The organism is Bradyrhizobium sp. USDA 4461 (assembly GCF_054055655.1).
The window spans coordinates 4,273,409-4,331,079 of the sequence record NZ_JBSRXM010000001.1 but is presented as its reverse complement, the minus strand read 5'-3'; the positions used below and the strand labels follow the sequence as shown (position 1 = coordinate 4,331,079).

The window sequence follows — 57,671 nt, the reverse complement described above, 5'->3', positions numbered from 1 at the left end:
GCAGCTTCTCGATTAGGGCTAGTGGCGCCCACTGCTCCGGGAGCGGGAAGCCCCTGCGCCGGGTCTCGAAGATAAATGATCCGAAATCTGGCAGGCCCGCCGGCCCGGCTCCAACATTTTGATCCTCCGGAGGGTTATGGACGAGATGCACGGCGTTAGACGGGTCGAGCGCGGCCGTGTAGCGGTGCCCCTGGATCTCATAAGTCATGATCGGTTGGTCGGCGTCGGGCAGGAGGCCCAAGTGGCCCAGCCTCTCGACCATTCGTCCGGGGGCGGATTGAGAACCGTGCCCAAACTTCTCGGGAACGGCGAACGAGACATTGTACGCCGTCTCCTCAGGCGCGCCGGACGAGGATGGCCCGGGTTCATTGATGACCCGACTGAATAGATCCTGATCCTCTTGTGTCCAGGTGAACGCTCCTGGAGACCCTGGGGATCCGCCGCCGTCGATTGGGTTAAAATCCATACAGCTCTCCTTCTGTTTAGAGAATGTAATCTCGCTTGCAGATCTGCCCGGCTGTTACTGTCACCAGGCCAGTCATAGACCACATCAATCGAGAGACGAGAGCCTATGCTAAGAGGCTTGGCTTTCGAAAAGCTGACGAGGGGCAAGCCAATCGCACGCTGCAATTTGTGGATCACGGCAAAGGTGATGTCGCAGATGCGCGTTCCCGAAACGAAGCCCAGGCCGTTTACGATTTCTCGAAGCCAGACGCCGTCGTGCCTCACCTTTCCTCCCCGAACGCGCCGGAGTGTCAGCATCGCAGTCAGGAGCTTAGTAGTCCAAGGAATGAAAGGGTTATCCGACGTCCGATATCTCGCCGCGAAAGCAAACGGCTGGATGGACGACCTATCGATATCGGGCAGCCGCTATATCAAGGCGCCTTCATCTTCGGGGCCGCAAAGGAGGACGCAGCTATCAGCTGCGCCCTCCCTTCAACGTAGCATCGCGCTCGATTCGGCTCGATTCCGCGAAAATCGGGGAAGGACATCGGAACGCGACCGAAAGCCAGATACTCAGGTCATCCTTTGTGTGACGACCGTCGATATATCATGTCCGTTCAGGTTGCCGTAGCGGTCGGCGAGGCTTTTGAACAGCTCACCCATTTGGTCCGATCGAACGGTAAACTCGCCATAATTCGGATCAAAGAGCGTCGTCATTCCATTCGACGTGGACGTTGCCATAGTGTGTGCACCACCTGCGGCGAAACGTAAGCCAAGCAAATAGATCGACGGGTCCGCGGTGACTTCGTTCACTATCTGGGCAATGCGCGAAGATGAGCCAAACTTGTATCGCGTCTGTTCGTTAGATGGCTCCAAACCCGCTTCGCGCAGCATTGTGCTTTTTGCCTGAAGGTTGTGAGACCCCCCTGCCCTGTCGTTTCGTAACGCAGTCTTGAGATCTTCATACCGCTGCTGCCGCACCGCCGCCGAGGCATGGTTTTCCGCGCCCGGGTGCAGCGCGCCCATTCGGGATGCAGGGCTGCTGTGCTGATTGAGGAGCCACTCCGCTGCCAAACCGACACAGATACCGTTGACGTTGGCCCCAGGCAATTCAGCCGTCCTGTATTGAAACAGAGGACGAATCGGCCCTCCCGGAGAGGACGGATTGGAACCCGAGGACAGAGAGGACGTGCTCGGGCTCGAAGCCTCCGGGCTGTAAACGTTTGCGTCTGAGGTGTGAGGTCTGCTGCAACAGAGTCCCATTCGATCAGACAACTCCTCAGGCGGCAAGCTCTCCCGTTGCACTAACCCGGTAAGCGCTTGTTCAAAGCTGCCACTGTCAACGGACTGACTTGATAAGTCGGCCTGATCAGAGCGTATCGATTGGCCACCAACTCGATTATACATGATGGTTCGCCTCTCTTCAGCGTACGTTAGTCAAGAGCGAGTGCGGGATGCTCACGCTCTGCCCACGAATGATATTGCTGTAAGCTGTCGACGAGCTGACGAACTGATAAGCTTTGAAAGAGCTGTCGCACTCGAGCCCGACCATTCGGCAAGCGCACGCTTGGCTCGCCGTTTCCGATTTCAAACGCAGGGCGGCGGCCGACAAGCACGCAGTTCTGGCCCGAGTGGTTGCCCGTGAACACAAGCATCATTCCGCACGCAGGAACGGGCTGCTCCAGCATATGAAGCATCTGTTGCGCCACTTTAGAGCACCTCCTGACTGGTGTGCGGATATCAGAGGCAGAACTTCCGCGCTCGCGACTGGCGGAAATCCCCGACATGCCCGCCAGCCCCCGCCTTCCGGCGGTCCAGAGCAACCTCTCCGCAGTGGCTCACTCTTTCTTCAGCAAATCGTTGCCCTCGTCATGCCATCGCGCTCAATCGTGCGAACACTATTGCCGCTTCGGATGGCTCTAACCCGACAATGCCTACAAAGCTTGCCGGCGGCATCGGAATGTCCCGATGAGTTGGTTTCCACAGATGCAAACAATACCGACTGTTATTGACATACTGCGAATGCGGCGGATGCAATTGCATCACGCATTCTTCTTCGTTCCAAAACAGGTCCTTTACGAAGCACATCTCCTCCCAGTTCGGACAACGACGCGGCGTCGAGACAGCGACGTGCTCCCAGCCAGGTCGAACTGATCCACTGATTTTGAGTTCGCATCCGCACGGCCCCTGCACAAGGAACAGGCCATGAGGGCCTGATCCAGGCACACTCGCGAACCGGCCGTCTTTTACCCGGCCGGCCTCCAGCTTCTCTACGATCTGCGCCCGCACGCCCGCTCCTTTGCTTCCCGGATCGCCTTGAAGTCCACGTAGATGACGTTGTCCGGCAGCTGATGAACTGGCGCCAGCTCAGTCCTCAGCGCAGCATTCCAGAACCACTCTTCAGCGAACCATCTGCTGAGGAAGCCGCAGATGTTCATCATTACTCCCCCTCCTACTATCGGTTTTCGGATGCTCGCATCTTTCGAGAACAAGATGCTTGCTCTCACGGACGCTGCTACACGCCCCGCTCCATGCGAAACGGCCCACAGATGGATTTCCGAGCTCATCGTAACCCGAGGGGCGCGCCCGCCGGACAACACCATCACGAGGTCAAGCCTCACGCGCGCCCTGTTGCTTACTGGTGCCAGCAGGCAGACCTTATACCGCCGAACATAGCCGGCCCTAGCAATGGCACATCTGCCTTTGGCCTCTGACCGGTCAAAACAATCGTTTCATTGGCCTGCCCGTTCGGATCATCGGACCGATGTATTCGAACATATGAAGCGCGCCGACAGTGGCCCATCAAATCTTGGCCGATGGATCGATCGTCATCCTGGCAGCTCCCTATGATCACAACTGATCCGTGCGTGTTCATCTCATGACAGCTCTCAAACAACGTGACAATTCGAGGTGGCGCCTCCGTTCGTGCTGCCATGTTGTACCCGCACCACTTCTCGCCGAGTGTGAAACCGTGCCAATACGTCATCTATGTGACCATGATCGAGCGGCATGAGCGTTAAATGGCCGAGCTCGCGTTAGAACAAGTGCGGCGGGCAGCCCGAGATCTTGGGGCTTATGCCATCGAGTATGTCGAGCGATTCTTCGTAAGGTAGCGGTCAGGCAAGATCACTAGTCCATCTCATCGACTCAACGTCGACCATCGCCGGGCACCTCTAGAGTACCAACAGATGCACCTCTCAACGCACTGTCGCCAGTATAGCGCTGGCGACGCATTCACCCTCCGCCAGTCAGCCGATGTTTGATTTCATGCATCGACGTCGCAAACTCTACTGCGGGCAGCCAATCCGTGACACGGAAGTCGACGAACACCATTTTTTCATCTGTCAAAGGGGAGGCGGCATCTCTCTGGTCATGGCATGCTGATTGCTCCGTGACGAGACACGAAATCAACAAGACGCGCTATATACCGGCGCCACTTGACGCCGCCACGCAGGTCTTCAATTCGCAAACGCCCCGCCTGAGCTGGCGAAGCACGATTCAAATCACCAAGCCGGATGCCTGTCACGCGGCAAACCGCTCCTTGACGCTCGAGCCTTGAAAGAACGACGCGAACTCATGAGTGATACGAGACCTCTAACGAAATGCCATTCCTCGCCTGCCAGCGCGTCGTGTGGTGAATGATGCATTGGCGCACACCAAAGCGACCCATGACGAGGCATTACGTCGCTGATTTCGGCTCTTTGCAGGCGCAGCGGCGATGGAACCTGTGGCCGCTGGTCGGGCTGCTCTTAAATGCGCTCCTCTGGGCCGGTATTTACTGGATCACTACGGCGTTCCTTTGAGCGAGCGAACCCGATGCACCGGCGACGGCCACGAAGAACAAGGTGGCGCGCGCGAGCTTCTCGACGGCTCTTTGGGCCCGCACTGATCCAATCGTGCGGGGGATGGAACAGACGCGCCGTCAGTTTGACAGTTGACTCTGGGTTCTCGGCGAGCCTCAGGGCGACACTTAGCGCAACTACCTGGCAACCCATCGGGGCTCTTCCGACGCGAACGAAATAGCAAACGCAAGAGGATGACATATCAGGGGCGGCGAACCGGGCTCGTCTCGCCTCCTGAGATCCCGGCTCCCCACTGTGCAGATCGGCGCACGCTCCATACAAGCCATGCAGTTGGCATGGCCCGAGCGCCGAGCATATCTCCCTGACAATGAAATTGCGAGCCGATCGGCGGGACCGGTTGTCGAAGCGAGGCGATCCCTTACGACTATTAGTCGGGCCAACTATCGTCTGCTATTCTGCCCGCTTGCCAGTCTTGGGCCCGCCGAGCGAGCTTCTCGTATTCCATCGCGATCTTGAGAAGCCTATCTCTGGGTCTTCCGCAAGCGAGTGCTTCCGCTTTCTTTCGCGTTGCTTCAGCTCGGCCCCGCCAGTGATCGGGTTCGTAGAGTTTGCTTTTCGGGTTCATGGTGGTGAGCATGCAATTCGCAGATCAAGGAAATGCGACACCAGAACTCCGCACAAATACGTAAGAGCGACGCCCACGGCCACGGCGCAATCGACAGCAGTATCTTATACGCTGGCGCTCGCGCCGTCCCGGCGCCGCGGAAATCCGTCGTTCAGAGATACGACCTGCCATCTTCCAGCCGATTCCAGCCGAGACGCTCTCACAGCATCAGTGTAGAGGTGTAGGACGTAATATGATCATCCAAAACATCTTGAGCTAGCGGCCACTAAAGAGGCTTGAATCGCACGTCGCGTCAGATTGTACGATCCTCGACAATTGGGGATTGCCTTCGACAATCTAGCTGCTTCCCAACAGCGACAATGCTCACCCCGGACCGTTTCCCCGGTTAAAAGGTCCCCTTCGCCTGATACAGGGGGACAATCTCAGCCGCATCGACTTGAAAGGATATCATGACTAAAAGCCAGCGGATCGCTTTGTCCTCGCTCTTCAACGCTACCTACTGCGCGATCGCTCTTGCTGCCATATTGTGGGCTGCAATTCCCGCTCCCGGGCATGCGCGCGATCAAGCGCCGACGGAAGAGGAGAAAGTGGCTTGCACGGAGGACGTGTTCCGCCTTTGCAGACACTACATACCGGATCATGTCGCCATCATTTCCTGCCTAAGATCAAAGCAAGCGAGCCTCGGCCGGCAGTGTCGATATGTGATGTCAGGTCGAGACAACGGCATCAAAAAGAGCGACTCGAAGTGAGGATTGACAACTAAGCAACTGCCGTTAGCTCGGCGGTCGAACGGCAGTTCCAGCCCACCCAGGCAATCTGCGATCATATGAGTGCCGCCGATCGAGAGCGGCACTGGTGCTCGCGGTTGACAGAGGCAGCAGCCTCGGCGCGCTTTCCGCATGGACGAATGCAGCATTTTTTCTCCGATACGGGTCTGGTCGCCAATGGCGGTAAAATTGCAAACACACTCTGCGAGTACGTATCCGAGCAAGGCCGCCTTTCGAAATCGTTGGGAGCGTAGCTGACTGTCCTTATGGATGTGCACAAGGACAGTGCAGTGCTGAGCCGAATAGAGGTGGTGGAGGCCCGTCCGCGGCGCCGCTTGACGAGTGCGGAGAAGCTCAGGATCGTAGAGGAGAGCTTCGCGGGCCACGACTGGTTTCGGCCGACCGCTGGCTGGTAGGGCATCTCGTGCAAGCTTCTGGTGAATTGGCGCAAGGCTTTGGCCTCCAGTCATGGACTGGAGAGGGTTCGATCGGCCCGACATTTGTCGCCGCGGTAGTCGTGCCGCTCGCGCCCGCAACGACGGGAGCTGTTGAACCAGATAGAAATCGCAAGTCCGAAAGAGGTGCGGTCTGGTCTTTGGCACCGGCGTGGATGTCGAGACGGTATTTCGAATTTTTCGCGGACTGCGGCGCCCGATGATTTCGTCCCGACGGCGTGCGGGTGTGGCTGCCGACAGACTACTCGGATAACCTCAGTGGGCAGCCACGCCTCAACTTGCGCGTAGCCATACCTGAAGGCCAACAGACACGTCCAAGGACCTGTATTCTTTGCGCCGGCCGATAGTCGGCGGTTGGCACCTCGTTTGTGTGGGTTTTGTCGGCCTTACAAAGCAAAATTCCCCGGCCTGCTCCCGATCAGCGCGCCGCATTTGTGCGCTGGGGGCGGGACAAGCATCGCATCAGGTAATGTCACGCCGATGATCGGCTACGTGCGTGGATGACGCGTCGGATGCATGATTGTCTCCTAGTCCCTGAAGCTTGTCGTGCAACTGTCTTTCCAACCGCTGAAGCCCCTCCAAAGTGACGGAGACTGGCGATTTCACGGCTGGATCATCCAGATGATCCAGCACGCGTCGAGGCTCCGCGTGGCGGAGCTGGTCTGAGTGGGATGCGGTTCGTTCCTCAATGAAAGCGGACGGCGCGGGTTGACGATATCGCCATTCCTGAAGGTCTTCTACGGGTTCGGAACCAAGCAGTCGCCGAAGCTCGCCCTCAGAGAACTGCTCCGGATCAAAAGGATGCTCTTCTGGGTCGACGAAGAACGAGAAATCAGGACGATTGTCTCCTTATCCGTGAAGCTCGTCATGCAATTGTTTTTCCAGCCGCTGAAACTCGTCTGAAGCGACGGAGCCTGGCGATTGCGCGGCTGAACCATCAAGATGGTCCAGCACTCGTCGTAGCTTCCCGTGACGGAGCTGGTCTGAGTCGGATGCGGATCGCTCCTCGATGATCGTCGCCGGCGCGGGTTGATCATCTCGCCATTCCTGACGCTCTTCTGCGGGTTCGGAATCAAGCAGTCGCCGGAGCTCTCCTGGAGAGAATTGCTCAGGCTCAAAAGTATGCTCTTCTGGATCGATGGAGAACGAGAACGCAGCATGATCGTCTCCTAATCCGTGAAGCTCGTCACGCACCTGCTTTTCCAGTCGCCGAAGCCCCTCTGACACGAGCGAGACTGGCGATTGCGCGGCTGGATCATCCAGAGAGTCCACCATTCGTCGAAGCTCCCCGTAACGGAGCTGGTCTGAGCCAGATGCCGCTCGCTCCTCAATGAAAGCCGACGGCGCGGGTTGATCATTTCGCCAATCCCGAGGCTCCTCTAGGCGAGTACTGGCGCCGTGCGAAGTGCTGTGCTGCGCAGCGGCATCGTCGCGCCCTGGACGCACGATGGGTGCGACGCCCCCCGGTGACCGAAACGTCCGCAGATGTTCCAATGCTCTGACGAGTCTGTTGGCATCAGAGCCCGCGCTGAACTCGTGCACGTCACAACCATCGGTTAGCGACTTGCCGTCCAGCCGAGCAATAATGCTTGGTTTATTCTTTTCAAAGAGCCAACGGCTGAAGCTAATAAGCGAGTTCGCGTGCTTCTTCGCGCTAGATGCGGTCATGCTGCGGCCCTTGATGAGAGCCTCCTTGAGCCGCAAAATATCGGCGGCATCCTCGGGATAGAGAGGCCGCGTGTCGTCAGAACTCCCCCGGATTATGACACCTGTTGAGGCAACCGGCGCTGGGCTATTTCCTCCAGAAGAGGCATCTGCGCCTGGCTGTCGGTGTACCACAACATCTTCCAGATCGTTCAGCCTCCGTCGCTTCGCTGCTGTCGACTGACTAAAGTCATGATACGCCCGAAGGACGGTCACCCCTGCCTTCATCAATGCGTCCTGAGAGCAAGTATTCACGTAATCAAGCACGGAATTGTCCGCTAGATCGGCCATTTGGCCGTGAGCGCGGAGATCATTGGCCAGTCGCCGAACTGCCGTAGTATAATATTTAATCGAACTAGGCTTTAGGCTTTTCTGAGCCGCGTATTCAGCAATCATGCTATCGATAAGGTTCCTGTCGTCTGTAGATAAATAGGGATGGTGGGGGTCGAAGCCATGGTACGCACGAAGGACGGACACCCCGCTCCTGATTCGTGCGTCTTTCGGAAAGTAAGTATTTGCGTAATGGAGCAGGGATTTGTGGTCAGCTAGATCGGTCGTTTGACCGCGCGCGCGGATATCATTCGCCAGTCGGCGAAGTGCCCGAGTATGATCTCTGACCGTTTCAGGTTTTGGTTTTTTCTGAGCCGCATATTGAGCAATCACGCGGTCGATAAGGTTCCGGTCTTCTATAGACAGATATGGATAGAGGGGAGCGGAGCCCCTGCTGAGGACGGGAGCGGCTTGGCTTGCCTCGGCCAACCGCTGCTCGAAGTCGCCTTGTTGGGCCTGCCCCATCTGCGGCTCTTCCGAGACCGCGTTCTGCGGCCAAGCTGGTACATTACATGGATCAAAGTCTTGCGAGTCCACGCTAACATCGCCTCCAGGATCATCCGAACAGGGCTCCATACTCGGGCAAGCTTTCGGCAACCTGACGAGGCTATGGTCTCTTAACGGTCACACCGGCCAGCACCAACGCCGCCTGGCACAGTGTCCTCTGCCATCGTCGACCACGAGACAGATGCGCTCAATTGCCTCTGCCGAACGCATCGCTGTGCGACAAACTCGTGTTCTACGCTACGATGACAGTTGGCGCCGCTTGCCATTGCGAAGGTGTAGTGCGGCCTCAGATCGGCCGGGTGGCGATACCCGGCGTAGCTGTCGCCACCGCTGTTTCGCCCGAGCAATCGCTCTCCCCGTGCTATAGCCCAAACGACAGGAACCTATGCCAAGTTGAGGAACGCGTTGATCGTCGGTTCGTGTTCCGACGACCGCGTTCTTGGGACGCTTATCGAGTTCGTCGGCCGACGATTTCGCGTTGATACGACGCCGAATCGAGAACTTGACCCTCACGTAGCGTCAGGTTGTAGCGTCACCGAATGACCCACATCTTCACTGCTCGTTTCATTCAATGAGGCGCCTGTTCCTCGCGAACGTGCCGCTGCCTGCAAAGCCCGCCGCCACCGATGACATGCCTCCCCAACGAAAGTCCCCGTCGAGCGCAAGCGCCTGAGGTTTGGACAGGGATGGTGTAAAGTTCGATGGAAGCGCTCAAATCGATTATTGGCAAAGTTGCCACCGGCGCGACTCTGACTCGAGAGGAGTCCGCGTTGGCATTTGACGGCGTGATGTCGGGCCGCGCGAGCCCCTCGCAGATCGGCGGCTTACTGATGGGATTGAGGGTCCGCGGCGAAACAGTCGAAGAAATCACCGGTGCGGCCTCCGCAATGCGGAAGAGAATGCGGCTCGTCGAGACTGGATGTGACCCAATCTACATCGCCAGCACGAGCGACTCCTCTTCGTGTGCGGTCAACGTGTGGACCTGCGCCTCCTTCATCGTCGCGGGAGCGAGCGTTGCTGTCGCAAAGCACACCAACTGCGCTGCGTCTCCAGGTTCGGGCAATACTGCAGACGTGCTTGCGCGCGTCGGCGTGAAGATTGATCTTGGGCCTGACGCCATTGTGCGTTGTATCCGCGAGGCCGGCATCGGCTTCACGTTTGCATCGACCTGCTATCCGGCAATGCAGCGCGTAGGCCAGATCCGAACCGCGCTTGGCACCCACACTATCTTCAACCTGATTGGACCCCTGTCGAATCCGGCCGGGGTTAAGCGTCAGATTGTCGGGGTCTTCTCTCGTGAATGGGTACAGCCTCTGGCGTACGTATTGAAGAACCTGGGCGCCGACTCGGTGTGGGTGGTTCATGGTTCCGATGGCCTCGATGAGATGACCCTCGCCGGGCCGACCGTTGTTTCCGCGCTTGAGGCGGGTTCAGTCCGCACCTTCGAAGTGACGCCGGAGGACGCCGGATTCCCTCGCTGCCTTAGCAAGGCACTGGATAGCGGCGATCCCGACAACCTCGCGCTGCAAAGCATACTCGATGGCGCACCAGGCCGAATTCGCGACGCCGCACTTTTTACCGCCGCGGCTGCATTGATCGTGGCCGGCCGGGCTTCGACGCTGCAGGAAGGCGTAGCGATCGGGCGAGAATCGCTTGATGGCGGCGCAGCGGCCGCCCGACTTCAGCACCTGATCGCGGTTTCCAACGCGTGACAGTTGAATTCGTCGATTTTCCAATCTTCCGACCGAGGACGACATGCACGAGCGTCAAGAGATCGCAAAGGCTAACGGGCGCCGCTTCCGCGAGGCCTGAGGAGCATGCGGCGCCTACCGGCCTAACTACGCAATCCCGTCGAGTGTCTGCGAGAGGTCCCCTCCCTCTTTGGCGAGAGACATTGCAACACCTCGTTGCGTTCTGGCGGCATCAAAGTGCGCGCTGCGGCTTAAAGGAGATATTCGATGACGGCCCCGCAGGACATGGAAGCTCTCGGCTCTATAGCGATGATCGAACACATCATTCGCAAATTTCGAGAACTGATCGATACAGATAGCTCAATTCCGTCGGAGCTGCGGGGCGCGCTACACGCCACGCTCGACGAGCATCTCCTTGATGCAAAGAAGCGTGTCCTCTTAAAAACGCATTAGCATCAGGCTGCGACCAGAGTTGGAGAGCATCAGGACGCCGCCGACAACCGGATCATCCGCACGGGATCGCAGGAACACTCCAATCCGGCCGCAGCCCGCCCCCCGCTTCATAAGCGATGGGCGGGCTCTTTGCCGGACAGATCGGCGCGCTTCTCGTTGGCCGCCCCTTAAACACAGGCGGCGGCAGCTCGCATTTCCGCCTGCTATGACTACGCTCCGCGCGTTATCGTCCTACGCATCACCCTAATGGCCGAGGCTGTTGAGCTGTAGCGGATCTCAATGTGCGTTCGCTTGTGACGCACAATTCCGCCGTCGCGCATCAATGTCGAACGCGCCAGCAGGCGCCAAAATTGACGCGATGGAAATGCAATTTATGCAAGCATCGAAAAAATAGCAACAGCCACTATTCGCCCCACAATCGCCAGACCACGAGAGTTCCTCAAGATCAACTATTGCTTCAACACCTACCAGCTCTGGTAGCTCCGTTATGGGGAGCCGCGTAGCATCATCCGCTGCGGCAAGATCAAGCTCAGAGGTACATCCGAACTTCCACCGCTGCGCCCCTGACGGCTGTCCACGCTGGATCCTGGCGCGATTGAGTGGAACAAGTGATGTACGTCGCATCGGAAGGCATCAGATAATGTCCAGCAACCCGTTCGAAGCCGCGATGATACTCGACGGCATCCGCCGCTGGGTCGAGATCGAATCTCCGACGGAGCGGCCAGATCAGGTCAACAAACTTGCTGATCTCGTGGCGGAGGGCTATGGCGACTTGTCCGCTTCCGTTGAGCGCGTGGCGGGACGTGACGATCGAGGCGATCATTTGATCGCGCGCTCGTCCTGGGGCCAGGGCGTGCCAGGCATCCTGGTGCTGAGTCATCTCGACACCGTTCACCCGATGGGATTCATAAAGCGCCTGCCGTTCAAGGTCGAGGGCGATAAGGCATTTGGGCCCGGCATTTACGACATGAAGGGCGGTGCATATCTCGCTTACCATGCATTTCGGCAGATTTGCGCCGATGATGTCCGCCCGCCGCTAGGCATCACTCACATCTACGTATCCGACGAAGAGATCGGCAGCCCGACTTCGCGAGCGTTAATCGAGGCAGAAGGCCGCAAGGCCAAATATGTGCTTGTGACCGAGCCCGCGCGCGACGGCGGCAAGATCGTCACGGGCCGTAAGGGCATCGCCCGCTTCGACGTTTTTATCAGAGGCACGCCTGCCCACGCCGGCGCGCGTCCCGAAGACGGCTGCAGCGCAATCCGCGAACTCGGCAATGTGATCCAGGCTCTTGAGACGATGAATGATCTTCAGCGCGGGATCACAGTCAACGTCGGTGTGGTCCGCGGCGGCACCAGGCCGAACGTAATCGCCGAGGACGCTTATGCCGAAGTCGACATGCGGGTGCCGACCATGGCTGACGCCCACAAGTTAGTACCGACAATCCTCGGCATTAAGTCGCGCACCAAGGGCGTCACAGTAAAGATCTCAGGCGAATTGACGCGCCCGCCCTATGAGAAGAGCAGCGCCGGCGCGGCGCTTTATCAGCATGCCAAGGAAATCGCAACCGGGCTCGGCTTCAAGCTGCTCGACGTCTTTAGCGGTGGCGGCTCGGACGGCAATTTCACCGCGGCCCATACTGCGACCCTCGACGGCCTGGGTGTCGACGGCAAGGGTGCGCACACGCATTACGAGCAGCTTTACATCTCGTCGATTGAGCCGCGCGCCCGGCTCCTCTATCGCCTCTATCAGACGCTTCAATGATCTCGACCGGCCACAATTCCGACGCCTACGGACAAAGACCCAATCGCGCGGTTCGTTCGACCGGCGCAGGATAATACGCTGCTCTACTATCAGGCGCACTTTATCAAACAACTCCGCCGGAAATCGGCATCCGTCTCGTCAGCGCGGGATGGATCCGACTGAATCATGCAATGACAGCGCAACGGTCAGAACGAAATCCGCTGCGGCGCTGACAGGAGCGAGCCTTGGATCGGGGGAGCACGGATTATCGTCAACAGGCGCTCATCGGCTGCGAATGTATGGCGGCGACCTTCTGACGCAGTCCACGGTACAGAATGCTCTCGATGCCGGAGCCTTCCGCGCTACCCTCAGAGTATTGGCGGACTGATACTGGCAAGCAAAAGGACTTGAATCAGACGTAACGTTAAGTTGTACGATCTCGGCAGTGGCGCGAGGTCTCTTCTGCCGTCGGTCTTGTGAAGGATTGCGAATGTCTGGCTTGATGAGAACCAAGTCACAGTGGTTGATCATGATCCCCATCTCCGAGAACGAAGCGGCCGAGACAGTCGTGCAGCGAGGCCTGATCGCGTTGCGATGTCTCGCAGGTGATCGCAGATGGCCCGGCATTCCAGAAGCGGTACTAGCGGGCTGTCTTAGGCTGCCCAATTTGAGGACTCGTGAAATCGGAGGCGATCAACCTAAACCTCGCTTCCGACCTCTTGCAGAGGGCCGTTGCCTCCTAAACCTCGAAACTGACGGCCGGCCACAGTACCGAAAAACAGTCAAGAGGCGGCCTTTGGCTCCGTGCACGCCAACTTCCCGCGCTGGCACGACGTTCTCCTCGCGCGCACGCACGACAGGCCATGCGGCGGCAGGGATCTTCAAGAAATTCGAGCTGCAAGCGTCGTTCGGCCTGACCGGTGCGACTTCGGAAGAGATTGCCTGGTATTCTGGAGCAGCAAGTTGAAAGAGCCTGATGGCGCCAAACAGGTCCTGCTAGTTGACCACATTGAAGGCCAATGCCGGGCCATTGTCGGCTTCAAAGATGACGATCCGAGATCGGCATATATGTGCGGCGAGCCTGTCTATCAAAGACGAGGCAAGAAGCAGTCATCGTGGTGCGCCTATCACTACCGGCAGATGCACGCGACCGCCGTCGATCAGCAAGGGGTGACCGATCAAGTGCGTGACATACCCAAACTAACATCGATTGCTCGTAACCCATGACTGCCATCAAGACCACCGCCGTTCTGCAGAGGCCGCGCGCAAATAGCCACGGTCGCGCTGGAATGACGCGATCGAGGCCTTTTATGCCGAACTTCCGTCCAACTACCCTCGAGAGAAACATTCAAGCATACAATTATTAAGCTCGCGGAATATTGGTTCGACGGAATGCGGCACAAAGCCGATTTACGCTCACGGCCTCTGCGCAACGCGCCGCAGCGAGTTCGTCGTTATTCGCATGGCGATCTCTTCTGATCGTGCAAAAGGCCTTGGAGATCGGTATTGCCTCGTATCCTGATCATGAATGCCGGTACGCCACAAATGTCGGGAGAGGGTCTGACAGCGGCTCAAATCTCCTTCACCGCCAACTCGGCTTCGCGCTCGGCATGGTTTGCACAGGAGGACGACCTTATAGTCTCACCGGTAGCCCTCCGGCCGGACTTGTTGTCCTTCATTGGTGAAACGCTTGATTTCGATGCCTCGAGCCTTTCGCTGTTTGTGCCTGAATGCGGCGGCACGGCCAGCGTTCTTGACGACTGCACGCTGCTGTCAAATTCCGTTGTCGAGAGAATCAACAGCCATGTTCGGCAGAAATCGTCCTGGAGAATATATCCGTGCTATCCTAGTGAAGGCGTCGCGCGCCTGGCGGCCTTGCTGCGTATTCCGCTGAGCGGGAGCGGATTCGCTCTGCAACGGGGACCAGATCTATTGAACCGTAAGAGCCACTTCCGTCAATTGGCTACAAGTGTCGGACTCCCGTTGCCAAACGGATGCGTAACCACGAACTCAGACGATCTATTGCGAGCGGTTACGTCGCTGAGGTCTGAGACCGGCAACGTCATCGTCAAGTTGGACAATGGAGCCGGTGGAGTCGGAAACGTTATCCTGACCGCCCATGAGAGTGGTCCACTACCCGGGGCAAGAGATACAAGGCAAGTTACTTGGCCGTCATTTAATCCAGAAGAACTTTGGTCTGAGATGACCACAGCATCGTGCAATACACTGGTCGTGGAATCGTACCACTTGGCCCGGTCTCCCTTCTATCTTGAGTACGAAATCGAGGAGGACGGTTCGATCGCCTTCATCAACAGTGGAAGCATTCGCCTGCGTCGAAGCAGCGACCAATCCGAAAGGTCTCTCATTTGGACGGGACTTGAGCTGCCAAGCGATTTGACAAATGAACAATGGCTGGCTGCCCAGACACACGCCTACCGATTTGCGGAGCTCGCGCGAGGCCTCGGATACCGCGGAATGATCAACATCGATGCCATTTTCACGAGCCATGGGCGGCTGCTATTTAACGAGGCGAACGGGCGGTGGGGTGGAGGCTCGGTGTTACACAACATTGCCGTTCGGCTGCTGGGTGTCGACTACTCTGGATTCTACGTTATTTCATCCGTCAGAAATGTTCGATCACGCTCTCTTCAAGCGGCACATGACCGTTTCGTCAAGGAACGCTTTCTGTTCGACCGCACGCGCAAGGATGGTGTGATCCCGCTTGCTGCTGATGAGGATGCAGGCACGGTCGAATGCCTTGCAATTGCGCGCGATCGGGCCGCATCACGCGAGCTACAGCACCGACTATTGACAATGAATTGAACGAGATCTCAACGTGCCTTCTTGCGTCTATTGCCAACTCGCTCGTGTAGCCACTCGCTAGGACTGGTGGCAATCGATGCATAATTTCGTTCATGGCGCACGGAGTTTGTAGTCCAGGCAGATGCTATCGCGGACAATTCCGCGAATACGGTATCGTCGCGTGCACGTCGAAATCCGTCCCTTGAGCGCGATCGTCGAGCGGAATGTTGTGACCACTTCCCGCTTCGACGCCACCAAGATCAGATCCTGCAACCGCATGATCTTCGAGGACGCAGGGCATTTCAGACATCAGGCGGGCGCCACCGCCTCAAGCTACCGTTGGCCGGTTTCCGGCTTCAGCAGCCATTCGCGGAACTCGCCGACGGTGAGCGATGAGACGATCGCAAAGGCCGCCGGATCATGTCGATCCAAGATCAGGCGAGAGAGGTCGTCAGTATCGGCCGGAATCAGTTCCCCGGCCAGGAACGCCTTGAGCGACAGATCGGCGAGCGCCATTGGGCCGCAAGCCGCTCGACCGAAACGTCAGCGCCGATGCCGGCTAGCTGATCGTCCGGCCGCTCGGGCGTCACCTTGGCCATCGGATCCCTGGGGTCGGCAAAGCCAACGTCTGTGCCTCCAATGGCTGTCCTGTAGGGCATGATCGTTGGTTATCCCCGGATCAAGGCGAGCGCTTCGGCATGAAGCCGCGGCGTTGCGGTCGCTAGGACGCGCCCTTCCGAGTGAATCGAGAGCGGGCATCCCTCCCAATCGGTGATGCAGCCGCCGGCGCCCTGCACGATCGGCACCAGCGCCATGTAGTCATATGGCTGAAGCCCTGTTTCCAGAACGATGTCACAGTATCCCGACGCAAGCAGGCCATAGATGTAGCAATCGCCGCCGAAACGGCGCATCCGCGCAGCGCGCGACAACCGCTCGAATGGCACCATCTCGCCTTTGCGGAACATGTCAGGCGATGTCGTGTAGAAGCGCGCTTGGGCGACGCTCTCGCATGCGCTGGTCCGCGCCAATCCATCGCCGAACCGCGCCAAACCGGGCTTTGCCACCCACCGTTCGCCGGTAAAGGGAACGTCGATCACGCCGCAGAACGGCTGCTGCTGATAGGTCAACGCGATCAGCGTGCCGAATAAGGGAAAGCCGCTGATAAAGCTCCTGGTGCCGTCGATCGGGTCGACGATCCAGGTGAACGCGCCGCCCGGCTTGGCTCCGCTCTCCTCGCCGATGATGCCATGCTCCGGAAAGCGCGCCTCGATCCTTTCCCTGAGATGCAGCTCGACGGCTCGATCGGCGATCGTCACCGGGCTGGCATCCAACTTGGCGACGACATCCAACGGCGTGCGGAAATAGGACAGCACGATGGGCCTGACCGCATCGGCAAGCTCGGCGGCGAATGACAGATAGAAATCGGCATCGTCTGCCGTAACGGCATATCGGGTCATTGCAGCGCCTTCAGGAACAACGGCCATCGCGGATCGCGGATGAAGGAGCGCGTCCGCATATGCTTCGAGACGCTGTATTTGCAGAAATCGAAATCCAGCTCTTCGAGCTCCGGTTCTGCAACATCGTAGTGCTCCACTTGATGTCCGCGAGCGCCTCGTGGACGATGGGACCGCTCCTACGTCTGACAGGAATTGAAAACCTCAACCGCATCGATGCGGCGTGTGCCAAATCGCCCATCCTTCGCGAACGCTCCATTACCCTTCCAGATCAACATGCCCGGCGGCTATTCACCCGCACACGTGATCATCCTCTAAGAAACATCACCTGACCGAGCATGATCGTTAGGATTCCCCAAGCCCTCTTCGCGCCTGACTAACCCAGCCCCCTGACCAAAAGCTGACGGCCGCGATCAATTCCGCGGATTCCGGACCTTTCGCGGGCGTGATCCACCACGATCAACTTAAAACCAGATGCGCCGCAAGCGTCCAACTTGTGAGGGTTTTCCAGCCGCGCAGCCGGTCTCTGTCCAAGCCCCTCCACCAATCGTCGAGACTTAATGGACCTTGCCGCCGTTAGGTTACGGCAGCGGCTGCGAGTTCAAACTGAAGGGCTGGCCGTCAAAAATAGGGGCGACCTCCCCAACCTCGGTTCGATTTTTGCGATTTCAGCCCCCGCAATGAGGTTGTTGCAATCATGTCCGGAGTTATCCGCATCGGATGGATACGTCGAACACACGTCCTCAATAGCGGCTGTCGCGTGCATGGAAAGCGGCCTCCAATATTGCGTCAGATGACAATGTTACCGAAGCGCCCCCTGTGTCTTCTGAAGCCGCCCGCCACGAGCGGTTTCCGGTCCCGAACGCCACGCCGTCACGCCGACGGTGCAGACCAGGTCGTGCCGTCCTGTTCGTACGGCCGTATGTCCGCCTGTGCCGAGAAGGTGCTTTCCTTCCACACTCGGCGCCCCGTGATTGCTAGGCCAAGCCACGTCAATCCCGGGCTTGACGTTGCCATTATCAACGAAGGGTGTCAGGCATTGTCAGCATGAGGCGCACCGCAAAATATGGTCTCGGTCCGCAACCGATCCTCTCGGCGGTTCGCCCGTCGTCAAGCCATTCGGCCAATCCGGCTCATAGACTACCAGAAGTGCTTTCGATGGTCCTTCGGTTTACGCCGTCGCGTTTTGAACAGAAGTAGACCAGGGATCGGCGCTCACCAGTATGCACAGGTTTCACCTCGTGGCGGAGCTTACACGTTGTGATCAGCACGGCTCCAAATGGCGGTCGGAATACCTGCTGTTCGTAGGCGCTTGGATACACCACGAACTCTCCCCCTTTGAAGTTCTTCGCGAGCTGCACAATCACGGCGTACTCGAAATCGGGGTCGCTCGCAGCATCCAAATGGATGCCAACAAAAGAACCAGGAGGCATCCGATGCATTTGGCATCGGCGAATGACATAGTCTGATGATGCTCCCAATATTTTTTTCAGTGCGAAGCTGCGGTCTTTTCTTTGGAGGAGCTCGACAATCTGCCCCGGGGCTGCACCATCCGCGTTGCTGGGAGGGCGACCCGGCGGGTCTACGCGCACGCGTTTTACGAAGACATTGTGCGAGTCGCCGGCATCTCCCTCCCGCACTTCTTCCTCGGGAATCTCAGTCTGCAGCTGATCAATCCTAGCCAGGTCATCTTGGGTGAACAACGTCTGCGGACCGATTACCACCGTGCCCTTCACCAACAGCTCTATGCGATATTTCGTCAGAATGTTCCTCTGAAAGCAGGCGGGCCTTTTCATTCGCTGCGCGCGGCATTCGTGGTCACTCCAAGATGTGATCTTCAAGACGGTATTCCAAGCCGCCTTCGTGCATTGAGCGGAGCGCTTGCTCCCAGTGCTCGCCATCGAAGTCGTCTATTCTTGCGATTTCGATGGCTTTTCTATCCAAACATCGAACATTGACACTGAATCCAGAAGGGTCCGATCGCGGCCTATAGAAAGGCTTTACGCCGCAAAACCGACAAAAAGTGTGCCGGGCGATATTCTTGTTGAACTGGTAGGTCGTGAGGGATTCTTCGCCGCGCTCTACGCTGAGCTTGTCGCCAGTCACGAGCAAGTGCAGAAATCCGGACATCCTACAGATTGAACAATTGCATCGAACTACCGAGACCTTCCGCGGCGCGCGCACGCGGAACCTAACGGAACCACAATGGCAGCGGCCACGATGCTCGATCTCCGCTCGGCCACCTGCTTTCCCAGGCGGGAGAATTCGAAGTAGGTCGCGGCACCACTGTACATTGAGCTGATAGGCTTGATTAAACTCGCCCATGAAGCGAACATTGCGGTCGACCGGGACGAGCTCGCGGACGAGCCGGCTTGTCATCTCTCCGTGATATTTCTCTGCCGGATCGTCACCGCCGACATGACTCCGGAAGTATTCGAGATCACCGGCCTGCACATCAAAGATCCTGGTCAAAGTGGACCAGAGTACCTGGATCATTTCCGCAGCATGTAGCTCAAAAGCGACCATGTAGGCGCAACGGATTAGGGGATCTATCGATGACAACCCATCATAGAGGCAATGCAGGTAGCGTTTCGTCGTGGCGCTGTAGTTAGGCTGTATTGTTCGGCCGAGTAATCGCGACGCATCTTTTCTAAGCAGGTTCGAGTGGAAGCTTTCGGTAGCCAGAATTTCGGGTAGCGCCGCCTTGCCGCCCTGGATAACTCGGCCATAGCCGCCGGTCTCATCCCAACAGATGAAATTTGCGACCACGCTGGTCAGCTCAATATCCCTGGTAACGTCCCGATTGTGATGCATGGCGTCGAATATGAGGTTCTTTTGCGAGCCCGCCTGCAGGTACGGGAACGCCTGTGACATCGCCAGGTATTCAGGCAGCAGGCTTACAACCTGTGCTCTGGACATCTCCGCAGCGAATGGATGCGGGCCAAACTGAACTCGTGCGTGCTCAGCCAAGTGCTCACAGAATATGTGCGAAGGCTCATCTTGTTTGAATTGAGACGTTTGAGAAGACCTCATTTGGATCCTGTCATGAGGAGAGAACGATCACTCGAGCGAGGGCCATGGGTTAGCAGCGAGATCAAATAGTTCGCTGGTTCGACGCTTTTGGCCGCATCAAATCGTGGCGCCCCCGCCATCTTAGCAGTATCGACGCTTGCCCGATGAGCTTGGCCGGTTCATGAAGGCGTCGGAGAAACGCGCCGTCCGGTCGAAGCGGCGCCGCGCCGGCTTCCGATCCACAAGCAATCCGATGCCGAGAGTAACCTGGGCGCTACTCATCGCTCGCAGAATCGTGGTGAAATACGGCAGCCGCCCGGCGCGCGGGCCTCAAGACCAAAGAGATCACCGCTGGATTTGGCTTGTTCTGCTTGCATTCCGTCGCCGTCCTGTGTTGTTGCATCCTTGCAGCAATTGCCGTGCCAATCCGACACTGCCCCATAAGTTCCGGAGCACGTTGAGAGACCCGTCACGACCGTTCCTCGTTGCAAATGTCTTGAAGCTGACAGGGCTCTGCACGGCGGTCAGAAACCGGACAGCGAAAACAGACACGCTTCCAATCTACAGGACATGGGCTAATAGACTGCCAAAGACTGCTTGAGCAGCGCCGCGTACCCGACCTTATGAACAACCGGCCGTCACGGATGTTTGCCGAACTTCATCTCGAGTCAGGCTAACTCGCGGCCATTTTTGCGGAGGAACACTCGTGCTTCCGCCAACACAGCCTGAAAAAACCGTGCACCGATTTGGCGGCCGCCGAAAATATGCCCCAAAGATAGGGCGCCTTCCGGTCGGTCGCTAATGTCTTGAACGACAAAGTCACGGCCTGATTGCAATTGGGCCGGCGTAAGGTTTTGCCGCGACCGGCCTTCGACTGGGAAGGAAACTCGCGGTGTCACAAATGTTCGTTCAGCACGCCTCGGTCAAATCGCGTCTAAATGCGATCCTCCGTGCGACCAGCGGCAATTTTCTCGAGCAGTTCGACTTCTTCCTATTTGGCTTTTACGCGACCGCCATTGGGAACGCTTTTTTCCCCGCAGAGAACGAAACCGCCTCATTGCTTAACACGTTTGGCGTGTTCTGGCTGGGCGCTTTAATGCGTCCGGTGGGCGCGATTGTGCTGGGAGCCTATATAGACAGGATTGGACGTCGCCAAGGCCTGATCATCACCTTGTCGATCATGGCAGTCGGCACTGTGATTATCGCCTTCTGTCCAAGCCATGCGACAATCGGAATTGCCGCTCCCGTTATTGTTCTAGCCGGACGGCTGCTCCAGGGCTTTTCCGCCGGCGTCGAAGTCGGCGGCGTTTCAGTCTATCTGGCGGAGATCGCAACCCCAGGCAATCGTGGTTTCTACACTTCGTTCCAGTCGTCCAGCCAGCAGGTCGCGATCTTTGTCGCGGCGATCGCGGGTTACCTGCTCAACGAATCGATGCCGGTGGAGGCCGTGGCCTCCTGGGGGTGGCGAATTCCCTTCTTTCTTGGTTGTCTTATCATCCCGCTCATCTTCTTCCTTCGTCGAACGCTGGAAGAAACTCCTGAATTTCTGGCGATGAAGAAGCATCCCACAGCAGGCGAGGTTATGGCCTCTGCGCTTGCGAATTGGCGCACTGTCGTCCTCGGGATGATGATGGCTATGCTGAGCACGGCGACCTTCTATTTCGTTACCGTCTACACGCCCACGTTCGGCAAGACCGTCTTGAAGCTATCCACCCAGGATGCGCTCTTGGTGACACTCCTGGTCGCCGTGACCAACTTCATCTGGAATCCAATTGGCGGCGCCCTCTCCGACCGTGTTGGCCGCAAGCCAGTTCTACTCGCCATTGCTAGCCTTGCCTTGATAACGGCCTATCCGGCTTTGAATTGGCTGGTAAGCGCCCCCACTTTCGGCAAGATGTTGGCAGTGGCGATGATGTTCTCTTTCTACTTTGGCACCTACAGCGGAACTATGCTGGGCGCTCTGGTCGAGATCGTACCTGCGCATGTGCGCACAACCTGCTTCTCCCTGGCCTTCGCACTCGCGGCCGCCCTGTTTGGTACTTTCACTCCACTTGCCTCGACTTGGCTCATTGAACGAACCAATGACAAGGCTTCGCCCGGGTTCTGGCTGATGTTTGCAGCCGCACTTAGCGTGATCGCTGCACTCACGATCTATCGAGGAACTTCTAAGCCATCGAAAGCCGCGCAGCCTGTGCGCCCCGAACCGCCCGACAGCGCTTTAGGCGTGCAGGCCGCATCGCGCTAACGTGTTGTTCTCAGTCGCTGACTGCCGGTCTTCGTTCATGACGACCTCATGCGGAGCTCAGCCACGACGCCTGGCAGTCACCTTACAGCGCGTGTAGTATTATTGCCGGGGAATGCTTGACCGCTGAAGAGGGATTCGCAGCCGTTAGTCGGCAGCGGCCGATCGTCGTATCAGCATTCCCCGGCCGAAGCGCGGAGGCAGATTCAGCGCGCAAACCTCCTACGTGAGGACGGCACGGCTGAATGTCGCCGCGTTTCATGTCCGACATCTTTCTCTGACAGTTTTCAACGGGTCATATCGCTGCCAAAAGCACAGCTTTTCGCTCGTTTCGTGCTGGCCCAGATCCTGCATCGCGTCCAATTGCGAGACGAGACGGGCGACGCCAGGATGAGAGTCATGATTGCGCTATTGATTCATTCATCGACGGTGGGGAGCCGGCGACGGCGATTGGCAATGTCACGCGAGCGGAAGAATAAAAGTCGTGCGAACGTCGGTGGTGCCACCGGGCTATTCTGGTGGCAGGTCTACGCTCCACGACACGTGCGCCAACCCATCGATACCAAGCGATATTTGTGCGGGTCGGCTGGCAACCACCGACACTTGGCGCGGCTTGCGCGAATCGGTGCGACTTCGAGCTGACCCACCACGCCGCATTGCGGGCCTGCGCAAATGCAGTTTCTGAAATGAGGGGCTTACAAACGTGCTCGATCGACTGGATCCTCACACTTTCAAGCTGCATCCGCAGCGCGACGTCGTGCTCAACGAGGTGCATGCGCGCCCGTTTATGCAGCTTGTTCCACCATTCAAGGTGATCCACTACGCATTTCTTGCGAAGGACGATGCGGCGGCAAGCGATCGCCGCGGCTTCGTCGCATTTTGTCGGGATCGCGACCTTCCCTCACCGCGGCCCTCAGCGAAACATCACCAGATTGCTATCGGACCTGTGACGCTTCGTTGGGAACAGCATGCCGAGTTCGCCACCTTCACATGGATAGTCAGTAGTTCGGCCGATCGCCAGGCGGAGGGCGCCCCGGGCGCGGTTCACTCCCTGATGCGAGCGTTGCGGCAGGAAGGACAATTGCTGGTCGCAATCAAGTTGGATGTAGAGCAAGACGCCTGCCCATTGAGACGAGCCGAGCAACTTTTCGACAAGAGCAGCCTGGCTATGGCCCGCATAAAGGGCGGAGAAAGTGTCATGGCTTCTGATTTTCGCGTTGACCAAAATGGTTTCACCAGGATTCTCGTCTGCGACCTCGGCTTGACACCGCACAATCTCGGCGCATTGGTGCAGCGCCTGCTTGAAGTCGAGACATATCGTCCGCTGGCGCTACTTGGTCTATCGACAGCACTTGAGCTCGGTCCATTCGTGGATCGCATCGATAGACGTCTTGGCGAGGTACTCGAAGAAATGCAGGGCGCGGAGGGATTGAAACTCAACAACCATCTACTTGCCGAACTGACCTCGTTGGCCGCCTCGTTCGAGCGAGGTGCGACCGGAAGCCTGTTTCGGTTCGGCGCCAGCCGAGCCTATTACGAATTGGTCCAATCCCGCTTATCTATCATCGAAGGCAGCGAGATTGCGGACTATCCGACCTGGTCGTCGTTCCTCGCGCGCCGGGTGGCACCTGCCATGCGGACTTGCGACACGACTGCGGATCGCGAAGCAACCCTGTCGGTCAAGCTGGCGCGTGCCGCAGATCTGTTGCGAACCCGCGTTGACGTCGAAATCGAACGCCAGAATCGGGATCTGCTGCACGCTATCAATGAACGCGCCGGGCAGCAGCTTCGGCTGCAATGCACGGTAGAGGGTTTATCAGTCGCGGCGATAGGATATTACGTGGTCAGCCTGTTTGGCTACCTTGCCAAGGGAGCCCATGATGTCGGACTTCATGTGGAGCCCTCTTATCTAACCGCAGGATGCGTGCCGATCGCAGTCGGTGTGATCTGGCTGGTCAGCTACAATACTCGGAAGAGACATCTCAAGCACCGCGACGAGCCGTCCGCCATGCGCGAGTAAGCACCCGTTTCAGCTATAAACAGGAGAACTTAACGACGTTAATCCCCTTGGCCGCCGGATGCGCTCCCTCGCACCGTCAACAGTGCGCAAACCCGACTTTGGCCCATTGCTGCGGTAGGATCAAAGATGCTGCTGCCGTCTTCCGCAAGCTATCAGCTCGCGGGCGGGATACGACGGCAGCGTGACAGATTATCCCCTCTCCCGAGGCAGGGACGGGGTGCCGCCAAATTGCATCGCTGAGAATGGCTGCAGGCGACCCTCTCCGGATTGGCAGGCGAGACCGTTCGGGTTCGGCGAAGAAAAATCTCGTTCTCGAGCCCAGGTGGTCCTAGCATGGCCGTGTAGTTCACACCCGAAATTGTCAAATTGTCTCCGGCTGAGAAGCGCTGGGCAGCAGCGTCGTGCAGGCGCATTCCTTCTTTGAGGTCTGCCGACGCCCATTGGTCGCCGGGCTGCCGGCCCGTTGGGAGGTACAGCTCTCCATCTCGCACCCCAAGGCTGGGAGCGCACCGCCTCCTATGGTGCGCCTCTGGTGCCGCATCCCACAACGCACGGTAGCGGGACGAACTTTCAAATTGATCGCACCCGTGACGCTCCCATCCGACCTTTGCAAGATATTTCAACAGACATCGTTTCTCATCGTATGGACCACAACGTGTTGCCCTGATCTGCGCAGCGCAGAATTTGGAAAACGAGATGGTGAGGACGCAACAGGCTGCATTAGGCACCTCGAAATCGCAGAGCTAATGCAAGAACTCCTCCCAAAAACGGGAAGTAGATTCCATTTATGGCTCGACTGCCGAAGCTCATTGGCTTTTCCAAGTTGACAATCTCCGCCTCAAACACCCCATTCTCGTCATTCGTCCTAACCATGACATCGTGCAACTCCAGGAACTCCCCGGTTGCTGGCGCATATGCTTTGTATACGGCTTCCTTTATCGCAAAGATCAATTTTGCGCCGAAACGACTGCTGGCCCAATCTCTGCGATCCATTTCCGCTGGAGTGCATATAATTGGCAAAAGGTCCGCTTCGAGTGGTTCGGTATCTTCAATATCTAGTCCCACAGCGAGCAGGTTGCATGAGCGCCCAACAACAGCTCCGCAATTACACGAAGAATGAGAAATGCTCCCGACGATTCCTGAAGGCCAAATCGGAGCCCGATTTACTCCCCGCAAAATCGGAAGAGAGGTAAGGCCCAGATCGCGCAACGCTTCACGAGCGTGGTACCGTCCCCAGGCAAACTCACGCCGACGACGTGGCGAGACATTCCCCAACATCTCAGCTTCAGCAGGGAAAGGGCCAGGAGCCGGATCACGTATGGGCCCGCCCGAAAAACTGATTTCGCGCGACAAAGCAGCGCCGCCAGCAACCCCTAACATCGTGAGCGTTTGCATACCTTATCGAGCCCTTGTTCTAGGAGAGCGAACGCGCTTGAGACGCTCGTGGGAGTGTTCGGCGGCTCGAGGGAGTCAGCCCTGGGTCGAGAACATCAATGACTTACTAGCCGTACTACTGGGCTTATCAGACCGAAAATGGGCATTCGTCGCACAATCATAGCCACGTTCGTTATCGCACTGATGATGATATTGATGGGGGACGTACGATAATAGACGCGATCGTGGTGGTCTGCACCGGATCGAAGTCAAGGATAGCACGGGCAATCCAGACCAGGCAGTTTCAGCAATCCGGCATCGTAAAATCCATATTCTGCCACCGATAGGCAAGCAGTCGCGGTATCCAGCTTTGACTTTGACAATGATCCACGCCGAGGAAAAAGGAGCGCCAAAGAACAGAAAGAAGATTGAATGGAAACTCTTGACCGATCTTCCGGTGCAATCGCGCGGGGATGCGATCGAGACACTCGACTGGTATTCCCTACGATCGAGGTCTTCAAGATGCTCCCGGCTGTAGGGCAGAGACTCGCAACTGCGGACCTGCTCAGCGATTGACGATTCTGATCTCGGTGTTCAGCATTGTGAGCTGGCGCATTTTTTGGATGACGATGCTCAATCGTTCAGCGCCAAATGCCTCACCGGTATTTGCGCTGACCAAAGCTGAAATCCAATGGCTTGATCGGCTCGTCAAGGACACGACTCCAGTCAGCGCACAACGAAAGACATTATCCTCTTATCTCATCAAGACCGTCAGGCTCGGCGGCTATCTAGCCCCCGCCAACGATCCGCCACCAGGGATTCTGATCATGTGGCGCAAACTATCGTGATTCATCGACATCGCAACGGGAGCGACACTCTGACTCAGAAATGCGGGTAATCGTAAGCTTCGTCGTATGCTTACTGCAAGGCGGCTCATCGAGGCGATGGCCGAGGAGTTTTCGAGCCGCCTTGAGCAACGGCTCGCCGATCATCACCTAACCGGAAACGGCGATGCCGAGTTACAGTGCGGGTTCCAGATCCGCGAGGAGATCGCACACGAGATCAAGGCCACTCTGATGCGTCAGCTGCTTGAGGACCGCGCGCTTGAGCTGTGAAGCGGCCATCCAATTGCGTGGGACTGCAACAGTCGATGCGCGATGGCGCTCGCCGTATCAGCGTTCGCGTCGGGTGTTACTGACAACCTAATTTGTCACGTGACAATCGGAATCCCTCGTGCTGGCGCGATTGCTTGTCGATATAGCGCTTGTGCCTCACCATGCACTTTCGTGATAACGCACCAGCCTCGATACGCCGCCTTTCTCAGGTCGTCATCACCCAGTTTCCGTCATGCTCACACAGACGGGGTGAGCGCTAGATCACCGTTTAAACCATCGTATAGCCTCTACATACGCTTCAATGGAGAGCGTCTACTCCAATATGGTTGGGTAAATGCTCGTTCATTCGATAGCTTGCGTGCTGCGCAGGGCTTGTCGGGAGCACGGACTTTAACGAGCAATGAACAAACGGGACTGCAGGACAGTAGACAGACCGCCTGTGGCACAGAAAGCGACCGGCCGAGACACGTTAGCGGCACTTTGCCGTAGCACACCCGAAATCGACCCGCAAAGGCATGCTCCCTACGCGGCACAGCCTGAGCACAGTCAACAGAATGAATCCGAATGCGACCGGCTGGGAACGAAGGTGAAGGACGCGATCCTCATGAATCTCTCATCGGCTTTCGGCGAAACGTTCGGTTCGTCAAACAATCTTTAGCGGTTCAGCAGAAAGCCTAAATATACTGAATAGAAGCAGGTCTTTAACGCATGGCGACGCAAGCCGAAATCTCCTATCATTATGATGTAGATAACGATTTCTACGCAGTCTTCCTAGACAAGGATCACATGGCCTATAGCTGTGGCGTCTGGGATGGTGCGCTTGACCTTGAGCATGCGCAAAAACAGAAGTTGGCTCGAATTGCTTCGTTTGCCCGAGTGAAGGCCTCGGATCGGGTCATGGATGTAGGGTGTGGATGGGGTGGCTTGATTCGCTACGCATTGGATGAACTTAACGCCGCTTCAGCGGTCGGGCTTACTTTAAGCAACGATCAGTTCGCTTATATCTCCGCACGAAGTAGAGAGACCATCCGTGTGGAGCTTCGCTCCTGGGCCGACTATCCCGCGCCAACGGAGAGATTTGACGCGGTGATGTCGGTAGGCGCGTTTGAGCATTTTGCATCGATGGAAGATCGCGCAGAAAATGTTCATCGCGACATCTATAGGAAGTTCTTTCAGTGGTGCTCGGATATTTCGGTGGACCAGGCCAGTCTTGGCCTGCAGACGATCATCTCCACCCGGCCTCCGCGCGATTTGAGCGAGGTGCGCGACGTACGGTTTCTGCTTGAAGATGTGTTCAGGGGTTCGGCGCTTCCGTACATTGATGACGTCTTGGAGGCGAGCGGCGGGATTTACGAGGTCATGGAGCTACGGCGCATCGGTAAAGACTACTCTAGAACGCTTTCGGAATGGAAAACTCGCCTCATCAAGAACCGGGCAAAGGTTATCGATCGATATGGCGAGCCGTTGTTCCATCACTATGAGCGTTATTTCGACTCGTCAGAGCGCGGTTTCAACTCGGGACTTGTAGATCTGCTGCAGGTATCCCTGCGTAAAAAAGCACAGATATCCAACAAGCTGGCTAGGCCGACGAATGGACGCCGGCCATAGCGAGCGAAGTGGTGACGCCTGCGGCCAAGCGGAACGCTGTCGCGCATCTCATGGATACTCAATTGAATTGGGCAAAGCGGAAATCTTGATTGGGATCACCGTAACCCAACAGGCTATTTGCCGCATCGCGAATCTTCGTTAGTTTTCCGAGAAAGACCGCCAATCCGGCAACAAATGCGGCTCCGACAACGACGGGTGATTTAATCTTCATATGGCCTTTCTGTCCGTCCCGAGCGGTTTTCTCGATGTCGGCCAGCTCAAAGGAGCCCCGCCGCCATGGGCGAAGCAAAATGCCGGCGTGATCGGCATCGCTTTCCTTTTCAGGTCGAACAACGGCTCGAAGCCGCTATAGCAATCGGCTTGCAGGATGCCTGACTGATCACGCCGCCTTGGGTGTGCCCCGGTCGCGAGCGGTGATCGCTCCGTCTTTGCCCTGCATCGGCGCTATTAGCCAGCGTTCGATGTAGAGCAGAGCCCATTCGTCTTGAACATGCTTCCTGATGGCCTTCATAAGCGGCTCGTGGCTGATATTGTCGAACAGCCCTTTGATGTCGAACTCCAGCACCCAGTCCATCATCCAGTACCGTGGCCGGGTGACGCCAACGGCGTCCAGCGCGAATTTTCCGGTCCGGTAGCCGTAGGAATCGGGATAAGCGAGCAGCGATCGAAGAAATGGAGCGCAGAGCGTTCGCTATCACGCCGATGCATCCGATCAAAGACATGGGCGCGGCTCCGCGTAGCGGCGCGATACATCAAGATGGGCGTGGTCAAGTCTCCACGCAGAGGATGCGAGTAGCTCATCAGACAGCTACTCGGCTTTGGCAGCGAAAAGCACGATGACGCCGTCGACGCACTCGTCTATCTCATCCTTGGTTTGGCTAACGAGGAGATCGAGGAGCAGAAAGTTCATCACGTTTGAGCTCTGGACGGCCAATGACTCGCGCCAATATCACGACAATCAAGATAAACGCGGAAAGTATTTCTAAGACGGTCGCAATCTTTGCCGCTATCGAATGCGGATAAATGTCGCCGTAGCCGACGGTCGCCATCGTTACAAAGCTGAAATAGATGCAATCCACGACCATGCCAATTGGGGGCAGTGTCAACAATCGCGGAAACCGATTGTATTCGGACCACAGCCACGAGTTTTTGTCGGCAAGGTCGATCATTCCACTGTATGCGCCAGGTCCCGAAAACAGGGCCACGTAGTAGTGAACCAACGCGAAAAATAACGCCGTTGCGCCGACAAGCTGTACTGCCCTGAAAATCGATTTTGGAGACCCATCCAACGAACCAACGAATGTGACGGTATACCAGGCTACGAAAAACCAATGTCCTGCGCTTAATCCGCCCAAGAATATAACGGCTAAAAGAGATGCTATTATTGGTTCATCCAAGCTCGGACTGATGTGCACCAGCCCAAATAAAGAAAGGGTCCAAATGATCGAAAACCCAATGCACACACTAACTAAAATCACGCCCGCCAAATACAACGGAAGAAGGGGGATAAGAAAGAACGGATAGCGACCGACGAACTCGGCATATCTGTTGTTTACTCTAATTGTCGCAGCAGCGAGTTGCCGTAGAGCGTTTCCGAACCTGCGAAAAACATCAGCCATGAATATCCCCACAGATCGGAAACTCTGAAAGAGAGTCGTCGGTGCCTACACTTAAAGTACCTTTATGCCCGCCATTTTTTGCGCAATCGGCGATGAAATCAGAAGTAGAGTAAGCCAGAAAGACACCGTTTCAGTCAATCGCTATCGCGCCAGATCGCTTGGCGAAGAGGACGGGTAAGCTCCATTCGTTCAACCGCACTTTATCGAAGTGGGTGAGCCGGTCGCTTCAAGCCGAGATGATCTCTCAACGTCCGGCCTTGATACTGTGTTCGAAATAGGCCGCGCTTTTGTAGCTCCGGGACGACCAGATCGACAAAATCGGTCAGACCCTGCGGCATATACGGAGACATGATCGTATAGCCATCGACCGCCCCGGCGACGAACCAATCTTCGAGATGATCAACCACTTCCGTGGGATCGCCAACCACTATCCTGTGCCCGGCTCCGCTCGCGACCCTCTCGGCGACCTGCCGCAAGGTCAGGCCGTCGCGATCTGCGAGCGCCCTGAGAAGTTGATAGCGGCTCTTGATGCCTGTGACGACATTGATGTCGAGCTCGGGGAGCGGTCCGTTCGCTGGAAATTCCGAGAGGTCGGTATCCAGGAGCTCGCTGAGCAATGCCATGCCTGCATGTGGCGTCAGCAGCTCGTTGAGCGTGGCCTGTTTCTCCTTTGCTTCGTCGGATGTCCGGCCGACGAAGATCAGCGCCCCTGGTAGGAACCGAATGTCTGACGCAGAGCGTCCATTGCGTTCGGACAGCGAACGAATTGCTTCACCCGCTTCTGCTGCTTCGTCCCGGGTTTGGGCCGCCAAGAAGACGGCATCTGCCGTTTTTGCTGCGAAATCCCTGCCGACGTCGGAAGTTCCTGCCTGAAACAGAACGGGATGACCTTGTGGAGGCCTTGGCAAGTTCAACGGGCCCCGGACATTGAAATATTCGCCGGCATGGTCGACAGTGGCGATCTTCGCTCGATCGGCATAAACACCGCTCACCTTATCGCCTATCAGCGCGTCATCCTGCCAGCTGTCCCAGAGCTTTCTTACAACATCTACGAATTCTGCGGCTCGCGCGTAGCGCGCTGCATGAGAGGGATTTGCCTCCCGACCGAAATTACGTGCTTCCGGCTGACTTGCGGTAGTCACTACATTCCAGCCGATCCGCCCGTGGCTAAGATGATCTAACGCGGCGAAGCGGCGGGCGATGCTGAACGGCTCGTTATAGGAAGTGGAGGCAGTCGCTGCGAGACCTACCTTTTCAGTTGCGGCTGCCATGATAGGCAGGACTGCGAAGGGATCGATCCGGAACGGTACCTCATGCAAAACCTCTCGTGCCCCAGCGGCTGATCTTGGTTCGGTCAAAGCCAGAATGTCAGCAAGAAACACGACGTCAAACAGTCCACGCTCCGCAATTTGCGCGATCTCCTGGTAAAAGGAAGGTTCAAGTATCGAGGCGGTCGCGGCCAGCGGGTGGCGCCAGGAGGAAGTGTGATTGCCAGGCTGACCGCAAAAGGCCGCGAGGTGCATGTGTCGGTCAGTCTGGCTGCTCATGACTATACTCCGGCGAGGGAGGCCGCGGTTTTTGAACACCCTCCCGATTTACTGAGGTAAAGAAGGAATAAGCGCGAGACGCCCAGCATCAACACTTTGTACGTCACGAAATAGAAAGCGGCCTTACTCGCGCGGGCCAGGTCAGGCCGGAGCACCGCTATCGTCTGACGAACTCGAGCTCGATCAGCGCGTCTCGAGCGCGACGAGCGCAGCCAATTGTGTGCATCGGCCTGACTGCACCTCCGTGCGCCCACGTCTTCGTCCCGGATGGCGCACCATATGCCACCAACTCGTGGATAGCAGCAGAACATGGGCAGCATAGCGCTCGAAAGAGGTTCTCACGGGAGAGGCACGATTAGAGCCTTCAATAAGCCGCGGAAGGCGCGAGTTCAAGAAGTCGGCGCTGTCTCGAGCCATTTGACATCTCGCCTAAGTTTTTCGGCACACCCCAGGGCTTCCGGTCGCGCGCAATAGCGAAAATAACTATGGTGTAGCGGTTTCGCCCGATCCGCATCCCGGTAACGCTCGCTACCTTCTTCGGGCATGTCGTGTTCCCAACTGTTCGATTGGTCGTCTTCGCAACGCGATGTTCGAGCGGCCCGCCTGCACATTCCCTGTCAAGCCTCCGACTGACGTGCAAATGCTCGTTTTTGCCTTGTCCAGCTAATGCCCGAGAAGGTCGCCGAACGGCGCGATCGCCAGTGCTCCAGCCGACGTCTCCACCCTGGCGAACAAACGGCGTGACCAGTATTCTGGAGGCTCGCACACCCAGATCGACGTTCCCTCGGAGACGTAGAGCTTTCCGTCGGACGCGAAGGCCTGCTTCTTAGCGGGTCTGTTTGGCATCGGGGGAGCTCTGACCATGGTCCCGGTGCGCGGTTGCAATGGCACTGCGGATTTCCGGGTGACGATCGGGCTCTGGAAATACTCACAAGCCAGCGCGCAGCTACCCTGGAGCGGGGCACCTTGCACCACTTGCGCCGAAGCGCATCGCCCATGGATATGGCACCGGGGCCGCCCCCGCCGGCAGACTTGGCAAATGTGAAATTCAGCCCAAGTTGTTCGTCCAGAGCAGTTTCGGGTCCATTTTGCTCAAGCAAATCTGCCGACAGAAGAATTTTCCAGGCGGGCGTCAGTCCGCCTAGATCGGAAAGTTCAGGAAGGAATTTTACGTATGGCCAAACCTCCCCACCCGGCCCATCCGGATGCGGCCGCCTGGGCTGTGTGCAGGTTCTGGACAATCTGCGCGCGCTGCGCTGGCGTTGATGAGAGCTTCAGTCGGTAGCCGTCGCGAGTGGGCGCCAGGACATGTGCGTCGACGTCGTCGACCCGTCGGAATGCTCAGCTTTCCTACTGTCCCCGCTCTCAGTTCACGGACACGGGAAGGCATGCAGGTCCGGTTGGCTTTACCGAGACTGACCAATTACGGCCAAGAAAGCTCGCACAGTGCGTGACGTCCCGCCATCTTCGAGGCGACGTGTCGTAAGGATTTGTCAACCGTGCAGGGTAACCGATCCGCTCGCTAACCAATCAACAATCGTTCTGGCACACCTTCCCGCCGGAATGAAATGAGGACAATCGAGCATGACCGGTCTGGCCGTTATGGAAAATGTGCGCCGCTATCGCGCAATAGCTTCGCTGTGCCGTCAGGCCGCGACATTCCGACCGGTTCAACGACTCTCATTGCTCATGCAGGCCGATGACTGGGAGCAACGAGCGGTCGCCGAACTAGAAGGATACTTTGGCGCTTTGAACAGATGTCGAGGATCTGGAATGGGAGGGCCGAGCGAGATCTCGTCAGACTTCCCTGGCCCATTCTAGCACCACTTCCGCACTGAAATGTCCCCCAGATCCTGGAAGAGCTCGGCAGTTGTCGAGCCAATTCAATGTGGCGTTTATGCTTGCGAGAAGACGCGCGATTTGATCTACAGGCGCGCTCTGCTCGGGAAGGGGAAGCGAACGAACGCTCTGTAAGCTACGTTAACTGCAATAGATGGCAAATTACGTTCGGTTGGATTGACAATCGGGCTCAACAAAAGATTTTCTCGGATGCACGGGACGCTGACCGTCAGACCACCATCGATGACGATCCCTACATTTGGACAGATTGAGAACGCCTAATCCGAACTCTTTGGCTGCGCCTGCGATACGAGATGATCGTCAGAGTGTTATACGCATCTTAAGCAACCGACGTGCCAACGATGTTTGCGCGTGAGTTCCCCAAAGAACAACGCGCCTATGGCCGCCACAGAGGAGTTTTGCTGCTCGACTTGAGACATCGATGTTGTGAGCCAGACATAGCTCAAACAATAACACCGACGACAAGGCGACGATCACCGAAACAAGCAACTGCCTGGGCAAAGCTCTCTGCCCGCGAGAAGACTCTCCTATCGAAGTCGATTGTCCTCAAAATATCGGGCGCTGCAGCATCACCATGGCAATGGCTTGGATGAAACAAGCAAGTTTCATCTACCCGTTTAGACAAGTTGCTGCGATACCCCCATCGTCGCAACAAGCGACCGACGTGCCAATGACGTTTGTGTATTCTCTTGACGAGCCAATGCACCTCCGGCTGCCTGACTGAATACTGCGGTCTTACTGTCTCGGTTTAGGCGAGCGTGGTCGGGTGCCGATCTCCATCGCCACTTTTATCTGCTTCAGCGTCCCTGATAGGTGTGATCCGCACCACGATATTGTCGCCCAGATCGCGTTCTAGGCCTACCAAATCGTTTCTAACGATCCCCATCTTACATCAGTAGCAAGCGTGCAGGTTGCACACGCAGTACTCGAGCTAGAAGTCAAAACCGGAGCTTGAGCCGCCCACATCCCACTGCGGCGAAGGATCTGGTTGATGAACGCTGTCGGTTGGCGAATGTCCGGGTGAAGTAAAGATCTCCAAAAGCTTCGCCGTGTCGAAACTTTCCACTGGCGAGGAGCCGGCTTGACCCATACTCGGCCAAATCTCCACCGGATCGACAGTTTGCACCGGCGACAGAGGGGCTGGATCTGGCTGATTCACACTGTCCGATGGGGATCCGACAGATGAAACGAGCATCTCCCGAAGCGTTGCCGTGTTCAAGTTTTCAGCCCGCAACTGATTCGGATCATCCGAGGCATTCCGAAACCCCGCTGAGTTGTGGAGTGGCAGCGAGGGGACCGGTTGATCTTCCAGTAGCCGCCAAAGCTCCTCCGGGTCGAAACTTAAGTCCAGTGACGCGGCGGCCAGATCATCCTCCGCATGCCAAGGGGCGGCCCTACCGGAAGCGCGCTCCGTGTTGCGGTAATCACGAACCATGCCCAGCCCGCTGACAATGCTGCCGTTGCCGGGAAACCGCTCTTTTGCAAGTTTGACCAGCTCCGGATATTCCAAATTGGTGATTCGTTGGCCATCTGCGTTGAGCGCCCCGGCAAACCTGAGAAGATTTTTGACGTAGACGTCGATGGCCTTCTTGGGGCGGGTGCTGGTACGAGCCGCAGCCTCAATGAGGCATTTGTCTTCGACGGCAGGAGCATGATCTTCACGGGCTCGGCGTGCAGCCAAGATACCGGGCTCACGATGCTCGCGAAGCACCTGCAATGCGGCCTCCATCTCATTGTCATTGCCGAACATCCCTTTGGCGTGGGCTAGCAGCGTGTTGTGATCGAGCGTGGCCATCGTTTGCCCCTGCGACTCGAGCGATTTCGCCAGCCTGCGAAGAACACGATCGTACTTCTCCGCGGTGAGCGGTGCCCATCCCCGGCGTGCCGCAGCTGCCTGAACTGCGCCGTCGATCAGACTCTTGTCTTCCGCAGGGGGAACATAATGTCGATCTCCATCGGCCACCTTAGGCTCGCGGTATTTGTGAAGCGCCCCCAAGGCATGGCGCATTTGCTCGTCGGCGGGAAAGTACAACCAAGCGTGGTCAAGCAGGGACGTCTGATCGAGACCGGAAATGGTCTTGCCTCGGGAGACAAGATCATTCCCAAGTTTTCGTAGGGAAAAGGCATAGTTTCGAGCCGTTTGCTCCTGCAGATTCCTACGCACAGCATCTGTTTCAACTGCCTCTATGAGGCTCTCGTCTTCGCTCGATAGCTGAGGATAGGCGGGCCGTTGGGTATCTCCGGGGACGGCGGCTTCGGCCGCCTCACCCAGCCGCTGCTCAAAATCGGTTTGCGCAGCTTCGTTCGGTTGCGACCCCTGAGCTGCCTGCTGTCTCCCCAACAGATGGGAGCTTCGCGGATCCGAAGAGAATGGGTCGCAGTTGCTCGGGTCCATGGCGGCCTCATTTGTTTTAGGAAACTCAAGAAACGGAGATTACCTGTTACCCGTGACTGCTGATGAAAAGCTGACGAGCCCGAAGCCTCTGACCAGGAGCTCGAAAACTACATTCCTTTATGTGCGTCTGGTTTCGCGCGATCCGCTTGATGACCGGCGTGAGGCCCGCCTCAAAGTGACGCAAACTCGGCTGGACAGCTCGGCAAGACCTGATTGACGGAGGCGGCCGCGATGGCGAATGCCAAGCAGGTGATCCCAATTGCAGTGACGAGATCGCGAGGAATAAGGACCGCAAGCTTCACAGGCACGTTCTGGCAGAGCGGGCAGCACCGGGCAGGTTGCGTCATTCTCAGTTAGGACAACAGGTGGCCCGGCAGGGCCGCTTTCGCTTTTGGATCGGCAGTAGATTGCAGCCGCTCGTCTCGACAGCCACCGCGAGCAGCATAAGCCGCCGAGCGCGGCGGCCCAGATGACGACTAGCGTGGGACCCGCTCGGTTTCGTCACCTAGGAGCCATACCTCGCAATGAGGGCGCCGGTGCGAGGATTGCGCCAATCTCGCCTGAATCATCAGCGCCAAGCTCTGCATGCCAACCTTGCACGTCGGAGTGACGAGTGGTGCCAGGCGTTGACGCGCTCGGGAACTTTTTCGCCAGGACTTTCAAGATCAGGCATCGCGGACTAATGCGGCAAGATCGGCCTCGAGCTTCGGCTGATGCTTGAAGATTGCGTCAATCAATGCCTGCGCGGGTTGCTCGGCGGCCTCAACCAGTGCCGCTTTCTCGGCGCGCGCAGAGGGCGCGAACACTCGCTTCACGACGGTCGGCGAGCCCTTGAGACCGCATTTGGAGACGTCCTCGACGCCGGCATCGTGCGCGCTCCATTTTACAATCGGCGCACGCGCAGCCCGCAGCGCATCCGCCATTGCACCGCGCCGAATCTGGTTGGTAGCCTCCAGCATGGTGACGAGACAGGGCAGCCTGGTATGCAGCACCTGGACACCACCTTCGGAGCGCCGTTCCGCTTCAATCGTACCCGCCGCGAGATCCAAGGATCTCACCTTGGCGACGTAGGTTAGCTGCAGCACGCCCAGTCGCTTTGCAATGCCGGGTCCGACCTGCGCCGTATCGCCGTCTATAGTCTGTTTGCCGGTAAAGATCAGGTTCGGCGGCCCATATTCCTTGCCAATCTTTCGGATCGCTGTTGCCAGTGCATACGTTGTGGCTAGGGTGTCGGAGCCCGCAAAACAGCGATCGGTGAGCAGAACGGCACGATCCGCGCCAAAGGTCAGCGCTTTTCGCAAAGAGTCTTCGGCCGATGGCGGCCCCATTGTCAGCACCGTTATCTCCCCACCGAAACGATCGCGCAACTCCAGCGCGGCCTCGAGCGCGAACAGGTCATAGGGGTTAATGATGGTAGGCACGCCCTGGCGCATGATCGTATTGGTCACGGGGTGCACGCGGATCTGCGCTGAATCCGGGACTTGTTTGATGCAGACGACAGTGTGCATGGAGTTGCTCCAAAAAGTTCGACAGCTGCGAACGAAACAGCAAATGTTGTACCATCGCGCTTGTTTTTTGGATTTCTCAGGAGTTACGTATATTTACATGGGACAATGTAGCCCCTTTAGCTCGCTGCTCCAGATGGAGGAATACCGACGCGCGTCGGGGCTGCGACAGCGCCATCCAGCTGCGAATGCCGGGTGACTGATGGCAAAATCGGCTTGCGAGATCACCTCCGCCCGTTAGGCGCCGGCAGAATTGCGATGCAAGCAAATGCCCCCGCTCTGGAGCTCGGCCGGCTCGATTCCCGCATCGTTCTGATACTGCCGCGCTCAAGATGGATCCTTGAGCCAAACATGACTGCAAAGAGGTCGGGGCTGGTGCCGCTCAATATGTCGACCAGCATTTGCAATCATCAACTGGCTGGTCTGAGGAGACCTCCAAAAGGCTCCTGAAATTTGCTAGTTGAAACCAGCAGATTTTAACCCGAGTTTTCTGACGATCGCAGGTTTGTTCGCAGATTTTAAGGGACTACTCGTGCTGAAACACTATCGGCCATATTGTTTCAGGCGAGGTCATTATGCGTGGGCATTTCTGCGAATCCCTCTTCGGATCCACCGGCAGCCGCAAGTACCTCAATGCTGCCGACCTTCTTCGCTTTACTAAGCCAGCGATGCTGGCCCTGATTGAGGTTAGGCTTTTTTGTCTCGTTCCAGGTTTGAGTGGCGGACGGATCTCTTGCACTCTCACCCGCAGCGACCGACATCGATATGGGACTTAGAAGCGTCGCAAGCGCGGTATCGTCCGGCAAGTCCCCCTTCCCCGCGCCGTACCCGCCCAACTCAACTGCACTTCTAATCTGCGCTGGCAGCAAAGTGATCCAGATTCCGCCTGTAGACCGATCTGAACATGAAGTCGGACGATAGCTTGGCGCGGGGTCAAGGAGGTCATGGCGGCGGCTAACATCAGCGGGATAGTCGCTGTGGCGAAAGGACTGCGGCAGGCGTTCGAGGTGAATGCATTTCAGTCGCTAGTCCCAAGTCACCTCATTCAACGATGGCTGGGCCATGCCTCTCTTTGAAGACCACGTCCATCTATGGCAACGTGGTGGTCCAGAACGAAAAAGTGAGTGAGCCTCGGTCGCATCGACTCAACTCGGTACGATCGTAAGGAACCGCCCGACCCTTCCAGCCTGCCCGCAAAGAATGCGACTAAATCGCACTGACACGTATTTCGGTGATATTCCGCCAAAGAAGCCCGCGTCCTAAACTTGGCATACTCGATCATTCTGCTGTGATGGCGCCCCTTGTGCTCCGCCGAGCAGCTTGATGTTAAGCCGCCCCCCCGTTAACAGCATATCATCGAGTGCCTGATCGATATCATGGGAGATGACCGATTCGCCGCCATCCCGTGCGATCGAGGATTGCGCGATGCGCCGCATCAACTCCTTGATGAACGCCGCGGCGGCTCCCTCGCTCCGGCGCACGGCTTCATCGACAATGGCGTCGGTGAGTGGCAAGCCTTTCCCATAGAGCCGCACCAGTTTGTCTCGGCCGTTTGCATCAGGTACCGGCACTTCGATTGCCTGGTCAATGCGGCCCGGCCGGCCCGCAAGGGCCGCCTCGAGCTCTTCGGGCCGGTTGGTGGTAAGTAAGAACAAGATGTCAGCGTCCTCCTTCAGGCCATCCATCTCATTGAGCAACTTGTTTAGCAGTGATTCCTCACACGGCACTCGCATTTGGACGCGGTTGCGCGCGATCAGATCAACATCCTCGATAACCACCAGGGCCGGCTGCAAAAGCCGCGCCAGGTTCATATAGACGCCGAGAAATTCAACCTGCTCAGCTGCAATTATGAGGGTAGTCTGACCAGTCAGATTGGTTGCAAGATATCGGATTGTATGGGTTTTTCCGGTGCCGGGGGGGCCATAAAGCAAAATGCCCTTACGTGTCGACTGACCGAGACTGCGCAGCGCATCGCGCGTTCGGACAAAGCTCAATATATTGCGATCGAGCAGTTTAAGCGCCTTCTCCGGAAGGATCACGTCGTCGCGGCTCACCGGCGGCCATCGATGCACCGTTACGCCCCCCGATCGGCCGCTATACTTGGGGTCGGCAGCGAGGGAGATGATCTTGCCGCGGTACGAGCGGGCGGATTGTAGCGCTCTCTCCAGTTCGTCGAAGCAACGCTGCGCGAACGGCTCGCCGGCCGTGCCGCCAGGAATCGCAATCTCGATACGCAACTTATCTTCACGATCATACTCCCGGACATACGATAGCACGACTGCGTAATGAAACTCGTCCGTCTTGCATAGCCACAGCCCATTGAGCAGGCATTTGACGGGCGCCGCCTCGCCGACGTCGATCTCATAGTATTGCGGCGGGGCGAGCGAAATAGCGTCGCGTCCCGCCCGCTGGAGCCGCGCGAACGACAGTGGCTCATGACGCCACGGCTCATACGCGCCGAAGAAACGGACTGGCGAGGGGAAGAGCTTGTCCATCGCGACCTGGACGTCTGCACACATGTGGCCCGGAAACTCTCGCACCATGGTCACAAGCCTGTCCACCGAGATATCAGCAAAATGCCAGGCAAGCGCATCACAGCCCCATTTAAATTGGGCTGCTGACGGATGCGGTGCCCGCGCTGCGCCTGAAGGCTCGGTGGTGATCCGCAGCTGATGTCCTTCACTATGGATGCGCTGCTGCGCTCTATCGACGAGCACCTTTGCAACTGACGGCTGAAAAGGGCCGCAGGAGACCTTCCCCTGCCGGGCAATGGTGAGTGCGCAGGCATGACGCTCAAGTTCCCCGGATACCTCGCGCAACAAATCCACCACGAAATCGAACGGCGTATTGCCGCCATTGCGAAACACCAGCTGAACAGTCTTGGCCTTACTGCGAACTTTATCCATTGTGGCTTCCCGGTCGTGAGTGAAACGGCATCAGTGTTGACGTTGTCCGCAGCCCGGGTTCTCCACCGCACTGCGCCTGTTGCGACTTGGTTTGCGCTTCGCCGTCCATGCGCCATTTTGGCGGCATCGACTGGCAACTGGCTCCTTAGTATTGAGAGGTGCGCCTCGACTTCGGCTCATGGTACATTCATCTCCGAAAGCCGAGTAAGGGCACGCAGATCCCCGCGTCAGAATGCAAGACCGCGCGTATCCTGCCGACGCGCTGCACTTGACCGCGTTAGCGTTCTTGCGATTCTGGAGCTCCTCCCGTGGAGTTCTCCGAGAGGCCACGGCGCTCGCGCAATGGTCCCGTTATGTTGCTGCTTTTCATAATGGCTTCCCGCGTTTTCAAGTCTCTCAGCAAGCGGCATGCCACGCGCGCACACGCCCTCTTAAGCTGCTTACTTTGCTAGAAAAATCATCACGCTCGCGAAGAGCATGAGTCTCGCGGCTTTGATCGCACCGACGTTCAACGCAGCCATAGTTGGATATGCGACACGAACGAAGCGAGGAGCCGGTAGGCCTCTTTCGGCTATCGACGCATCGCCTGGTGACATCCGAAGCTGCACGGTTCTTTTTCGGCCTGACTGCCTTGGGCCTCGTCGTTGGTGAACGCATACAAAAGTCAGCGACAAAAACGAGTTGCGCGGCAAGACATTGGGCTAATGGCTTTCTCCACTATCGATCCCCCGATTGGTGGAAGCGGCTGGCAATACGCGCCGCTTGGCCCAATCGGTCAGGTGAGACACGACCAATTTTCTGACGTATGAACCGGCAAAGCGCCGCATACGGAACTGAGCCTTGTGTTTTGGCTTACGATAGCTTTTAAAGCCATCGCTTCCGGAGCCTGTCCAACGGCCTTGCAATTTGCACGTTGCCGGGCTCAACGTGAGTAGCATCGGCGGAATTCGGGATATTGAAAACGTTCTCCGCCTCGTAGAGGGTTTCATGATGTCCAAGATGACCAAGAGCCGGCTCATTGACGCGATTGCTGATGGTACCCAGCTTCCCAAAGCTGACGTAAGGGCCGTGATTGAGCAACTGGCGATTATAGGCTACAAAGAACTGCATCAGTGTGGAGAGTTCGTCATTCCCGGCATGGTGAAAATGTCCGTTGTGAGCAAACCTCCTACTGAAGCGCGCATCGGCATCAATCCTTTCACGAAGGCACCGATGGAGTTCGCGGCGAAGCCGGCTCGCAAATTCGTTAAGGCATCACCGCTCAAGGTCGCTAAAGACGTATTCGCGGCATAGTTCATCCGTGATGTGCCGCGAATTAACTTTTCGGGTGGCGACGCTCCTCCATTAAGGCTGACCTCAGCGGAGGACCATTGTCGCATCACTGAAAAACTCAGTGCCCGCTCAGTTTTCCAGTTATAATTCCGAAACGCGCAGGGACATGTAGGGCGAGTGAAGCAGTACCCTCCCGCTCACCCAATGGCGTCAGTGGCGAACCGATTCATGCCCGCGTATTCCAAGCATCAGGCTACACAATAAGTGTTGTTCCGTGTGATGACAGCACGGCTTTGTCGATCTTTGCAGACATTCTCGCGCTTGCCCTACTTTCAATCGCCTTGCGGTTTGCATCCTCGCTGGCAGACCGGGAGTGGCCGGACAGCAATGAGACCTGCTTAGATTACTCACGCGGAACAGTCGCTTCCTGCACGTGTTCGTTCCTCTGCGGCCGTCGACCAGTTCACCAAATTTAATTGTGCGGCATCTTGTACCACACATGAACTGGTAACTCGCACATTCAGAAGGCCTGCTCTATGCGTGAGGTAAGATCGTGGTTGCGATCTTGTCCAAGGCACGCCGCGGACTGCGAATGATCGAACCTGAAGAGGGATTATTCGATGAAACGAGTTACGTTTTCTGTGGTGGCCGCAGCCGCAGCTCTGATTGGCTTACCTGAAGCAAACGCCGAGTGGACGCGTTGCGCCAAACACGGCCCTTGCCGCACTCCCGTCGCCCCCTGGACCCATGATGGTCGGCAAGGTTCGGTTACTCACCATCGTAGCTTGATCGGTGCACTACCGTGCAGCAACGACGTGTTCGGCGACCCTATCATCAGCTGGAGGGAATGTTTCGTGACAACAAACTGAAAGCACTCCGCCCCGTCTGAGGAGCGTCGCGGCGCATTTGCTGCTAGGCGCGATGACGGCAATCCACTGCAACCGAACGGCTGCTGTCTCGCGGTTCGCGGATAGGCAATTGTCGTCGCTGCGTTTTCAGCAGCGGCTCTCGTGGCTTGGTCTAGTCGTACCCTGAATGGGTCAGCGCAAGTCGCCGTGATCAAGCCGCTCGGCGAACAGGTACATTCACTTCCCGCCGATGCCGACTCTTAACTGATAGCACTACTGGCAAGGACATTGGGCTATGGAGATGCGGCACTGAGCAAGGCACGTGTGCGACATCGCCCCAGATGTTGCCAGCGTAAGAGCGTGTAGGCTCGCGATTGGCGACAACGAGGTAGGCATTCCTACAAAATCGACTGGGTTCAAACTTAGGCCGATTCTCCTGCGGTTGAGAACCGACAACGTTACATCGAACCGCGCCCGCATTATCAACCGTAGCCAGTCGCGCGGCGCGGTTCATCCGGTTGGCAATCGCACTATTACGCGCGCATTTGCAAGCGGTGGAAGCATCGACCTCACCTCCCCCTTACGGGCCAGCATCGGCAACCACGGCGGCATTTCTCAACATGAGACATGTCGATTTTGACAGACGCGTTCCTATCATCTGCCACCGCACGTCCTCGCGCGATGAGGAATGGCTCGGTACCCGAGCAACCCTCGTGCGCGCAGTATACAGCCAGATCATCGGAAGAAGCGGACAGACGGTACTTGACCAGGCTGTGAGAGGGGAACGTTACCTTTTTCCGGATCGGTTCGAAGAGAAGGCAAGGGCTGCAAGCTACCCTCTTCTTGGTTTGGGCCAACTTATGCCTGGGCTTACGCAAATGGTACGTCGCGTTTTCCTCGAATGTCAGCATTAGCGCAGTGCGTTCGCGATACTCCGGACCCGACTTGCCGGGAAGTCTTTGTTTCCAGCTTGTTTTCTTACTAGCCCTGCAGTTGGCACGACAGTTGCTGTTGCTAGATTCACGATCTCTCTCCTTTGGAGATGCGCATGCAAAGTATCCTCTGGATCAAGCAGCTCTCGTTACTGTGCGTATCTCCCGTTGCACCTTCAGCGCGGGGATCACCTACGTGGGTGCATGCGCCCTGGACGTCTCCAACGCACCTGCGCAGCAGGCGTCTGGCCATCATGAAACAGTCACCGTGCTGCTCCCGGGCGCGTCCAAGAGACCATCCAAGAAAGCAGCATCAGCGAATCGCTCACGATCCCGCTCGCAAGGGGAATAGGAAGAATGACGCTGCTGTTGGGTTCGGCGGCAAATACAGGATTGATGTCTGAACCGTATTGGCCAAGCGGCGCACCGCCTGGTTCACCAGCGCGCTCTCTCTCCACTGAATCCCGAACCGCGACGTTCAGCATCTCGACGAAGAGCAGGAACAGAAGCCCCGCTCCTTGACGGCACGATTGTGCCGCCACAGCTTGCGGACGGATAACAAACTCCGGGATCGGTGTGACGCAAAGCGACGTGGGCGTCCCTGAGCTCTCATGAAGACAAAAGGTAAGAGTGCAAGCCATGGAACGGAATTTAGCTTCCCCTGAAACAAGCGCCACTCCCCACACTGATAGTCCTGAGTGACCTGCAAGGCTACGATCATGAATCTTTTTAGTTTCACCGAATGCGCAAGCCAGACCCATTCGCTCAGAGCGCTGTTCGATCTCCTGGTAAACTTCGCCACGAAAGAGGGATTCAGTGCAGTTGCCTACGGGACGCTTAATTTCGACGCGCCGCTCCAGCTTAGCGAGTGTCTACCGCCCACAGTGGCTGTGAAGTGGCCACCCGAATGGTGCGACCGATATTTCAAAGGCAAATACCATACGATCGATCCGGTGGTCCGGCGAACACCGACGCTTGCGCAACCGTTCCTTTGGGATCGTCTCGCTGACCACTATCAGCTTCAACCCGACGAGAAACGCGTGCTCGAGGAGGCGAGGGACGCGGGCCTGAAGCATGGAATGAGCGTGCCACTATTTGGTCCATTGGGGCAAGTATCGGTTGCGTCCTTTGCATCACCCTTCGATGACGCTGATCCTCAGAATCGCATCGGCCATCTGAACACACTAGCCTGGCACTTTCACATCGCCTATCGCGAGATTGCTCGCCCCTCTAGCAGTGGCGGTGACAAACGGGTTGCACTTTCACAGCGCGAGATCACCTGCCTGCGCTGGGTGAAAGAGGGCAAATCGTCATGGGAAATCGGAAAACTCCTGGGAATCAGCGAGAATACCGTCAATTTTCATATCAAGAACGCGATGCGAAAACTGGGGGCGAGCAGACGGACCCAAGCGGCCTTTACGGCTGATCATCTCAATCTTCTCTGAATTCGTTTAAGGGAGCGACTGACCGACCGGCTAAGATGCTCCGCGATGAAGCTCGTAACAGTCTTTGGGCCCCGCGTGTAGGACAGCCCCTTCGACCGGATTTCATCTGCATTCGTGAAAAATGCATAGCAATTGCTCGCGCGAACGCGAGCCGCGCTTGTGTTTACTTCATCATCGCTTCGACCTCTGCTCGAAACGCTCGGCGCGAGGCATCTCTTGAATAGAACATGTGGCCCCCGGAAAAACGCCAAGTTGAACGCGCCGTGCCGAGGGGCGGCTGAAACCCCTGAAGCGCCTCACGGCAAACGCCGGGGACTAAACACCTAGCTCGCTGCTCCAGACGAAAGAATACTGACGCGCGTCGCAGCTGCGACAGCGCCATCCACTACGAGTGCCAGGTGAGTGTCGCCCGGACCACTTGCGAGATCACGTCCGTTTCCATCCGGCGCGGGTAGATCGCGATGTACACACTGACAGCCCCTGCCCTGGAGCACGGCCGGCTCAATTCCGACGTGGTTCTGATATTCTGCGCTCAAGATGGACCGTCGCATGCCGCCTCACCAAGCTGGCATCTCGAGCAAGCTGATCCTGTCACGCATGGTAATCTGCGCGGCCGAGGGCGGACGCGCCTTCAGATTCGAGCGCATTGGATGCGTCCCCAAACCCATTGTCCTCTCATAGGGACGTGCGTTCAGAACCGTTTGATCTCGATTCCGTACTTCCGTAGCGCGTAGCCAATCTGGCGCGGCGTTAGTCCGAGCAAGCGCGCGGCTTTTGCCTGCACCCAACCAGATTTTTCCATGGCGGCAATGACCCGCTCCCGATCGGCCATCTTTGCGCCGCTTACGAGAACTGTGCCGGCAGGCGCCAGCGAGGCCAGTTCGCTGCGGACGGGCGGGACCAGCGCAGCCGCTTCAGACAGCGAAGTGATCGGCTTGGCCGCCACTGGCACGGTGGGTGCCGACTGGACCGTCGCCTCCTCCGATGTACTCTTCCACAACATCGCGGAAAGGCACTGACCATGACAACATGCAAAGTCATTTCTCACGATCGATGCTCCGGACGACAGGGTCGCTGTGCGCTCGATACAGTTCTCCAGCTCACGGACATTGCCCGGAAAGCCGCAGTTCATCAGCACATCGATCGCACTCGCTTCCAAGGTCAGCGTGCGGCCGTTCTCGTTGTTGAAATTCCTGAGAAACTCTCTGGCCAGCAGCGGAATGTCGCTGCGTCTTTCGCGCAGCGGTGGGAGCAGCAAGGGAACGACGCTGATGCGGTAGTAAAGGTCCGCGCGAAACTCGCTTCTTGCCACAGCCTCTTCAAGGTTCTTGTTGGTCGCAGCTATGACTCGAACATCGACCTTGATAGTCTGGTTGCTGCCGACCCGTTCGAACTCCTGCTCCTGCAGGACGCGCAGCAACTTCGCCTGGAACGGCGCTGAGATCTCGCCGATCTCGTCAAGAAACAACGTGCCTTTGTCAGCAAGCTCGAAGCGCCCCTTGCGCAAGCTGAACGCGCCAGTAAAAGCACCTTTCTCATGACCGAACAGTTCGGACTCCAGCACCGTCTCAGGGAGTGCCGCGCAATTCAGCTTAACGAACGGCCGCTTGGCCCGAGAAGACGATTCGTGAATGGCCTTGGCTACAAGTTCCTTTCCTGTACCGGATTCGCCGCGCAGCAAAACCGTGCTGTTCGATTTGGCGACGACCGAGATCTTCTCGAGCAGCCCGCGCAACGCCGGGCTATCGCCAATGATCCCATGGATGGGTAGCTTCTTGCGTTCCCGTGGCGGCTGCCTAAGCTCGAACAATTGCTTCTGCAGACGGTCCTTCTCCCCCATCAGCCGCTCGCGGTCGCAGGCGACCAAGCGATGCAGCCGCACTGCTTGTCCCACCAGGTTGGCGATCATGGCGAGCAGCCGCGCATCATAATCAAGCCGGAGGCTCGACCTATCGTCACGGACTCGGTCAACCGTCAAGGTACCCACGACTTTGGGGTCAATCCGGATCGGAACACCGATGAATGATACCGGCATATTTTCCGAGGCACCGAGCACTTCCAGGTCAGCTGCGCTGAACGCCGGTTCGGCTGCCACGTTCTCGGCGACAAGAGGCCTGTCGGTCGCAACGATCTGGTCGATCGCCCTCTGCGGCAGGCGCATCCGGTAGCGCTCGTCGCTGCCTTCGCTCCAACCGGCACCCACCGTGATGTCCGGCATCCCGTCATCGTCGAACAGTGAGACGATACCGTGTCGCGTCTGCACGAACGATTGCAGAAGGCCCACGACGTTGGCCAACGTGACCTCGAGCCGGCAGGGAGCGGTGAGCACCTTCGATATTTCAAAGATGCCGGTCAGCGCGCTCTCGCCCAGCGGCTCGCCCGAGAGCTCGCGCTCCGTCTCTGCGTGAGAGGTAGGGCTTTCGCGCGCGGAAGCGATATGCAGCATGAGGCGGTCTCCGTTAACTTGATCATCCTCCCTCTCACTTTGTTCGAGTTTACGGGCTTCGTTTTGCATGTCATGCTCAGTCTAGGGCTACGAGTTGACGAGATGACATAGAAGCGTAACACCTTCATGGCACGACGGTAAATCTACGGTGCCGTGATTTCACTTTTTCGGAATGGGTGGGTGACGTCACGCAGAACAAGAGCTTCAGAGCTGAAACTCAAGACAGCCGCGTTACCAGCTTGCTCGATTCACAGATGTTGCCCACCATTGATCGGCACCTCGGCGCCCGTGACATAGCTTGCGGCATCCGAACATAAGAAGAAGATGACCTTGGCCACTTCGTCGGGCGTACCCACTCGGCATAGCGGAATGTTTGGCACGAGACGCGTTTCCGTATCGGGCGACAACATGTCCGTCCTGATCTCGCCGGGCGCGATCGCGTTCACGCGAATACCATGCGGCGCGTAATCGTGGGCCATTTCGCGTGTGAGGCTCGCAAGCGCAGCTTTCGACGTCGCGTAGGCGCTGCCGGCAAACGGGTGCACCCGCGAACCAGCGATCGATGTCACGTTGACAATCGATCCTGATGCGGCCCTTAACTCGTCAAATAGACCCCGCGCCAGCAGGATCGGGGCCACCAGATTCAAGTGGAACACCCTCATCCAGGTTTCGGTTGACGTCGACAACGAGGTCAGCCGGTCTCCATCGGGCGCCTTCGGCGAGATGCCGGCATTGTTCACTAGCGCGTGCAAAGGTGCGCCCGCCAAACGCTCCCTAACCTCCGTAATCAAGCGCGGCAGCGCTTGATGATTGCTGAGGTCGGCCTGGACATGATCCTCGCGCCCGGACTCCCACGGGCACCGCTCGCCGTCGAACGGCCGCCGCGCGCAAGAAATGATGCGCCAACCCGCCTCCGAAAACAGCTTGGCGGTGGCATGACCGATTCCACGCGACGCCCCGGTCAGCAACATCGTCTTTTGTTCACCACGATGGACGCGAGCTTTATCGGCGTGAAAGGGACAGCTCAAATGTGTCTCGGGCAGCGGAGCTCCGACTGGACCGTCATTTGGTAGATCGAAACCCACGCCCGCGTCCTCTCCTGTAGCGCCGCTGGCCAACGCGTAGCAGGATTTGGGCCACTACGATGCACGCAAATACGCTCCCATTTTGCGTCCTAATGTCGCGCACTCAAAACGCTTGGCGGATTCGAGACACGGTGCGTGCGCTTTGCGACAGCGATGGCGCATCGCCGACACACGCCTGAGTGTGCGCTGTCTACTGCTCAGACCAACACTCAGTCGCGCTGTTGTGATCGCCGAACCGAGCAAAGCGAGCGGACGAACAGCTCCGCAACGTGTCGAGGCAACGATGGGTCAGGAAGGCGGAGATGCCCATGGCCGCGTCTTTGCGATCCGAAAACTGACGCGAAGCCGCCATACGTAAGGTATCGCCGCAACGTACACCGACCTCATCGCAGCTGTGAAAATCAGTCCAAGCCCTCCTCTAGAGCGGTTTCGAATTTGATGCGAACTTATGTGCCAATAGGAGAATATTCTAACCCCCTCGGCGTCGCCGGCGCCGAGTGAAGAGAGGGACGTTCGCGGCGAGGCTTCGGCTTCGCTGCGAAATTGCACCAACGAACGAATCATAAATCCGAGACGCAATGCGATGGGCTCGGCTGCAGAGATTGAAGAAGAGCAGTCACCGTCGCCGCCGCCGCGCACCGCGAGGAGGTGCCGAGGAAGATCGAGAACATCGTCTGGGCCCGCGTCGCGGGCCGCTGCCAATATGCCGGCTGTAATAGGCTGCTAATCGGCGACCAAGTCTCCGGAGCGGCGAACGCCAACAGCGCCTACATCGGATAAAGATTATCACGACATGGGAGGGGGTATGCCTCTCTGATTGTCGAAAGAGTAATCGTCGTAGTTGGGAAACGCCAACAAAATTCATCCGTCGTCCCTGCCTCTCGGGCAATCCAAATCGTTCCGAAAGCAGCGATTTCGCGGCGGTAAATGCCCGGACTGGTTTCCGATCCGAGTCATGCCGAATTAGAACCTGCGCTAGGCGATCATCTCCATCCATCTGAAAAACGACGTGGAAAGAGTGCTCGCCGATTTTGACCTCGGGAATCGATATCTACGAATAGAAAGGGCCATATAGTCGCGCGGGGCGATCTTCAAATTTTTTGAGCCAACTGCGGCGATGATTTCCATGCTTTGCATTCCCCAGCGGATGCTCTGCCAGCCGGGCACGTGATGCCTCCGTGGCAACGACCGCCGCACACCAACGAACGACAGCGTGGTGCTACTGCCGATAATGGCGCGGTGTCGCATTCGAACCCCCTCTAACCCGGAGACCATTGGCGATTTCTAGGCCTGTCCAGGCTCGGACAGTGCCAGGGCCGCCCTTCCGACATGCACTAGCGATGTCGATCTCTGTATTGCCGCCGCTGCTCGCCAAATGCCGCGCGTGGATTGAGCCCGCACGTCACGTTTCGCCCGGACGCGGATGCGAGGCACTGTGCATGGGTCTGGTACATGCAATCGCCGGGATATCCGACGCCTCTCCCCTGCACGCACCATGGAAAATCCCGAGCGCTCGCCGGAATAACGGTTACGTACCCCGCGATCCCAAACGCCAGAGCGGCAAACAACAGAGACACACGCATTGGTGACTCTTCAGCTCGAAGCCCGATTGTTCCAACGGAGCGAACGAGGCGTAGTTCTCCTTAGAAGCTCATTAAGATGGCTCGGGCCGGCTGAGACTCTCAGCTCTAAATTCCCGCGTCGGCATGTGCATGCAGAATTCCCGGCGTTCAGGTGCGTGCTCATGCCAATGTCACGATACCCTGCCCTACACGACGCATCGATTATCCAATACGCGAACCGCATCACATCCATTTGCACTCAACGTGCTTGCCCAGAGCCTTTTCGGACTCCAGATGCTCAATTTCCGCGACTGCTCGCCGATAGAAGAGGACAAAACGGGTGTCACTGCATCAACTGTAGCTCGGCCCCCGCTGACGACTCGCCTTGGTGCAGTCGCTTCCGCGCGTCAGGTCAGGGCATACGCGGGGCACGGCACCGGATCCCCAAAAGATAGGCGAGCGGCAAGTCGCCGGCCGATGGGCGGCTCGGAGGGCGCCGCGGCGACTATGCCGAGATCGACGTTATCCTCAACTATCTGCTGCAGCGGATGGGCGAGGCCGGGCTCAACCAAACTCATTCGAGCCGAGTCCGGCGGGCTCCCCAGCGGCCATGGCGGTACGTGTCCTCGGCGGCCACGTAGCTGACGGGTCGCCCGAGACCATAATCAGGTTCCAATTCTTGTTTATAAGCCCTATAATGGGTTGATTATTGATATACGGCAGAATAAATAGCCCTTAAAGGGGTCGATTGTGAAGCTTACCGTACAAACGTTTTTGGACGGCACGTGGCATGACGCTGCCGTCGTAACGCTTGCCCAGGCCGAGACTGGGATCGGAAGCCGGTCTTCGGCCGGCTACGAGATGAGCTATTTCTATGAGCACGGAACGACAAAGAATCCGGTTCGCGACCTTCGGGCGTACTCGGTGGCCGCGCCAATCGACCTCGAGGACCGGACGGCGGACACTTGGCCGGCCTTCCTGCTGGATCTGATCCCTCAGGGGAAGCAGGCAGAGCGTATGGCCGCGTTTCTCGGTCTCAAAGCAAGCGATCCAGCGACCCAGATCAAGCTGCTGCTGCGATCGGCCGGCGCTCCAGTTGGCAATCTCCGCATAAAGGAAGCACACGAGGAAGAAGACCAGCGCATCGAAAAGATGGTCCGGATCGGCGTCTCAATGGACGACGTTTTAGCGCGTACAGACCATTTCCTCGCGATGGCGGACGACTCTGCCCTTATCGCCTCCGGCTCCAGCGGTCTTCAGGGCGACTGGCCGAAGGTCGCGCTCACAAAGTCGATGGCGGACGGTCTCTGGTATCCCGATCCGATGGTAGCCGACGATGATGCCGGGGACCATGTGATCGCCAAGTTGCTTCGAAGCGAAGAAGGAATCGACCAGCGGATCCTTCAATCAGAGGCCGCCTATGCGAAGGTCGCAAAGGATTTCGGGTTGCATGTCGAGCGGACCAGCACACACGGCAACGGCGTGCTGGTCGTGCCGAGGTTCGACCGCGGACGAGATTCCAGCGGACTGATCCGGTACGGTCAGGAGAGCCTCGTGTCCGCGATCGGCGTCGCGGCGTTCGGGCATCTGGAGAAGCACGAAACCTATGTCGCGCAGCTTCAAGAGGTCTCTTCTGACCCGCTCGCGGACACGATCGAATATTTGCGGCGCGACATGCTCAATCTCGCGATGGGCAATCCGGACAACCACGGCAGAAACACCGCGTTGCGCAAGTTCCCCGACGGCCAGGTGCGTCTGTCGCCGCTATTCGATTTCGCGCCGATACGCATCTCGCTCGCGGGGATCGTGAGATCCACGAAGTGGGCCTGCATGGCTTTTGCCGGCGGCAGTGACATCGATCCGGATTGGCGCCTGATCTGCGACGCCGTCGCGAGGCCCGGCGTGCCGGCGGACGATCTCATGGCCGCGCTCGCCGAGAAGGAGGACTTACTTCGCGCGCTGCCTGAGGCGGCGCGCATGTACGGTGTGCCGGACAGCGTCATTGCCAGCGCCGTTGTGCGCGGCGACGATATGGCCGACAAAGTGGCGAGACTGCGGAATCGACCGACTTACGGATAGACGATGCCGAGGATACGAAAGCCCACTCGGGAAGAGATATGGGATCGCCGCGCCGCGATAAACGAGAAAGCTCGGAGCGCGCGACTGCGGCTGCCAGAAGGCATCGCCGAAATGCGGCATGCGCTCGGACTTTCTCAAGCTGAATTCGCGAAGGCATTTTCACTCACCACTCGACAAGTCTCCGAGATGGAGCGGGGCGGCGCCAATCCGACGGTAGCGACCCTCGAGCGCATAGGTCGCGTATTCGGTTTCCAGATCGGCTTCGTACCGCGCGCAACGCCCCGCGACCTTCATGGTTGAGGTCGGTGACGTCCGCCGCTTTACGAGCCCGCGGCAGTTAATGGCCTATCCGGGCCTTGTACCTTCGGAACGCTCGACCGGTGGTGCCGTACGCCATGGTGACATCACCAAGACCGGAAATGCCAGAGCGCGCGGGGTTTTGGCTGAGACCGCCTGGACTTACCGCTATCCAGCCAAACTGGGAAAACGAAAGTATTCGCAAGCCGGCACATGCCTGAGGCCGCGCGAGAGATTGCAGCCCCATGGCCGCGCCGATTGGTCCCACGATCAAGAAGCCAGGACGCTGAATGGTCCAGCCCGGCGTCAGCGCGATCCCCAATGTGCTGCTTCGCGCGAGGGCGTGGCCGGCGGCCGCGACGGCACTCGCCGGCTGAACGTCGGACCTTTCGATAACTTAGTCCGTGAGCAGCCATGGAAGGCTATCAGTTTCGATCCCCCCGTGGCGAAGCCGAAGCCGATTCCACCTGTCTAGCGCGGTGGCAGTACGTTACGGCCACTATCGTCCAGTTCCAGCTTCCGCGGATGCCTTCCGGCCGCCGGATCTTTCTTCTCTCCAGCGCAAGGGGTCGCTGGAGCGTCGGTTTGCGCAAGCAGTTGCCGCGCGGAAAAATAACGGCAGTACTGCTCGATGCAAAAAGCGGTCATCAGGTCGATAAAACGGGTTACGACGTTCATGAAGCCACGAGCTCTCGTGATGGCTCCTCAATCAAGATCAATCGGTTCGGATCGTTCAAATCGAACTCTATCACGCGCGGCGCACAGAGACGCGCATAGCGTGTGAAGGCGCTCGTCGGGGGAAAACGGATCACGGTGTCGCATCGCCCAAGGAGATACATCTCGATCAGGGCGGAAACGCCGCCCTCAACTCCGAGGGCCGCACTATGCAAAGGCCCGGCTTGAGGCGCCTGGAAGCGCTTTGGGATCGTGAAAACATCGGGAAACAGTGCCGACACCTTCTCAAGTACGAGCGCGCTGTCCGTGCATAGGAATGCTCTGACCGGTTTCGCATGCGGTAACGCCTTTGCCTTATCAATGGCATCACAGACCTGTCGCAAGGCGCGCTCCGGATCAGCCCAGTAGGGCGCATGCCCCATAATATCTTCGCCGTTGCCGTGCCGAACGTGAATGCCGATCACGCTGTACGGCTCAAAGTGCTCACGGAAGATGGCATCGATCCGCGCCTGCACTTCGGATCGCGGCTTGATGCTGCGAAAGATCTCTCGTTCAGCTTCCTCATCGCAGCGCCACATCAGGCAGGCGTCACATACGACCGTATTTGCATCGCAATCTTGCTCGCTTTGAAACAGTTGATCGAGTTCATCGCGCTCCCGGAAAATCTGCTCATCCGGCCGATAGACGCAGTCGATGGTCGGCCTGTTCCACCATGCCGGGAAGAACGGCCCCGGAAATGAGAGCTCACTGATCTGGTCGTCGCAGATCACCCTTACACCGCCAATCTCTTGAACTGGCTCGAAGAAAGCCGGAAAGGCATTGGTGAATGGTTGATCGAGATAACAGGACCCGCGCCAATCGATGACCAGGTTCCGTCCGGTCCGCTGCGCAAAACGCCAAGCTGCCGCCAACGACCATAGACAGTCGCCTAACCCGGTACGTCGTCGGGAAACAACGAAACGATCATTTTGCGCACTAACAAACATTTGCATTACGTCCCTGCGGGCTCCTGGTTGAGCGGATATCATCGGAAACACCTCACATATGATTTTGGCCGATGTTATGGTCGGCACTTGCGCTGCTCGCGATCTGCGTCGGTAAAACTTCATGGCAGCGCTATCCTCCTAGCGGGTGCTCCCAGCTCTTTCTTCTCTGTTCAGAGCGGTTGCGCCGATATATCCGATTTCAGCCGAATACCTATTCTGTCCTGACTACCTGAGAACTGGTGGAGTGCTGACCCGCTTTAGTCGCTGCTGTTCGACGTAGCGGTCACACAGCCATGCCGCACGAGAAGCGTGGTGCCCTCCCCGCGAGACACCTATTGGGCAATCGGGCTAGCTTTCATGGATCCTGTCTGGCTTTCACTCACTTCCCGACACAACATCGCGCTCTCCATTTTGACCATCTCGGGAAGGCAACCGCCGCTCCACCTTAATCGCCTGTGCCGTCACGATCCGCCACGCTTTCGGTTGCTCCTGCCGCGCTTCGCTCCGCCTGGACCGGTGCAGCGAGCCTGTCAATTCGTCAGCGCAGTAGGCGGCGCCGAAACAGTGCCGTCGACATAAAGAAGGGCAGCACCGCGTATATACAAAGCGCTCCGACATGGACGGCAACGCCGCCGGTGACCGCGCGCTCAAGCATCGCCGGGCGAATGAGATCGACCGAATGTGCGAGCGGCAGCAAGCCTGCGACTTGCTGAAAAGAACTCGGCAGCTGGCTGTTCGGAAAGACCACACCACACAGAAACACCATGGGTGTAATGATGAGCGTCTGGTAAAATACGAAGTAGTCGTAACTTGGCGCAAGAGATATGACGACCATAGCCAGGCTTGCGAAGACAAGACCGGTAAGGCCGACCGTCGGCATCACGTACAAAACGGAAGGCCAGGAAGCGTAACCCAGCACGGCAGCGACTATTCCGATTGCGGTTCCGGCCAGAATGGACTTACTGGCCGCCCAGACCAATTCGCCCAGAACAATATCGCCAAGCGTGAGCTGTGTCGACAGAATCGCTTCCCAGGTGCGATTGGCGCCCATCCGGGCAAAGGTCGCATACATGGTTTCAAAGGTCGCGGATGTCATGGCGCTGGTCGCGACCATGCCCGCCGCCAAAAATGCGATGTACGAGGTCCCCTCAACGCGGCCCACGATTAGCCCGAGACCGAAGCCAAGGCCAAACAGGTTGGTTATTGGATCTGCCAGGTTGCCGAGAACCGATGCAAGTGCGACTTTCCTCCATGCCAGGAAGTTTCGATGCCATACCGCGGTCCAATTGTAGGCGTTGGCGGGCATCAGCGCGGCAAAACTTTCACCCATCTCTCATTTCTCCATCTCGCGTCCGGTTAGCCGCAAAAACACGTCTTCGAGATTCGGCGGCCGCTGCAGAATGCGAAGGCCTGCTCGCCCGCGCAGTTGCACACGTACCTGCTCCGGATATGGCGCATAACAGAACAGCGTCTCTCCACTCACTTCGATGTTCCGCGCGTAAGGCCTGATCAACTCAGCGAGCTCATGTGGATCACCGCCATAGACCTCGATCACGTCGCATCCGATATGCTCGCCGATCAACGCTTCCGGCTTTCCTTCGGCGATCATGCGTCCACTCTCGAGCACGCACAGACGATCACACAGACGTTCCGCTTCTTCCATGAAGTGAGTAGTCAAGAGGATCGTCTTGCCGCGCGAAAGCAGGACACGCAGGCGTTCCCAGATCAGGTGACGGGCGTGCGGATCAAGACCAGTCGTAGGCTCGTCCATCACGAGCAGATGCGGGTCATTGATAAGAGCGCGCGCCAGCGTGAGCCGTCGCTTCATGCCACCTGACAGTGCAGCGGCGCGCACGTCCGCCTTGCTTTCAAGACGCGCAAACTCCAGCAACGAGGGTACGACCGCCTCGATCTTGCTGGCGCTCATGCCGAAGTAACGGCCGAACATCCGCAGGTTCTCTCGTACGGTGAACTCGAGTTCAAGGTTATCGAATTGCGGCACTACGCCGATGCGCATACGTGCGACGCGAGCCCGTGCAGGCACAGCTTCGTCAAGGACTGTAATCTTGCCGGCATCCGGCGAGATCATCCCGAGGAGCATACGCGCGATCGTGCTCTTGCCGGCTCCATTCGGCCCGAGCAGGCCGAAGCATTCTCCGCGCGCAACCGAGAACGACAGTTCGTCGACAATGACCTTGCCGCCAAATGACTTTCGTACGCCGGCAAGGTCGATTGCTGCGGTGGACATGTTCATCTTAAGCCGACAGAAGCCGTTCAGCCGACGTTGGCTTTCCTACGAGCGTTCTGGTCCAAAGCAGACCGTCGCACCAAACGTGCTCCACGCGTCCCCATTCGCAGGCGGCGGCGGCATCCGGGAAGAATCCTCGGCCGTTCAGGTTGGCACTCGTATTACAAAGCAGTGGAATGCCCGTGAGCTGCTCAAATTCGACGAGGAGCTCTGCGATCTTGTGCGGAGAGTTGCGGGCGACCGTCTGCAGCCGCGCGGAGCCATCCAGATGGACGACGGCGGGGACCTTATCGCGCCATTCCGCCCGGGTCTGGTGATCGAACAGCATATAAGGATCTGGCGTGCCGGGGCTGAAGATCTCTGGCGCTCGATCCTCCAGGCAAATCGGCGCTACCGGCCGGAAGCGCTCGCGACGCTTGATGTCGTTGAGATGATCTTTCATTGCCGCCGAGGTCGCTGCCGCAAGAATGCTTCTGCCACCCAATGCGCGCGGCCCGAGCTCGGCGCGTCCCGAGAGAAATATCACGGGCTTGTTGTCGGCGAGTATGGCCGCGAGCTCTCGTAGACTGCACGGCGCTGCCTCCCATTCTGACGGAATCTCGCTGGTCTGTAGCGCCGGGCCGCTGTAGACTGACCATTCGAGTGGCCCGAACCCATTTTGCGCTGCCATCGCACCGCAGGCAGCGCCGATCGCCGAGCCGCTGTCATTTGGAAACGGCGGCACCCAGACCTCATCGAACAATCCCGTCGCGCGAAGCGCACTATTCCACTTGATATTGAGCCCACACCCCCCGGCGACACACAGGTTTCTCGCGCCCGGAAGCGACGAGTGCCGCAGCAGAACCATCGCGATTTCCCGAACAAGAAGACGCTCCAGGAATACATGAAAGGACGCCAGAACGTCCTCCGCACGCTTGCCCGTCAGGCGCGGCGCGCTCGCCTCGAAAAATTCGTGCACAGCCGCAAGCGACGCCTCCGCATTATTGATATCGGCGCGGTAGCGACGCGCCTGCTCCGTGTCGGCCGCGAAGCGCTTTTCGTAAAGCTCCTGAAACACTGTCACGATGGATTCATCGACAGAGCCGAGCGCGATATAGGCCATCAGCTTGCCGGCGATGCCCAAGTCCCAATTGGTGCGGTTCGGCTGCCTGTAAGGCCCGAAATGAAGGCCCGCGGCAGCATAGGCATGACCGATCATCGGAAACAGGCTCGCGATGAGCCGCGCACCCCGCGGTTCGACATAGTAGAGACGTGGAAGGATACAGCCATCCCACACCAGACAGAACGCGGGTTTTCCGGCGCCGGCAAAGGGGCTGGTGCTATAGGCCGACGCGACGTGGCCCGTCACGTGGGGGTAACTCTTATAGGGAAATACCTTGCCACCGAGGATCAGGCCGTAGCCGTCGACGGAATCAAGAAGGCCCTCGGCGTGCCGCTCGACATATGGCGCCCCTTTCAGCGCGATCGGAACCGCCCCACTCAGGACCTGGAATTGCGACTCGATCTCCCCATCCCAGCCATCGATGACGAACTGATCAATATCTCGAGGGTCAAGGCCGTGTTCGGCCAATGCGAGCACGACTGCATCGAGGTTATCGACGGATTGGTAGCGTGGGCTGTTGGCGCGTTTCTCCTGCTCGGTGCAAAAGACAAGCTTCCCGTCCTCGACGACGGCAATTGCGCCATCGTGTGTTAACTTAATGCCGCAGATGCGCATACGACCCCCTGACCTATTGACCCAAATTTGGTTGTTCTGACGAGTTAGTCGGCTTCCGGAACAGGACGAGCAAACAGTCTTCGTTGACCGACTCAGT

The 57,671-nt window shown here is 57.7% G+C and carries 44 protein-coding genes and 3 pseudogenes (2 of these 47 running past the window's edge); 16 read left to right on the top strand and 31 right to left on the bottom strand.

All coding sequences use genetic code 11. The annotated features are described in order from the left end of the window. The 5 genes from ACVINW_RS20055 to ACVINW_RS20035 all read right to left on the bottom strand — a co-directional run. On the bottom strand, nt 1-466 hold the 5' portion of the coding sequence (locus tag ACVINW_RS20055; RefSeq protein WP_456752877.1) for a hypothetical protein. Its footprint begins 116 nt before the window's first position; the window shows 466 of its 582 coding nt (coding positions 1-466); the start codon lies at nt 464-466; its stop codon lies off the left edge, out of view. Nucleotides 467-1,017: 551 nt separating this feature from the next. Beyond that, nucleotides 1,018-1,707: a YopT-type cysteine protease domain-containing protein gene (locus ACVINW_RS20050; protein WP_456756448.1), complete on the bottom strand. Its 690-nt coding sequence runs from the start codon at nt 1,705-1,707 to the stop codon at nt 1,018-1,020. 606 nt (nt 1,708-2,313) lie between these two features. Next, nucleotides 2,314-2,637, bottom strand: a complete 324-nt coding sequence (locus ACVINW_RS20045; protein WP_456756447.1) for a DUF7694 domain-containing protein — start codon at nt 2,635-2,637, stop codon at nt 2,314-2,316. 77 nt (nt 2,638-2,714) lie between these two features. After that, the gene (locus ACVINW_RS20040; protein WP_456752876.1) at nt 2,715-2,885 is read right to left on the bottom strand and encodes a hypothetical protein; all 171 of its coding nucleotides are present in this window, start codon (nt 2,883-2,885) and stop codon (nt 2,715-2,717) included. A gap of 4,058 nt (nt 2,886-6,943) precedes the next feature. Then, nucleotides 6,944-8,593, bottom strand: coding sequence for a hypothetical protein (locus ACVINW_RS20035; protein WP_456752875.1), 1,650 nt, complete (start codon nt 8,591-8,593; stop codon nt 6,944-6,946). A gap of 743 nt (nt 8,594-9,336) precedes the next feature. Between ACVINW_RS20035 and trpD the strand changes: the two genes are divergently transcribed. From trpD to ACVINW_RS20010, 5 genes are all read left to right on the top strand, one after another. Next, nucleotides 9,337-10,347 (top strand): anthranilate phosphoribosyltransferase, encoded by a 1,011-nt coding sequence (gene trpD / locus ACVINW_RS20030; RefSeq protein ID WP_456752874.1) that lies wholly within the window; start codon nt 9,337-9,339, stop codon nt 10,345-10,347. 246 nt (nt 10,348-10,593) lie between these two features. Beyond that, nucleotides 10,594-10,779 (top strand): hypothetical protein, encoded by a 186-nt coding sequence (locus ACVINW_RS20025; RefSeq protein WP_141342992.1) that lies wholly within the window; start codon nt 10,594-10,596, stop codon nt 10,777-10,779. 640 nt (nt 10,780-11,419) lie between these two features. Next, nucleotides 11,420-12,544: a M20 family metallopeptidase gene (locus tag ACVINW_RS20020; RefSeq protein WP_456752873.1), complete on the top strand. Its 1,125-nt coding sequence runs from the start codon at nt 11,420-11,422 to the stop codon at nt 12,542-12,544. Nucleotides 12,545-13,486: 942 nt separating this feature from the next. After that, nucleotides 13,487-13,750: a hypothetical protein gene (locus ACVINW_RS20015; protein ID WP_456752872.1), complete on the top strand. Its 264-nt coding sequence runs from the start codon at nt 13,487-13,489 to the stop codon at nt 13,748-13,750. Nucleotides 13,751-14,029: 279 nt separating this feature from the next. Continuing rightward, nucleotides 14,030-15,346 (top strand): preATP grasp domain-containing protein, encoded by a 1,317-nt coding sequence (locus ACVINW_RS20010; RefSeq protein WP_456752871.1) that lies wholly within the window; start codon nt 14,030-14,032, stop codon nt 15,344-15,346. A 90-nt stretch (nt 15,347-15,436) separates the two neighbouring features. Here the strand turns inward: ACVINW_RS20010 and eutB are convergent. From eutB to ACVINW_RS19985, 5 genes and pseudogenes are all read right to left on the bottom strand, one after another. Further along, nucleotides 15,437-15,841: pseudogene (gene eutB / locus ACVINW_RS20005) on the bottom strand (ethanolamine ammonia-lyase subunit EutB). A 152-nt stretch (nt 15,842-15,993) separates the two neighbouring features. After that, nucleotides 15,994-16,782: a histidinol-phosphatase gene (gene hisN, locus ACVINW_RS20000; protein WP_456752870.1), complete on the bottom strand. Its 789-nt coding sequence runs from the start codon at nt 16,780-16,782 to the stop codon at nt 15,994-15,996. Further along, the gene (locus ACVINW_RS19995) at nt 16,779-16,919 is read right to left on the bottom strand and encodes a hypothetical protein (protein ID WP_456752869.1); all 141 of its coding nucleotides are present in this window, start codon (nt 16,917-16,919) and stop codon (nt 16,779-16,781) included. Before ACVINW_RS19995 ends, hisN begins: the two co-directional genes overlap by 4 nt. A gap of 993 nt (nt 16,920-17,912) precedes the next feature. Continuing rightward, a complete protein-coding gene (locus tag ACVINW_RS19990; protein ID WP_456752868.1) occupies nt 17,913-18,620 on the bottom strand; it encodes a 2OG-Fe(II) oxygenase in 708 nt (235 codons plus the stop codon). Beyond that, on the bottom strand, nt 18,598-19,698 hold the full coding sequence (locus ACVINW_RS19985; RefSeq protein ID WP_456752867.1) for a GFA family protein: 1,101 nt from the start codon (nt 19,696-19,698) through the stop codon (nt 18,598-18,600). The genes ACVINW_RS19990 and ACVINW_RS19985 overlap by 23 nt, the downstream gene beginning before the upstream one ends. A gap of 994 nt (nt 19,699-20,692) precedes the next feature. Here ACVINW_RS19985 and tcuC point away from each other — a divergent pair. Together tcuC and ACVINW_RS19975 are read left to right on the top strand one after the other, a co-directional pair. Beyond that, nucleotides 20,693-22,036 carry a tricarballylate/proton symporter TcuC gene (gene tcuC, locus ACVINW_RS19980; RefSeq protein WP_456756446.1) on the top strand — a complete coding sequence of 448 codons (1,344 nt, stop codon included), beginning with the start codon at nt 20,693-20,695 and terminating at the stop codon, nt 22,034-22,036. Nucleotides 22,037-22,736: 700 nt separating this feature from the next. Continuing rightward, the gene (locus ACVINW_RS19975) at nt 22,737-24,053 is read left to right on the top strand and encodes a DUF3422 family protein (protein ID WP_456752866.1); all 1,317 of its coding nucleotides are present in this window, start codon (nt 22,737-22,739) and stop codon (nt 24,051-24,053) included. A 720-nt stretch (nt 24,054-24,773) separates the two neighbouring features. On the opposite strand, the gene ACVINW_RS19970 is transcribed toward ACVINW_RS19975, so the two are convergent. Beyond that, the gene (locus ACVINW_RS19970) at nt 24,774-25,448 is read right to left on the bottom strand and encodes a 4'-phosphopantetheinyl transferase family protein (protein ID WP_456752865.1); all 675 of its coding nucleotides are present in this window, start codon (nt 25,446-25,448) and stop codon (nt 24,774-24,776) included. A gap of 551 nt (nt 25,449-25,999) precedes the next feature. Between ACVINW_RS19970 and ACVINW_RS19965 the strand changes: the two genes are divergently transcribed. The 3 genes from ACVINW_RS19965 (at nt 26,000) to ACVINW_RS19955 (ending at nt 28,150) form a co-directional block, all read left to right on the top strand. Next, nucleotides 26,000-26,275 (top strand): hypothetical protein, encoded by a 276-nt coding sequence (locus ACVINW_RS19965; RefSeq protein ID WP_456752864.1) that lies wholly within the window; start codon nt 26,000-26,002, stop codon nt 26,273-26,275. Between the two features lie 66 nt (nt 26,276-26,341). Further along, nucleotides 26,342-26,542 carry a hypothetical protein gene (locus ACVINW_RS19960; RefSeq protein ID WP_456752863.1) on the top strand — a complete coding sequence of 67 codons (201 nt, stop codon included), beginning with the start codon at nt 26,342-26,344 and terminating at the stop codon, nt 26,540-26,542. 708 nt (nt 26,543-27,250) lie between these two features. Further along, the gene (locus tag ACVINW_RS19955; protein ID WP_456752862.1) at nt 27,251-28,150 is read left to right on the top strand and encodes a class I SAM-dependent methyltransferase; all 900 of its coding nucleotides are present in this window, start codon (nt 27,251-27,253) and stop codon (nt 28,148-28,150) included. 58 nt (nt 28,151-28,208) lie between these two features. Here the strand turns inward: ACVINW_RS19955 and ACVINW_RS19950 are convergent, their stop codons facing one another. The 6 genes and pseudogenes from ACVINW_RS19950 to ACVINW_RS19925 form a co-directional block, all read right to left on the bottom strand. Then, entirely contained in the window at nt 28,209-28,361 is a 153-nt protein-coding gene (locus ACVINW_RS19950; protein WP_456756609.1) for a hypothetical protein, read from the bottom strand. A 9-nt stretch (nt 28,362-28,370) separates the two neighbouring features. After that, a pseudogene (locus ACVINW_RS19945) lies at nt 28,371-28,552 on the bottom strand (IS66 family transposase); the annotation flags it as partial. Further along, nucleotides 28,530-28,724, bottom strand: a complete 195-nt coding sequence (locus tag ACVINW_RS19940; protein ID WP_456752861.1) for a hypothetical protein — start codon at nt 28,722-28,724, stop codon at nt 28,530-28,532. The gene ACVINW_RS19940 and the pseudogene ACVINW_RS19945, both read right to left, overlap by 23 nt. A 304-nt stretch (nt 28,725-29,028) precedes the next feature. Beyond that, nucleotides 29,029-29,769, bottom strand: a complete 741-nt coding sequence (locus tag ACVINW_RS19935) for a potassium channel family protein (protein WP_456752860.1) — start codon at nt 29,767-29,769, stop codon at nt 29,029-29,031. Nucleotides 29,770-29,969: 200 nt separating this feature from the next. Further along, the gene (locus ACVINW_RS19930; protein WP_456752859.1) at nt 29,970-31,316 is read right to left on the bottom strand and encodes an LLM class flavin-dependent oxidoreductase; all 1,347 of its coding nucleotides are present in this window, start codon (nt 31,314-31,316) and stop codon (nt 29,970-29,972) included. 663 nt (nt 31,317-31,979) lie between these two features. Beyond that, nucleotides 31,980-32,162, bottom strand: coding sequence for a hypothetical protein (locus tag ACVINW_RS19925; RefSeq protein ID WP_456752858.1), 183 nt, complete (start codon nt 32,160-32,162; stop codon nt 31,980-31,982). Nucleotides 32,163-32,900: 738 nt separating this feature from the next. On the opposite strand from ACVINW_RS19925, the gene ACVINW_RS19920 reads away from it, so the two are divergent. Beyond that, nucleotides 32,901-33,137, top strand: coding sequence for a hypothetical protein (locus ACVINW_RS19920; protein WP_456752857.1), 237 nt, complete (start codon nt 32,901-32,903; stop codon nt 33,135-33,137). Nucleotides 33,138-34,107: 970 nt separating this feature from the next. On the opposite strand, the gene ACVINW_RS19915 is transcribed toward ACVINW_RS19920, so the two are convergent. The 4 genes from ACVINW_RS19915 to ACVINW_RS19900 all read right to left on the bottom strand — a co-directional run bounded on the left by ACVINW_RS19915 (nt 34,108) and on the right by ACVINW_RS19900 (nt 39,982). Next, on the bottom strand, nt 34,108-35,571 hold the full coding sequence (locus tag ACVINW_RS19915) for a hypothetical protein (protein ID WP_456752856.1): 1,464 nt from the start codon (nt 35,569-35,571) through the stop codon (nt 34,108-34,110). Nucleotides 35,572-36,236: 665 nt separating this feature from the next. Further along, nucleotides 36,237-37,079: an electron transfer flavoprotein subunit beta/FixA family protein gene (locus ACVINW_RS19910; protein ID WP_456752855.1), complete on the bottom strand. Its 843-nt coding sequence runs from the start codon at nt 37,077-37,079 to the stop codon at nt 36,237-36,239. A gap of 557 nt (nt 37,080-37,636) precedes the next feature. Further along, nucleotides 37,637-37,882: a hypothetical protein gene (locus tag ACVINW_RS19905; RefSeq protein WP_456752854.1), complete on the bottom strand. Its 246-nt coding sequence runs from the start codon at nt 37,880-37,882 to the stop codon at nt 37,637-37,639. Nucleotides 37,883-38,335: 453 nt separating this feature from the next. After that, nucleotides 38,336-39,982 (bottom strand): AAA family ATPase, encoded by a 1,647-nt coding sequence (locus ACVINW_RS19900; RefSeq protein ID WP_456752853.1) that lies wholly within the window; start codon nt 39,980-39,982, stop codon nt 38,336-38,338. A 987-nt stretch (nt 39,983-40,969) separates the two neighbouring features. Here ACVINW_RS19900 and ACVINW_RS19895 point away from each other — a divergent pair. Further along, the gene (locus ACVINW_RS19895) at nt 40,970-41,275 is read left to right on the top strand and encodes an HU family DNA-binding protein (RefSeq protein ID WP_456752852.1); all 306 of its coding nucleotides are present in this window, start codon (nt 40,970-40,972) and stop codon (nt 41,273-41,275) included. A 2,478-nt stretch (nt 41,276-43,753) separates the two neighbouring features. Next, nucleotides 43,754-44,479: a LuxR family transcriptional regulator gene (locus ACVINW_RS19890; RefSeq protein ID WP_456752851.1), complete on the top strand. Its 726-nt coding sequence runs from the start codon at nt 43,754-43,756 to the stop codon at nt 44,477-44,479. Between the two features lie 691 nt (nt 44,480-45,170). On the opposite strand, the gene nifA is transcribed toward ACVINW_RS19890, so the two are convergent. From nifA to ACVINW_RS19870, 4 genes are all read right to left on the bottom strand, one after another. Then, nucleotides 45,171-46,994 (bottom strand): nif-specific transcriptional activator NifA, encoded by a 1,824-nt coding sequence (nifA, locus tag ACVINW_RS19885; protein ID WP_456752850.1) that lies wholly within the window; start codon nt 46,992-46,994, stop codon nt 45,171-45,173. A gap of 179 nt (nt 46,995-47,173) precedes the next feature. Then, nucleotides 47,174-48,010: an SDR family NAD(P)-dependent oxidoreductase gene (locus ACVINW_RS19880; protein WP_456752849.1), complete on the bottom strand. Its 837-nt coding sequence runs from the start codon at nt 48,008-48,010 to the stop codon at nt 47,174-47,176. Between the two features lie 975 nt (nt 48,011-48,985). Continuing rightward, nucleotides 48,986-49,258 (bottom strand): hypothetical protein, encoded by a 273-nt coding sequence (locus ACVINW_RS19875; protein ID WP_456752848.1) that lies wholly within the window; start codon nt 49,256-49,258, stop codon nt 48,986-48,988. An 86-nt stretch (nt 49,259-49,344) separates the two neighbouring features. Then, complete coding sequence (locus ACVINW_RS19870) at nt 49,345-49,593, bottom strand: DUF3551 domain-containing protein (protein WP_456752847.1); 249 nt, start codon at nt 49,591-49,593, stop codon at nt 49,345-49,347. Between the two features lie 729 nt (nt 49,594-50,322). Between ACVINW_RS19870 and ACVINW_RS19865 the strand changes: the two genes are divergently transcribed. The 3 genes and pseudogenes from ACVINW_RS19865 to ACVINW_RS19855 form a co-directional block, all read left to right on the top strand. After that, complete coding sequence (locus ACVINW_RS19865; protein WP_456752846.1) at nt 50,323-51,651, top strand: type II toxin-antitoxin system HipA family toxin; 1,329 nt, start codon at nt 50,323-50,325, stop codon at nt 51,649-51,651. 3 nt (nt 51,652-51,654) lie between these two features. After that, nucleotides 51,655-51,951 (top strand): helix-turn-helix domain-containing protein, encoded by a 297-nt coding sequence (locus tag ACVINW_RS19860; protein WP_456752845.1) that lies wholly within the window; start codon nt 51,655-51,657, stop codon nt 51,949-51,951. Further along, nucleotides 51,938-52,180, top strand: a pseudogene (locus ACVINW_RS19855) (transposase); the annotation flags it as partial. The gene ACVINW_RS19860 and the pseudogene ACVINW_RS19855, both read left to right, overlap by 14 nt. A 239-nt stretch (nt 52,181-52,419) precedes the next feature. Here the strand turns inward: ACVINW_RS19855 and ACVINW_RS19850 are convergent. From ACVINW_RS19850 to nodS, 6 genes are all read right to left on the bottom strand, one after another. After that, a complete protein-coding gene (locus ACVINW_RS19850) occupies nt 52,420-52,626 on the bottom strand; it encodes a hypothetical protein (RefSeq protein ID WP_456752844.1) in 207 nt (68 codons plus the stop codon). Continuing rightward, nucleotides 52,623-53,615: a nodulation protein NodZ gene (locus ACVINW_RS19845; RefSeq protein ID WP_456752843.1), complete on the bottom strand. Its 993-nt coding sequence runs from the start codon at nt 53,613-53,615 to the stop codon at nt 52,623-52,625. The genes ACVINW_RS19850 and ACVINW_RS19845 overlap by 4 nt, the downstream gene beginning before the upstream one ends. Nucleotides 53,616-54,147: 532 nt before the next feature. Then, nucleotides 54,148-54,939, bottom strand: coding sequence for an ABC transporter permease (locus ACVINW_RS19840; RefSeq protein WP_456752842.1), 792 nt, complete (start codon nt 54,937-54,939; stop codon nt 54,148-54,150). A gap of 3 nt (nt 54,940-54,942) precedes the next feature. Then, nucleotides 54,943-55,863 (bottom strand): nodulation factor ABC transporter ATP-binding protein NodI, encoded by a 921-nt coding sequence (nodI, locus tag ACVINW_RS19835; protein WP_456752841.1) that lies wholly within the window; start codon nt 55,861-55,863, stop codon nt 54,943-54,945. 1 nt (nt 55,864) lies between these two features. Beyond that, a complete protein-coding gene (gene nodU, locus ACVINW_RS19830; protein ID WP_456752840.1) occupies nt 55,865-57,574 on the bottom strand; it encodes a nodulation protein NodU in 1,710 nt (569 codons plus the stop codon). Nucleotides 57,575-57,587: 13 nt separating this feature from the next. Beyond that, on the bottom strand, nt 57,588-57,671 hold the 3' portion of the coding sequence (gene nodS / locus ACVINW_RS19825; RefSeq protein WP_456752839.1) for a nodulation methyltransferase NodS. Its footprint extends 549 nt past the window's final position; 84 of the gene's 633 nt are visible here — the last part of the coding sequence; its start codon lies off the right edge, out of view — the gene reads right to left on this strand; the stop codon is at nt 57,588-57,590.

What these genes read in the sequence shown, in the direction of transcription:
- ACVINW_RS19860 (WP_456752845.1), top strand. Translation starts at nt 51,655, where the DNA reads ATGCCGAGGATACGAAAGCCCACTCGGGAAGAGATATGGGATCGCCGC.
- ACVINW_RS19935 (WP_456752860.1), bottom strand. Translation starts at nt 29,769, where the DNA reads ATGGCTGATGTTTTTCGCAGGTTCGGAAACGCTCTACGGCAACTCGCT.
- ACVINW_RS19870 (WP_456752847.1), bottom strand. Translation starts at nt 49,593, where the DNA reads ATGCGTGTGTCTCTGTTGTTTGCCGCTCTGGCGTTTGGGATCGCGGGG.
- ACVINW_RS19910 (WP_456752855.1), bottom strand. Translation starts at nt 37,079, where the DNA reads ATGCACACTGTCGTCTGCATCAAACAAGTCCCGGATTCAGCGCAGATC.
- nodI (WP_456752841.1), bottom strand. Translation starts at nt 55,863, where the DNA reads ATGAACATGTCCACCGCAGCAATCGACCTTGCCGGCGTACGAAAGTCA.
- ACVINW_RS19840 (WP_456752842.1), bottom strand. Translation starts at nt 54,939, where the DNA reads ATGGGTGAAAGTTTTGCCGCGCTGATGCCCGCCAACGCCTACAATTGG.
- ACVINW_RS19930 (WP_456752859.1), bottom strand. Translation starts at nt 31,316, where the DNA reads ATGAGCAGCCAGACTGACCGACACATGCACCTCGCGGCCTTTTGCGGT.
- ACVINW_RS19960 (WP_456752863.1), top strand. Translation starts at nt 26,342, where the DNA reads ATGCTTACTGCAAGGCGGCTCATCGAGGCGATGGCCGAGGAGTTTTCG.
- nifA (WP_456752850.1), bottom strand. Translation starts at nt 46,994, where the DNA reads ATGCAAAACGAAGCCCGTAAACTCGAACAAAGTGAGAGGGAGGATGAT.
- hisN (WP_456752870.1), bottom strand. Translation starts at nt 16,782, where the DNA reads ATGACCCGATATGCCGTTACGGCAGACGATGCCGATTTCTATCTGTCA.
- nodU (WP_456752840.1), bottom strand. Translation starts at nt 57,574, where the DNA reads ATGCGCATCTGCGGCATTAAGTTAACACACGATGGCGCAATTGCCGTC.
- ACVINW_RS19850 (WP_456752844.1), bottom strand. Translation starts at nt 52,626, where the DNA reads ATGAACGTCGTAACCCGTTTTATCGACCTGATGACCGCTTTTTGCATC.
- ACVINW_RS19985 (WP_456752867.1), bottom strand. Translation starts at nt 19,698, where the DNA reads ATGTCCAGAGCACAGGTTGTAAGCCTGCTGCCTGAATACCTGGCGATG.
- ACVINW_RS19890 (WP_456752851.1), top strand. Translation starts at nt 43,754, where the DNA reads ATGAATCTTTTTAGTTTCACCGAATGCGCAAGCCAGACCCATTCGCTC.
- trpD (WP_456752874.1), top strand. Translation starts at nt 9,337, where the DNA reads ATGGAAGCGCTCAAATCGATTATTGGCAAAGTTGCCACCGGCGCGACT.
- ACVINW_RS19955 (WP_456752862.1), top strand. Translation starts at nt 27,251, where the DNA reads ATGGCGACGCAAGCCGAAATCTCCTATCATTATGATGTAGATAACGAT.
- ACVINW_RS19845 (WP_456752843.1), bottom strand. Translation starts at nt 53,615, where the DNA reads ATGCAAATGTTTGTTAGTGCGCAAAATGATCGTTTCGTTGTTTCCCGA.
- ACVINW_RS20035 (WP_456752875.1), bottom strand. Translation starts at nt 8,593, where the DNA reads ATGGGGCAGGCCCAACAAGGCGACTTCGAGCAGCGGTTGGCCGAGGCA.
- ACVINW_RS20025 (WP_141342992.1), top strand. Translation starts at nt 10,594, where the DNA reads ATGACGGCCCCGCAGGACATGGAAGCTCTCGGCTCTATAGCGATGATC.
- ACVINW_RS19875 (WP_456752848.1), bottom strand. Translation starts at nt 49,258, where the DNA reads ATGCGACACCGCGCCATTATCGGCAGTAGCACCACGCTGTCGTTCGTT.
- ACVINW_RS19915 (WP_456752856.1), bottom strand. Translation starts at nt 35,571, where the DNA reads ATGGACCCGAGCAACTGCGACCCATTCTCTTCGGATCCGCGAAGCTCC.
- ACVINW_RS19895 (WP_456752852.1), top strand. Translation starts at nt 40,970, where the DNA reads ATGATGTCCAAGATGACCAAGAGCCGGCTCATTGACGCGATTGCTGAT.
- ACVINW_RS19940 (WP_456752861.1), bottom strand. Translation starts at nt 28,724, where the DNA reads ATGGACTGGGTGCTGGAGTTCGACATCAAAGGGCTGTTCGACAATATC.
- ACVINW_RS20050 (WP_456756448.1), bottom strand. Translation starts at nt 1,707, where the DNA reads ATGGGACTCTGTTGCAGCAGACCTCACACCTCAGACGCAAACGTTTAC.
- ACVINW_RS19900 (WP_456752853.1), bottom strand. Translation starts at nt 39,982, where the DNA reads ATGGATAAAGTTCGCAGTAAGGCCAAGACTGTTCAGCTGGTGTTTCGC.
- tcuC (WP_456756446.1), top strand. Translation starts at nt 20,693, where the DNA reads ATGTTCGTTCAGCACGCCTCGGTCAAATCGCGTCTAAATGCGATCCTC.
- ACVINW_RS19950 (WP_456756609.1), bottom strand. Translation starts at nt 28,361, where the DNA reads ATGAAGATTAAATCACCCGTCGTTGTCGGAGCCGCATTTGTTGCCGGA.
- ACVINW_RS20040 (WP_456752876.1), bottom strand. Translation starts at nt 2,885, where the DNA reads ATGATGAACATCTGCGGCTTCCTCAGCAGATGGTTCGCTGAAGAGTGG.
- ACVINW_RS19970 (WP_456752865.1), bottom strand. Translation starts at nt 25,448, where the DNA reads ATGCAAACGCTCACGATGTTAGGGGTTGCTGGCGGCGCTGCTTTGTCG.
- ACVINW_RS19925 (WP_456752858.1), bottom strand. Translation starts at nt 32,162, where the DNA reads ATGCCAAACAGACCCGCTAAGAAGCAGGCCTTCGCGTCCGACGGAAAG.
- ACVINW_RS19920 (WP_456752857.1), top strand. Translation starts at nt 32,901, where the DNA reads ATGACCGGTCTGGCCGTTATGGAAAATGTGCGCCGCTATCGCGCAATA.
- ACVINW_RS20020 (WP_456752873.1), top strand. Translation starts at nt 11,420, where the DNA reads ATGTCCAGCAACCCGTTCGAAGCCGCGATGATACTCGACGGCATCCGC.